This is a genomic window from Shimia aestuarii (genome assembly GCF_022814865.1).
GTDB classification, from domain to species: Bacteria; Pseudomonadota; Alphaproteobacteria; order Rhodobacterales; family Rhodobacteraceae; genus Shimia; species Shimia aestuarii_A.
In genome coordinates this window covers 54,789-110,406 of the sequence record NZ_JAKVRD010000008.1, presented here as the reverse complement: position 1 = coordinate 110,406, position 55,618 = coordinate 54,789, and the positions used below count along the sequence as shown (strand labels likewise).

The following is a 55,618-nucleotide window of genomic DNA, read 5'->3' as shown; positions in this document are numbered from 1 at the left end:
GTGGCGTCACGGGGTTCCCGGATGCGCTTCATAGTGAAGACGGTGCGTCGGTTCTCGAGAGCGAATGCGATATCCTGATCCCGGCGGCGCTCGAGGGGGTCATCAACCTTTCCAACGCTGCGCGGATCAAGGCGCCACTCATCATCGAAGCGGCAAACGGCCCGGTGACAGCAGGCGCGGATGAAGTGCTGCGCGACAAGGGCACGGTCATCATTCCGGACATGTATGCCAACGCGGGCGGCGTGACGGTCTCGTATTTTGAATGGGTCAAGAACCTCAGCCACATCCGCTTTGGCCGGATGCAGCGCCGCCAAGAAGAAGCGCGCCACCAGCTTGTGGTGGACGAGCTTCAGAAGATCTCTGAGGCAATGGGCAACACCTATACGCTTTCCGATAGCTTCAAGCAGAAGTACCTGCGCGGGGCGGATGAGCTTGAGCTTGTGCGCTCGGGGCTCGATGATACGATGCGGATCGCCTACCAGTCGATGCGCGATGTTTGGCACGAGCGTGGCGACGTCGACGATTTGCGCACGGCGGCCTATCTCGTGGCGATCGATAAGGTGGCCGCAAGCTATCGGGCGAAAGGGCTCTGACACATGGGTGACATTCCGTTCTCCTGCACGTGCGGCACCGTCAACGGCAGGCTTGTGGATATTGACAGGAAAGCGGGCAGCCGGATCACCTGTTATTGCAAGGATTGCCAGACAGCGGCGCATGCGCTTGGGCGTTCGGACTTGTTGAATGCGCGGGGTGGGTCGGACATCTACCAGACCACCCCCGCCCATATTCGCATCGACGAGGGCGCGACGCATGTGGCCTGCCTGCGCCTCTCTCCCAAGGGGCTGATGCGTTGGTATGCCGAGTGCTGCAACACGCCGTTGTTCAACACGCTGCCCAGTCCGAAGCTTTGTTTCTCGGGCGTGCTTGTGCATACCGTGGCGGAGGAGGCGCGCGACCCGCTTGGGCCGCTGACTGCCGAGACCTTTACCGAAGGTGCGACGGGCGAGGGGCCACCGGTGCGCAAATACGGATTTGCGCGCACGGGGTTCAACATCATGCGGCGGCATTTGCGGGCAAAGCTTGGTCGTGCGGCGACGATGGCACCGTTCTTTGATGCGGATGGTGCGGCGACATGTACGCCGCGTGTCCTGACGCTTGAAGAGCGCAACGCGGCGTGCCCGGACTAGCGCCTGACTTCGTTGCGAGTTGGTCGCTGGTAGACAGGTTCCTGTCGAAAACTTCGGATTGGCGGGCGGTCGCCCATTGCTAAGCTCGGCGGGACTTGGTTCAGTCGGGTCAGACGATGTGTGGAGGACAAGATGCGGTTTTCCGGCTTGCGGGTTCTCAAGGAGGGCCTCAGCGGTAACAAGGGATGGCAGGCGCATTGGCGCGATGCGCAACCCAAACCCGCCTATGACATGATCATTATCGGCGGCGGCGGGCATGGGCTTTCGACGGCCTATTACCTTGCCCGTAACCACGGGATTACGAATATCGCAGTGCTGGAGAAGGGCTATCTTGGCGGCGGCAATGTCGGGCGCAATACGACGATCGTACGCGCCAACTACTTTCTTCCGGGTAATTCGGAATTCTATTCACATTCACTCAAGCTCTGGGAGGGGCTTGAGGAAGAGCTGAACTACAACGTGATGCATTCGCAGCGCGGTCTCATCAACCTGTTTCACAGCGATGGGCAGCGCGATGCCTTTGCGCGGCGCGGCAATGCGATGGTCAATCAAGGCGATGACGCGATCCTTCTCGATAAGGCTGGGGTGCGCAAGCATCTGCCTTATCTCGATTTTGAACAGGCGAGGTTCCCGATCTATGGCGGGCTCTATCATCCGCGCGGCGGCACGGCGCGTCATGATGCGGTTGCCTGGGGCTATGCACGCGGGGCGTCGGAACGGGGCGTTGACCTGATCCAGAACTGCGAAGTCACAGGCATTGATATCGAGGGCGGCGTCGTCAAAGGCGTGCGGACGACCAAGGGGCCAATCAAAGCGGGCAAGGTTGGGATCGTTGTCGCCGGGCGCTCTGGTCAAGTGGCGGCGATGGCGGGGCGGAGCCTGCCTGTCGAGAGCCATATCTTGCAGGCCTTTGTCACCGAGGGGCTCAAGCCCGTGATTGATCATGTGGTGAGTTTCGGCATGGGGCATTTCTATATCAGCCAATCCGACAAGGGCGGGCTGGTGTTTGGCGGCGACCTTGATTTCTATGCCTCCTATGCGAGCCGCGGCAACCTGCCGATGGTGGAGCATGTGATGGAGGCGGGGATGACGCTCATGCCGATGATCGGCAAGGCAAAGATCCTGCGAAGTTGGGGCGGGATCATGGACATGACCCCGGATGGCAGCCCGATCATCGACAAGATGGACGGGATCGAGGGGCTTTATATCGATTGTGGCTGGAACTACGGCGGGTTCAAGGCGGTGCCGGCGTCGGGCTGGTGCATGGCGCATCTGATGGCCACGAACACGCCCCACGAGGTCGCCGAGAAGTTCCGCCTCGACCGGTTCCGGACGGGGATCAACATCATGGATGAAGAGGGCACCGGCTCTCAGCATAACCTGCACTGAGGAGGGACACACCATGCGGATCAAATGCCCCCTCTGCGGGGAACGTGACAGGCGGGAATTCTACTACGTGGGCGATGCGGTGCTCCTCGAGCGGCCGGACCCGGAGGCGGGCGACCACGCTTGGGACACATATTTGCACCTTCGGGACAACCCGGCGGGGGTGACCCGCGACCTCTGGTATCACGAAGCGGGCTGTGCGGCTTGGGTCGTCGTGACGCGCAATACGGTCACGCATGAGGTCCTGAAGACCGAACTTGCCGAGAAACGCAGGCGCAAGCTCGTGGAGGGCGCGTCATGAGGATTGCGGGAAAAGGACTTGTCGATCACGGCACGCCAGTTCGGTTCAGCTTTGACGGAAGGCAGCTAGAGGGATTTCAGGGCGATACTCTGGCCTCGGCACTCTTGGCCAATGATGTGAAGCTTGTCGCGCGGTCGTTCAAGTATCACCGTCCGCGCGGCATTATGGGGGCCGGCAGCGAGGAATCCAGCGCGCTTGTCACCATTGGAAGTGGCGCGACGCAGGATCCGAATGTGCGCGCGACGGTGCAGGAAATCTACGATGGCCTCGCGGCGCACTCGCAGAATTGCTGGCCGTCGCTCAACTATGACCTCCTGAGCGTCAACGACCTGTTCGCGCCCTTCCTTGGTGCGGGGTTCTACTACAAGACCTTCATGTGGCCCAAGGTGTTTTGGGAAAAGCTCTATGAGCCGGTCATTCGTCGCTCGGCAGGGATCGGGGCGCTGAGCGGGAAGGCGAATGCGGAGTATTACGAGAAGGCGTTTGCCTTCTGTGATCTGCTGGTGATCGGCGCGGGGCCTGCGGGGCTTATGGCGGCGCTGACGGCGGGGCGCGCGGGGGCGGATGTGATCCTCTGTGACGAGGACAGCCTTCTTGGTGGGCGGCTCAATGGTGAGACGTTCGAGGTCGGCGGCATGGCCGGGTCCGATTGGGCGGCAGAGACGGTGCGGGAACTCGAGAGCCTGCCCAATGTGCGGGTCATGCCGCGCACCTCTGTCACTGGGGCCTATGACCAAGGCACCTATGGCGCGCTGGAGCGAGTGTCGCATCATGTTGCGGCGCGCGAGGGGCGGCCGCTCGAATGTTTCTGGCGCATCGTGGCCAAGCGCGCGGTGCTCGCGGCGGGGGCGATTGAGCGGCCCGTTGCTTTCCCGAACAATGACCGGCCCGGCATTATGACGGCGAGCGCGGTGCGTACCTATCTCAACCGATATGGCGTGGCGCCGGGGCAGCGTGTCACGATCTTTGCCAATAATGACGATGCCCATCGCACGGCGCGCGATCTTGTCGATGCAGGCGTGCATGTGGCCGCCGTGATCGACAGCCGCGCGGAGGCGCCGGAGGGCGCGGGCTATGAGGTTATAAAGGGCGCGGAAGTTTGTGGCAGCGAGGGGCGCAAGGGGCTTGAGGCGGTGAGCTATCGGCGCGCCGATGGCAGCGTCGACAAGGTCCAGACCGATTGCCTCGCGATGTCGGGCGGGTGGAACCCGACGGTGCATCTGACGTGCCACATGAACGGGCGGCCGAATTGGCATGGCGGCATCCATTCTTTCGTGCCTGTGCCGGGAGCCATTCCGGGGTTGGAGGCCGTGGGCGCGTGCAACGGCGCGTTTTCGACACATCGGGCCTTTGTCGAAGGCGCGGAAGCGGCGCTTCGGGCGCTAGGCGATCTGGGTGTGAAGGCAAAGAAATCCGTGGTGCCTGAGAGTGAGGATAGCCCCTACAGGATCGAGCCGCTTTGGGCGGTTGCGGGCAAGGGGCGCGCGTGGCTCGATTTCCAGAATGACGTGACGGTCAAAGATGTGCAGGGCGCGGCACAGGAGAATTTCCGCTCGGTCGAGCATATGAAACGCTATACGACGCAGGGCATGGCACCGGATCAAGGCAAGAACTCGAATGTTGCAGCGCTTGCGGTTCTTGCCGATGCGACGGGGCGCGGGATCGAAGAGACGGGCACGACGACTTTCCGCCCGCCTTTTGTTCCGGTCGCCATCGCGGCGTTTGGCGCGGGCGGGCAAGGCACGGGCTTTGCGCCGCAACGCCATACGACGAGTCACGCCGAGAGCGTCCGGCGCGGAGCGCCGATGATCGAGGCGGGGCTTTGGTATCGTCCGAGCTATTTCCCGGCGACGGGCGAGCGCACGTGGCGGCAAAGCTGTGACCGCGAGGTCAACATGGTGCGTGGCACGGTCGGGGTCTGCGATGTATCGACCCTCGGAAAGATCGACATTCAAGGCAAGGACGCGGGCCAATTCCTCGATTTCGTTTATGCTAACACGTTCTCGACACTGAAGCCCGGCAAGGTGCGCTATGGGTTGATGTTGCGAGAGGACGGGTTTGTCATGGATGACGGCACGACGGCGCGGATCGCGGAGGATCATTTCGTGATGACCACGACCACCGCGGCGGCGGGGCAGGTGATGCGCCATCTCGAATATGTGCATCAGTGCCTCTGTCCTGATCTCGACGTGGCGATGATCTCGGTGACGGAGCAATGGGCGCAGTTCGCCGTTGCCGGGCCGAAATCGCGCGACCTCCTGAATGGGATCGTGGCGGAAGAGATCGACAATGAGAGCTTTCCCTTCATGGGCTGCGGGCCGGCCACGATTGGCGGTGTGGCGGGGCGGTTGTTCCGGATTTCCTTTAGCGGCGAACATGCCTACGAGATCGCGGTCCCGGCGCGCTATGGCGAGAGCCTGTTCAAGCTCTTGCTCGAGCGCGCCGAAGCGATGGGCGGCGGGGCCTACGGGATGGAGGCGCTCAACGTGCTTCGGATCGAGAAGGGCTTTATCACCCATGCGGAAATCCATGGCCGGGTGACGGCAGATGATATCGGTATGGGACGGTTGGTCAGTGCCAAGAAGGACTGTATCGGCAAGACGATGAGCGAGCGTCCCGGCCTTTCGGGCGAAGAGCGCGAGCAGTTGGTCGGCCTCATGCCGGTGGGCGTTGTGAAACAGATCACGGCAGGGGCACATTTGTTTGAGCCGGGCGCCGAGCCGGTGCGTAGCAACGCGCAAGGCTATGTCACTTCGGTCTGTTTCTCTCCGACGCTAGAAACGTCGCTTGGCCTTGCGTTCCTGCGCAATGGGCGGGCGCGGCATGGCGAAGAGATCACGATGGTCGATCATTTGCGTGGCGTGACCACGCGCTGCAAGGTCTGCGATCCGGTGTTCCTTGATCCCGAAGGAGGGCGTGTGCGTGGTTGAGTTGGTTGCGAAATCCCCCTGTGGCGGGCGTTTGCCGGTCGAGCATGGCGCCTCACGATTGAGCGAGGTCGCGATGACCCGCCTGACCTCTCTTCAGCCGAAGCAGGGTCAGGAGAAGGCGCTTTCGCAGGCGCTCAAATCCGCGCATGGCATGGTGTTTCCCGCGCCAAACCGGGCGACGGGTAAGGAGGGCGCGCGGGCGATTTGGATTGGCAAGGGGCAGGCGATGCTTGTTGGGCCGGAGCCGGATGCGGGTCTTGCGGCCCATGCGGCGATGACGGACCAGTCGGACGCCTGGGCGATGGTGCGGCTTGAGGGAGCGGCGGCGGAGAACGTGCTGGCGCGGCTGGTGCCGGTTGATCTGCGCCAAACGGTGTTCAAACGCGGCCATTCGGTGCGCACGATGTTGCAGCATATGAGCGTGTCGATCACCCGGATCAGCGACGAGGCGTTTTTCATTCTTGCCTTCCGATCCATGGCCGGAACGCTTGTTCACGATCTCGAGACCGCGATGAAAGGGGTTGCCGCGCGCCGGTGAGCCTGACATTTTCGGCGCAGTCCGAATGACAAAGGTAGCAGACATATGCGTTTTCTCGTTCCCGTCACCGTCGCTTTTTTCGCCGCGACCCTGTCCCCCGCGCTCGCCGATCAGAAGGCCGAGTGTCAGATGCAGGCTGATATCGTGAACCGGGCAGTGGCACTTCGGCAAGACCGTGTGCGCGAAAAGAAAGCGGTCGAGATGATGAGCTCGGGCGAAGATGCGGCCGTGGCCGCCAGGTACGTTGCCGCCGTGCCGCATATCGTCGATTGGGTCTACAACACGCTCAAGCGCAAAGACCTCAAGAATGATCCGGGCGCGGCCTACTACGAGACCTGCGTCAAGCAGTAAGGGCGTCTGGACGGGGCGCAGCACCGCGCCTATATTCGCTCCATGAGCCTGCCCCCCGGATTCCTGGATGAACTGCGTAGCCGTACGAGCCTGACCCATGTGGTCGGTCGTAAGGTCATGTGGGATCAGCGCAAATCCAATCAGGGCAAGGGCGACATGTGGGCGCCGTGCCCCTTTCATCACGAAAAAACTGCGTCATTTCATGTAGATGACCAGAAGGGCTATTACTATTGCTTTGGCTGCCATGCCAAGGGCGATGCGATTTCCTTTGTCCGTGAGACCGAGAATGTCGACTTTATGGAGGCGGTGCGAATCTTGGCCGAGGAGGCCGGGATGCAGATGCCTGCGCGCGATCCGCAAGCGCAGGAAAAAGCCGATCGACGCACTGAGTTGGCCAATGTCATGGAGCAGGCGGTGCAGTTCTTTCGCCTGCAACTCAAGACTGGCGGCGGCGCGGCGGCGCGCGACTACCTCGATGGGCGAGGATTGTCCGAGGCGGCGCGGGATCGGTGGGAAATCGGCTTTGCACCGGATGGCTGGCAGGGGCTCTGGGACCATCTGACCGGTAAGGGTGTGGCGGAGGATTTGATCCTCGGCTGTGGTCTTGCCAAGCCTTCGAACAAGGGCAAGCGGCCCTATGATACGTTCCGCAACCGGATCATGTTCCCGATCCGCGACGCGCGCGGGCGCTGTATCGCCTTTGGCGGGCGGGCGATGGACCCCAATGACAACGCCAAGTACCTCAACAGCCCCGAGACCGAATTGTTCGACAAGGGGCGCAGCCTTTACAATCACGGGCCTGCGCGAGAAGCGGCGGGCAAGGGCCAACCGCTTATCGTGGCCGAAGGCTATATGGATGTGATCGCGCTTGCCGAGGCGGGGTTCGGCGCGTCCGTGGCGCCGCTTGGCACGGCGGTGACGGAAAACCAGTTGGAACTGTTGTGGCGGATTTCGCCTGAGCCAATCATCGCGCTTGATGGTGATACGGCGGGGCTTCGGGCGGCGATGCGGGTGATCGATCTTGCGCTGCCGCTTCTTGAGGCGGGGAAATCCCTGCGGTTCGCCCTGATGCCAGAGGGGCAGGATCCGGACGATCTCTTGCGCGCCAAGGGGCCCGCGGCGGTTCAGGCCGTGCTCGATCAGGCAAAGCCGATGGTCGATCTTCTTTGGCAGCGCGAGATCGAGGGGAAGGTCTTTGACAGCCCCGAGCGCAAAGCCGCACTCGACAAGACATTGCGTGACAAGCTCAAGCTGATCCGCGATCCGTCGATCCGGGGCCACTATGGCGAGGCGATCAAGGAGCTACGCTGGTCTCTGTTCCGGCCGCAGCGGTCGGTCACGTCGAAGGGACCATTCAAAGGATGGACGCCGAAACCCGTCGTGCAAAGCCATACCAAGGCCTCCATGTTGGCCGCCGCGCAGGGCGCGGTCGAACAGCAATTGCGCGAGGCGGTGGTCTTGGCGGTGGTGCTTTCGACGCCGGAGGTGCTTGACGATTTCGACTATGAGATCGAACGCATGGAGTGCCGCCACTCGGAGAATGCGCGGTTGCGCGACGCTCTGTTGCGCTTTGCCAACACACCCGATCCGAAAGCTGCGATTGAAGGAGCGCTTGGGCCGGAGGCGGTTGAAACGCTCTTGGGGCATCCCCATGTGGCGATTACCCCTGCGGTACGTCATCCGGGCGATGCCGATCTGGCGCGGCAGACGTTGGTCGAGGAATTGGCCAAGATGAAGACGACAAGTGGTCTTCTGGCCGAGGTCGCGGAAGCCGCCGAAGACCTTATGGGGGTTGCAGATGAGGCCGTGACATGGCGTCTTGGTCAAGCGGCGGAGGCGCGCAATAACGCGCTTCGGGTGCGTCAGGAGGACGCCGCCGAGTATGAACAAGCCCCCAATGGCGTGGCAGTAGATCGCGAAGAGCGCGAGGCGCTCGACGCGTTGACCAAGGGAATCGATTTCACCAAGGGCGGACGCGGACGAGGCCGATGAGTCACTTTGGTGAGGAACAGGTAAAGAAAACAGGGTAAACGGGTGTGCGAATCACCAGATCGCGCTATTGATTCGGGTTAAACCGAATCACCCACGCCCTTTCCGCAGGAGCACCGCATGGCCGCAAAAGACACCGACGACCAGAAGCCCGCCGATCAGGAAGCGGAGATCTCGCTCGATATGAGCCAGGCCGCCGTCAAGAAGATGATCGCCGAGGCGCGGGAGAAGGGGTACATCACCTACGACCAGCTCAACCAGGTCTTGCCCCCCGAGCAGGTCAGTTCCGAGCAGATCGAAGACGTGATGTCGATGCTGTCGGAGATGGGCATCAACATCATCGAGGACGAAGAGGCCGAGGAGGAGGAGCAGAAATCCACCGCCGTGGTCGATACTTCGTCGTCCAACCGCGAAGTTGCGCTCGGTTCGGGCACCACCGAGAAACTTGACCGTACCGATGACCCGGTGCGCATGTACCTGCGCGAGATGGGGTCGGTCGAGCTTTTGAGCCGTGAAGGCGAGATCGCGATTGCCAAGCGGATTGAGGCCGGCCGCAACACGATGATTGCGGGGCTTTGCGAAAGCCCGCTGACCTTCCAGGCGATCACCATCTGGCGGGACGAACTTCTGTCCGAGGAGATTCTTCTACGCGACGTGATCGACCTCGAGGCGACGTTTGGCAATCAGATGGGCGAAGATGAGGAAGAACCCGTCGTCGAGACCGCCAATGTCGACAGCGCCCCGAAGAAAGAAGAGCAGGGCCCAGAGCTCGATGCCGATGGCAACCCGATTGCCAAGGATGATGACGATGACGAGGACGAGCAGGCGAACATGTCGCTTGCCGCGATGGAGGCCGCGTTGAAGCCCCGCGTCCTCGAAACTTTGGATCAGATCGCGCAGGATTATGCGCTTCTGTCGGACATGCAGGATGTGCGGATTTCCGCGACGCTTAACGAGGATGACAGCTTCTCGGAAGGCGAAGAGAAGAAGTACCAGAAACTGCGTTCGGAGATTGTGCTTCTGGTGAATGAGCTTCACCTGCATAACAACCGCATCGAGGCGCTGATCGACCAGCTTTACGGGATCAACCGCCGCGTGATGCAGATCGACTCGTCCATGGTCAAGCTTGCCGACCAGGCGCGCATCAACCGTCGCGAGTTCATCGAAGCCTATCGTGGCCGTGAGCTTGATCCCACATGGCTCGACGAAATGGCGCAAAAGCCGGGCCGCGGCTGGCAGATGTTTATGGAGCGCTCGACCGATAAGGTCGAAGAGCTGCGCGCCGACATGGCGCAGGTGGGTCAGTATGTCGGTCTCGACATCTCGGAATTCCGCCGCATCGTGCAGCAGGTCCAGAAGGGCGAGAAAGAGGCGCGTCAGGCCAAGAAAGAGATGGTCGAGGCGAACCTGCGACTGGTGATCTCGATTGCCAAGAAATACACCAACCGCGGCTTGCAGTTCCTTGACCTTATTCAGGAAGGCAACATCGGCCTGATGAAGGCCGTCGACAAGTTCGAGTATCGCCGGGGCTACAAGTTCTCAACCTACGCGACGTGGTGGATCCGTCAGGCGATCACCCGCTCGATTGCCGACCAGGCGCGGACGATCCGTATTCCGGTCCACATGATCGAGACGATCAACAAGCTTGTCCGCACCGGGCGCCAGATGCTGCACGAGATCGGTCGCGAACCGACGCCGGAAGAGCTTGCCGAGAAGCTTCAGATGCCGCTCGAGAAAGTGCGTAAGGTGATGAAGATCGCCAAAGAGCCGATCTCTCTCGAGACGCCGATTGGCGATGAGGAAGACAGCCAACTTGGCGATTTCATCGAAGACAAGAACGCGGTTCTGCCGCTGGATTCGGCCATTCAGGAGAACCTGAAGGAAACGACGACACGGGTGCTCGCCTCGCTCACGCCGCGTGAGGAGCGGGTGTTGAGGATGCGGTTTGGCATCGGCATGAACACCGACCACACGCTTGAAGAGGTGGGGCAGCAGTTCAGCGTGACACGCGAACGGATCCGTCAGATCGAAGCCAAGGCGCTGCGCAAGCTCAAACACCCGAGCCGCAGCCGGAAGCTTCGCAGCTTCCTCGACCAATAGGAAACAAGGCGCCCCGCGGGGCGCCTTTTTCGTTGCCGGGAAAGAGCGGAAAAGCGCCGATATGCGGCACGGACCGATCCGAATTTTCGATACAGGATCAGGAGGTTGGTGTATTCCGAGCTATGGCGGCGCGGTTGCCGTCTGCGGCCCTTGTTCCAAGGGGCCGCCGCCATGTTTTCACAAGGAAAATCAGACATGGAAAAAACCAAGACCCCGCTCACCGAAGAGCAAAAAATGCGGCGCCGGGTTGCCCGCCTGATCGGGCGCACCGCCTGGTTCCAGGAATTCAGAGCGCAGCATCCCACAGCCTCCAAGCAGGAGCGTGATGCCGCATGGAAGGACGCTCGCAAAGCGGCGACCAAGCGCGGCGCCCGGCTTGTCAGGGTGCTGGCGAAAAAAGGCTATAGCCTAAGCTACACACCGGTTGAGACAGCGGCCGCTGACGCCGCCGAGTAAACAACGCTGGCCTGCCCCAAAAGGGCGGGCCTTTTCCGTCCAGTGCCGAAGGGTTGGCGTTCGCGGGCTGTGGCACTAGGTAATGAAAAGGCATTGGAAAGAGAGGGCCGTTACAATGTGGAACCCGTTGAAGGCCGCGGTTGCGTTCTGCCTTGTCGCCAGCACAGGGACGGCCCAAACGATGCGTCCGGATCCGACGTGGAAAATCAACCCGCTGCCGGGAGATGCGCGTTTCGAAGTGGTTGAAGGCTTGCAAGGTGGCGATCTTCGGATCTGGTGCGAAGCAGGGCGCTATGCGTTGCGGGAGCTTGGGGCTGGCGCCACGGATCGTCTCTATGTTGAGACCCCGCGCGCAGTGGCCAAGACAGAGCGCGGCTATGGGGTTGGGTTTACCCTTGCGCCGAGTGCTGGTCTTCTTGCCAATGCGGCGCGGCCGGGGGACGGCGGCAACTACTCGTTACGGTTTGATTTCGCCGGGTTCAACATCTCGGTTGGCAATGCGCGCGGGCTTTGCACTTACGAAATGGATTGGTAGGCCGCAGTCGGGCAAAATCGCTGGGCAAGGGGCGGACGCTCTGGCAGGGTTGCGCCATGCAGACTGTGTTTCAGATTTCAACGCGGGGGCAGGGCCTCTACGAGTTCACCGGTGATGTCACCACTTGGGTGCGCGAGGCGGGACAGGTGGATGGTGTTTTGACGCTTTTCGTGCGCCACACCTCTTGTTCTCTGTTGATCCAAGAGAACGCGGACCCCGAAGTGCAAACAGACCTGCGGAATTTCTTTCATCGGCTCGTGCCACCGACGACCGATCCGTCGATGGCCTATCTGACGCACACCTATGAAGGCCCTGATGACATGCCGGCCCATATAAAGGCGGCGATGATGCCGGTCTCCCTCTCCATCCCGGTCAGTGGAGGGCGGCCTGTCCTTGGCACATGGCAGGGCATTTACCTTTTTGAACATAGAAATGCGCCGCATACGCGAAGCGTAGCGGCGCACTTGGGACGTTGAATTGGAATTCGGGGCGGGAAACCCCTGTCTTACATTTAGAGATAGCTCTGACGCGACAGAGTTACAGGGGGAAAGGCAAAGATTTTTCCCTCTGTCGCTTATCTTGGGGGTCTATTTCCCCTCTACCCAAACCCTAGCGGCTCGCCTATAGTGCCTGTGGATAAGTTGGGAGCATACCCAACACCCAATGAGGCGGAAAAGACGAGAGAAGGGGAAGGCCATGCGCTGCCCGTTTTGCGGAAATATCGACACACAGGTAAAGGACTCGCGGCCAGCCGAGGACCATGTCTCCATCCGGCGGCGCCGGTTCTGTCCGGCCTGCGGCGGACGGTTCACGACTTATGAGCGGGTGCAGCTGCGCGATCTGGTGGTCGTCAAGACCAATGGCCGCCGCGAAGATTTCGACAGAGACAAGCTCGAGCGGTCGATCCGCATCTCGATGCAGAAACGCCCGGTCGAGCCGGAGCGTATCGACCAGATGATTTCCGGCATCGTGCGCCGGCTTGAGAGCATGGGCGAGACGGATATTCCTTCGAAGACGATCGGCGAGATCGTGATGGAAGCCTTGGCGCGGATTGATACCGTCGCCTATGTGCGCTTTGCCAGCGTCTACAAGAATTTCCAGGCAGCAGACGATTTCGACAAGTTCGTCTCGGAACTGCGGCCCGAGCCGCCGGTGGAGGGATAAACTGTCCGACCGTCGCTATATGGCGCTCGCTCTTGAACTGGGGCGGCGGGGTCAGGGGCGCACCTGGCCCAACCCGGCGGTGGGCTGTGTCCTTGTGAAAGAGGGGCGGATCGTCGGGCGCGGCTGGACCCAGCCGGGCGGCCGGCCGCATGCGGAACCTGTGGCGTTGGCGCAGGCCGGTGCCGCGGCGAAAGGGGCGACGGCCTATGTTACGCTCGAACCCTGCGCTCATCATGGCAAGACACCGCCCTGCGCCGAAGCGCTCATCGCGGCAGGGGTGGCGCGCGTTGTCGTGGCGCTTGAGGATCGCGACGACAGGGTGTCTGGCAAAGGGTTCGAAATGCTACGCGCGGCGGGGATCGTTGTTGAGACGGGTGTCTGCGCCGAAGAGGCCGCGCGCGATCTCAAGGGGTTCTTCCTACGCGTTGACGAGGGGCGCCCCTTCCTGACATTGAAACTCGCGGCGTCGCTCGATGGGCGGATTGCCACGGCGACAGGCGAGAGCCAGTGGATCACCGGGCCAGAGGCGCGACGCATGGTGCACGCCATGCGCGCGCGCCATGATGGGGTGATGGTCGGCGCGGGCACGGCGCGGGCGGACGATCCTTCGCTCACGGTGCGCGATCTTGGCGTTTCGCATCAGCCGGTACGCATTGTGGTGTCACGGCGGCTCGATGTGCCGCTTATGAGCAATCTCGCCAAGACGGCCAAGGATGTGCCGGTTTGGATCGTGCATGGCGAAGACGCAGATCCGACCTTGCTTCGGACTTGGGAAGATCTTGGGGCTGAGCTCTTGGTTTGCGAGCGTGAAGCGGGGCATCTTGCGCCTGCGGGCGTGTTGCGGGCGCTAGGGGAAAAGGGCCTGACGCGGGTGTTCTGCGAAGGCGGCGGGGCCTTGGCGGCGTCGCTTCTTGGTGCGGGGGTTGTGGATGAGCTCGTGACCTTCAACGCCGGGATGGCGCTTGGCGCCGAAGGCTATCCGGCGATTGGCGCGATGGGCGTGGAGCGGTTGGGCGCGGCGCCGCGCATGCGCCTTGTCGAGCAGCGGCGCTGTGGCGCGGACCTGATGGCTATTTGGCGGCCTTAGCGGCGCCAGAGGGCGGCTTTTGAGGCAAACACGCCCTGAAGTTTTGACACAAGACGATTGGCAAGGCCCGGATGCGGGATAGCGCCCGTGGCGAGACGGTCGAGGATCGTCTCGACGGGGCAAGGACGACCAGTCATCGGGTCGAGATAGCGCGGATAGTCGATCAGCGCGGCATGGACGAGACCGAGAAGCGGCACATCGACCCCACGCCGTGCCGGAACCGGACCGCGATCCTCTGTGAGGCCCCAACCGGCATAGAACGGTGCGCCAAAGGTGACCACCCGTCGCCCGCGCATGAGCGCCTCGAACCCGGTGCCGGAGGTCATGGTCCAGACCTCGTCCACGGCGTCGAGCAGGCGCGCCATATCGACGTTCTCAACGATCTGATCCGCAAAGGCTTCTGCGTCAGGTACGGCCCCGACGCGGAGACCTGCGCTCACGTCCGGGTGCGGCTTGTAGAGGATTACGGCGTCTGGGTTGGCGGCGCGCACTTCGGCAAGGAGGGCAGAATTGGTGCGGATCGCGCCTGCGCCAAGAAGGATTGAGGCGTCGTCCTCGACCTGTCCGGGCACAAGGATGCGACGGCCCTCGGGCAGATCGGGGAGATCGGTTCCGATATTATACTTGCTCAGACCAAGGCGACCCACGGCGTCGACAAGGCGTTCGGCGCGCAGGGATTGGTCAGGGCGCAATTCGGCGCGCTCGGCGATGAGCGCCTCAAGGCGGCTTGGGCCTGTGGGATCATAGTAGATGCCGAGGTCGTCCAGCGCGAGAGAGAGCGGCGGCACCAATTCCGCGCCAAGTCCGCGCGAGCGCAGAAATCCATCTTCGACCCGCACCGCGCCTTCCGGCCCGTCCTTCAGGCCCCAGACCATCTCGCGCCGCGCGCTGGCGGGCTTGTCGAACGTGACGGGGGTGTGGCGGCCAAAGAAACGCTGAAGCGGGCGGCGCTTCCAGAGCCGCATACCATGCGCGTTCCATCCCTTGTGATCCTCACGCCAGGCGCGCGCCTCGGCCTCGAGCTGGTCGATCACCGTTTCGATCTCGCAGAGTGCATCCCGGCTCGGGTCATACCAGAGCGGGTAGAGGATCATCGCGGCGGCAAAGAGCTGTGCGCGTGTCAGGCTGCGCTGGCGGCGAGGGACGGGGCGTTCGTCAGTCGTCAGGCCCCAGCCCGCGTAGAAGGGCTGGCCAAAGACGCGCGGTTTGTGCCCGGAAAAGATCGCCTCGAAGCCGATTTGTGAGGAGACGGTATAGACCCCGACCGCGCCTTCGAAGAGCGCCCAAGGGGAATAGGGCGCATCGATGAGAGTCACGCGGTCGGTCTCGTCCTCGGCATTGAAATATCCGGGGCGATGGCCCTGCGCGGTCTCGGGGTGGGTCTTGATGAGGACGCGGCAGCCGGGGTGTTCCTCCTGCGCGAAGACGAGCATCTCGCGGAAGGCGGCGTCGTCGGCACCGCTCGCCGTGACGGAGGCGTCGCCGCGCGTCTGGTCGATCACGAGGACATAGCCCGGTTCGGGATGTGGCAGGGTCGGATCGACGGCGCAATACTTGGTCAGGTGCGCTTCGCGGATGCGAGCGATGGCGGCGCGGGCGCGGTTGAGGAGCGCGGTATCGTCAAGTGGAGCGGTCGCGAGAAGCGTCTCGAGATCGGTCGGCTCGCTGGGGTCGAAATGCGGCGCGGTGCTGTCGAGGAAGAGCCCCATGGGGGGCTGCTTGCCCGCACGTCCGGGAAAGAGTGAACGCAGGAAGGCGTCTTCGACGAAAAGGCGCCCGGTGCCGTGTTTCTCGGCCATGGCAAGACCGCGCCATGCGGTCGGGCTTTGGCCCCAGATCGCAACGAGATCGTCCTCGCCGGGCCGCCCTATGCGAAGGTCATACCCGGCAAGAGAGAGCATCCGACGCAAGCGCCTCTGTAAGAAGAAGCCGCCGTTGAATGCGAAAAGCCGCCGGCGCATCTCTGCGTCGGCGGCGTGCGGCGCGGTGGGCGCCGGTGTCATTAGTTGAGGCCACCGAACGAACCGATGGTATCGGCCGAAGTGAGTGTACCGGTGAAGGCTGCAATGGTTTTGTTCCACGTGGTGATCGGCGCTTCGGTCACATAGAGCGTATCACCGTCGCGCACCACGAAGTCACGCGCCACGAACATGCCGTTCGGGCGGGTGAGGTCGAGCACGTAGACCATGCGCTGTGCCCCGACGAGATCGTTTCGGCCAAGCACTTGGTTAGAGATGTCCTCGGCCTCGTTGCGGAAGATGAAGACGCCTGTCGGATCGCCGACCGCGGCTTGGATGCCGCCAACCTGGGCGATGGCTTCGATGGCGGACATGTTCTTGGTTTCGAAATTCACACGGCTCTGGGCGCCGGTGGCACCAAGCGAGGTAAAGGCGCGGGTGTCTTCCTCGATCAGGATACGGTCGCCGCCGCGCAGCGCGATGTCGAGTTCGGGGTTTTCATAGAGATCCTGAAGCCAGATCTGGCCCCGTGTGTTGCCGCGCAACACGGTCACACGGGCAATTTCGGGCGCGATGGTCACACCGCCGGCCTTGGCGAGCATCGCCGAGAGCGTGCGGGTCGGCCGTTCGATGGGATAGACGCCCTGGCCGCCGATGGAGCCGACAAGCGACACGGTCGCCCCGTCGCCCGCGACACGGCGGACTTCGACCTGTGGATCGGGGGTTTGTTCTTCGAGCTTGCCGCTGATGACGCGACGGATCGATTCCGGGGTGTTGCCCGCGGCGCGGATGCGGCCCGCGTAAGGCACGAAGATAAATCCTGCGCCATCGACCTGCACCTCGTTCAGCACGGCCGCGACCTGCCCCTCGGGGCCAAGCAGCGGCTTGTCGACGTTTTCCCAGATGGTGAGCGAGAGGATGTCACCGGGTCGGATCGTATCGGAGCCAAGCTGGCTGGCGCGTTTGAAGTTTTCGGAAAAGCCAAGCGCCGGGACCACTGCCGTGGTGCGTGTCACACGGTCATTGACTGCCACGATAAAGGCGTCGCCTTCGCGTTGCACAGACCCCGCGTAGATTTCCCGTTTGTTCGGACCTGCCCTCGGCAGAAGGTCACACGACGAGACCATGGACATAGCCGCCATGATCGCCACGGCTTTCGCCCAGCGTTTTGCCAAGATTTTCACTGCTCGGTCTCCTCGACCTATTATTATTCTGCCTTAGGCTTTTTCTCTAAACTACCGGAATCCGAAATGAAAATCCAGCGCTAGACCTAGTGTGCGTCACTTTACCAAACGCAACAATTGCCTTGGGGCGGCCTTGCCAGACTTCAGCGCGTCATAGGGATCCTCTGACGATAGCATCATGTCGACCAAGTGGCGCATCAACAAACGACGTCCGCGCGCAGAGTAGAACCCGCCCGCGATCTGGCTCGTTTCGAGCAGGAAGCGGCGATAGGTCTTGTAGGCGCGGGAGTTCGGGCGCACCGCGGCGGCGAAGAACTCGGGCAGGGGCTGATCGCTGACGAATTCCGGCTTGTCAAAGACCGCCTTGCCGAAAAGCCGGATCGGGATGCCGCGCCAGAGCACCTGTTGCGCGGAGGTGGAGTTGACCGTGATCGCACTCCGGGTTTCGTTGAGAAGCTGTGCGAGCTTGCCGCCCCGCACATAGTGCACGCGGTCGCAGAGGTTGTGCAGGCGGCAGAGGCGTTTCAACTCACGCCGGACCGGGGCGCGGCCATCTTCGAGAGGATGGGCCTTGAAGACGAGATGATGATGGGCCGGGGCACTTTGGGCGAAGGCTGTCATCACCAGTTCGAGGAACTCGGTCATGGAGTTGAAAGGGGAGTGCTCTTGAAAGCTGCTATCATGCTCGAGCTGCAGGAGGACGAGGTGATAGGGTGCGCCGCCATACTTGATCCGAAGCGTCGCGATGCGGCGTTCGATCGCGTGGAACGGCATCAGCAGCAGGCGGCGGAGGTAGAGTTGAAACTCACGCGCGACCGAGAGGGCGCGGTGAGGGCGGAAGTTGCGGTAGGCATGGTTCGTGAACATGACGAACCAATGGTAGAGCGCACCATAGAAGACATGATGGCGCATATCGCCCCAATGGCCGGGCGGCAGGGGAATGTCCGTGTCGGAGCCTTCGAGTGCCGTGCGCATGTCGTCGATGGACATCTCCATCAGGCGCGAATGGCCGTTGGAACCGTCGCGTTCATAGGTGATCCAGTAGGGGCGCAGGTAGCCTTCCTCAAACACATGCACCGTCAGCCCGGCGGTGCGGGCGCGTTCGATGGCCGTCGCATGGATACTACGTACATCCCCGTAGAGCACGATATCGGTCACGCCTTTTTCGGCAACGATGGCATCGAACCGATCGGCCCAATCCTCTTGCGGATCGGTGTATGGGATGTAGGTCTTGCGTTCGGGCCAGAAGACACGGTCCCCGGCATTAAATCCGACGCGCCAGACAGAGGCGCCAGACCGGCGCAACATCTTGCCCAGCTTATGAAAAAAAGGACCGTGCGGGCCTTGGAGGAACAGGAAGACCCTGTTGCTGCCACTCGAAATTGCCATGTTGATCTGCTTATCTACAAATTCTTGCCAACAGGTTAGCGTGTTCGAATGGCAAAAGTAAGGCGTCTTGCGGAGGCGGGGGACGCGGGGTAGGTCTGGGGCAGGTTGTCCAGGGAGAGCAGGGAATGTTCACAGGGATCATTACGGATATTGGTGAGGTGCGGGCGCTGGAGAAGCGCGGCGATCTCAAGGCGCGGATCGGCACCGGATATGACACGGCTACGATCGATCTTGGCGCGTCGATTGCGAGCGATGGGGTATGTCTCACGGTGATCGAGATCGGCCCCGATTGGTATGATGTCGAGATCAGCGCCGAGACCGTCTCCAAGACCAACCTAGGGGATTGGCAGGTTGGCAAACGAGTCAATCTTGAACGTGCGCTCAAGGTCGGCGACGAGCTTGGGGGGCATATCGTGTCGGGCCATGTGGATGGTGTGGCAGATATTGTGGCGATGAACGACGAAGGGGATTCCACCCGCGTGACGCTCCGGGCGCCGGAAGCCCTTGCGAAGTTCATTGCGCCGAAAGGGTCGGTGGCGCTCAACGGCACCTCGCTGACGGTCAACGAGGTTGAGGGCTGCGACTTTGGGATCAACTTTATCCCGCACACCAAGGACGCCACCACATGGGGCGATGCGAAGGTCGGAGACCGGGTCAATCTTGAGATCGACACGCTTGCGCGCTATGTCGCGCGGCTTGCCGAAATGCGCTAGAATCCAACGTCGGTATCACGTCGGTATTGCGTCTGTATCGCGGTGGTGCAGCGTTTCGCAGTGCCGGTAGGCGGCGTTCTGGCGCGCCTCGTGGATTGATGCGTTTTGGTCAGCACGATCGGCGACTTTTCTATTGATCACGGAGAGTGTTTGTCGGAGGACTTGGGCGTGGAATGAGCCGGGCCCCGGTTTGTACGAGTAGCAAGGAAAAGCTCAATGAAGACCCTCAAACTTTCGTCCTGCATGTTGGCAATGCTCGCGTTGGTCGCGTGCCAAAGCACCACGACGCCGAAGCAGTCGCCGACCCCGGAGCAAAAAGCAGAGCTGGAGCAAGCCCGTGCGGACCTCATCAAGGCGGAATGCGCACTCTATGCAGAGGCGAAGAAGAACGACCCGGACTTTGATCTGCCCGAGGGCTGCGAAGAGTAATCCGGTCCCCTGACGAGCGCCTTGGTTCTCAGATCTGCGCCGCCAACGAGCGCTTGGCGGTGGCGACTGGGGCCTGGGCCTTGTGGGGTTTGGGCCATGTCACAAGTAGGATCGCGCAGCCTTTGATGGCCTCTGTCGAGAGTGTCTCGGTGAGGTGTGCAATCTCTGACGAGAGCAGCCTTTGGCCCGGCTTCGACACATCGACGGCGATCTCGACCGGAGCGTGTGGAGGCAGGCCTTTGTCGATCAGGGCCGCCGAGATGCGTCCAGCTTGGCGCACCGACATGTAGAAGGCGGTGGTTGTGCCCGGCCCGCAAAGGCGGGTGCAATCGGGGAACGGGTCTTGGTCATGGCCGGTTCCGGTGGCCAACACCAACGTGTCGGCGACCCCGCGCTCGGTCAGGCTTTGGCCCAAGGCAGAGGCGGCGGCGGAAGCGGCTGTGACGCCGGGGACGATCTCGACCGGGATGCCTGCGGCATGGGCGGCGTCCATCTCTTCCACGGCGCGTCCAAAGATTGCCGGGTCTCCGGATTTGAGCCGCACCACGCGGCGGCCCTTGAGGGCTTCGGCGACGATCTTTTGGTTGATCCTGTCCTGCGGCCAGCTATGCGCACCGACATGTTTGCCGACGAAGACGCGCTCGGCTTTGGGGTGAGCGAGGTCGAGGACGTCTTCCTCGACGAGGCGATCATAGAACACCACATCCGCGGCTTGCAGGCGGGCCACTGCGCGCAGGGTCATCAGGTCGCGCGCGCCCGGCCCGGCGCCGACAAGAGAGATCGCACCGCGTGCAGGGGCTTGGGGCGTCTGGTTCGTGTCGCGTGCCGCTTTGCTCGTGGGGGAAACGGTGCGGGGCCAAAGGTCAATTGCTGTGTCCCGGAACAGATAAGACCAAGCCCTTTGCAGACTTGGGCGCGAGAGAGGCGACAGGGCACTATGATAGAGGCGCGAGACCCAAGCGCCGAGAGAGGGGCGCGGGAGGTTTGTGGCGGGACGGGGCGCGATGTCGCGTGCGCGGTAAGGGATGGGCAGGTCGTTGGAGAGGGTCATTCGGCGGCCTCCTTGCGGGGGATCGTTTGTAGAAGCGCGGCGATCTCGGGACGGCAGGAGCCACAATTGGTCCCGGCGCCGAGCGCCTCGCCAATGGCGTCCACCGTCAGCGCCGTTCCAGTGCTTGCGGCTTCGAGGATCGTATTGATGCCGATCCCGAGGCAGGAACAGAGCACGGGGCCGGGATCAGGCATATCGGCAGGCGGGCGGCCGCTCAGCGCGTCGATGCGGTCGGTGCCGGGGACGGTGGTGAGGTAGTCGCGCTTGAGGGCGACCGGGGATGGCGCCACGAAAAGTGCGCCCAGTACGACGCCTTTGTCGTGCAACAGGATGCGCGCGCTTGCCCGACCGGCGTCGATGATCGAGATGGCTTCTGCCTCGGGGGCCGAGAACAGTTTACGGGCCTCGGCCTCCCAATCGGTGACCGGGGTCGTGCCGGCGAGTTCGGCGCGGTAGCCGCGTGCGCTTCGGGCCTGTGCCCAATAGTCAGAGCTTAGAGACATGGGCCGGGCGGACACTGCAAAGCCATACCAGGCGGCGTCAAACCGGGCGAGGGCGACGACGCTGGCCTTGCTTTCAGGCTGACCGGAGACCGGATCAGTTGCCGCGGCCACAAGCGTGTCGATCCGCGCGCAGGGGGCGGTTTCCCCGGTCCAGTGCATCGAGGCAAAGACCTGACCGGGCTGCACCGTCTCTGTGATACGGGCGCGCAGAATGGCGCGTCCGGTGGGGCTCGACAGGGTGACGAGATCTGCGGCGGCCAGGGTCAGCCGTGCGGCATCGTCGGGATGAATGTCGACAAAGGGTTCGGGCAGATGCGCCGAGAGACGCGGGCTCAGCGCGGTGCGGGTCATGGTATGCCATTGATCACGCAAGCGCCCGGTGTTGAGGCGAAACGGGTAGCGTGGACCGGTCTTGGCCGCGGGCGGGCGGTAGGTCACGGGCAGGATGCGCGCCTTTGCATCGTCATGGAAAAAGTGGCCGTCCGCGAAGAACCGCCCGCCTTGGCGGGTCTTGGTCACGGGCCAACGGGTTGGCGCCAGTGCCGCATAGGCGGCGGCGTCCAGATCAGCGAAGGCGGAGATGTCGAAATCGCGGCCAAAGCGCCCCGCGAGGCCGGAAAGCGCCGCATACTCGCGGAAGATCTCGGCGGGGTGGGTATAGGAGAACGCCCGGTCATGCCCCATGCGCCGTCCGACCTCGGCAAGGATGTCCCAATCCGGGCGCGCCTGTCCCGGAGCGGCCAGAACGCTGCGCTGGCGGCTGATGGTGCGATCGGAATTGGTCACGGTGCCGTCTTTCTCGGCCCAGGCCGTGGCAGGCAAAAGCACATCGGCCAGTCGCGCGGTATCGGTTTGGCCGGTGATATCGCTCACGACGGTGAAGGCGCAGTTGGCAATCGCTGCGCGCACACGGTCGGCTTCGGGCATCGAGACGGCCGGGTTGGTGTGGATGATCCAGAGCGCCTTGATCTGTCCGTTCTCGACGGCGCGAAACATGTCCACCGCCTTGAGGCCGGCGGCTTTGGGCATGGCGGGTGCTTGCCAGAAGTCCTGCACCGCCGCCCGGTGGTCGGCGTTTTCCAGATCGAGGTGACAGGCGAGCATATTGGCCAGCCCACCAACTTCGCGCCCGCCCATGGCGTTGGGCTGACCCGTGACCGAGAAAGGCCCCATGCCCGGTTTGCCGATGCGGCCCGTGGCAAGGTGGCAGTTGAGGATGGCGTTGACCTTGTCGGCGCCGGAGGTCGATTGGTTGACGCCTTGCGAGTAGATCGTCACGACCTTCTCGGTCTGCATCCAAAGCGCGCAGAAAGTGGCGATCTCTTCGGGGCAGAGGCCGGTGACGGCGGGATCATCGCGCCGCGCCGCCGTCAGGGCGGAGGCGAGCCCTTGGGTATGGGCGCCATAGGCCTCGTCGAGCTTGCCGGCGTCGGCAAGCGTGACCAGAAGGCGATTGAAGAGTGCCACGTCGCTCCCCGGTTGCAGGGCGAGGTGCATATCGGCGCCGTCGCAGCTTGCCGTGCGGCGCGGATCGATCACGACGATCTTGGTGCCGCGTGTCTTGCGGGCGGCGAGAAGGCGTTGGTAGAGCACCGGGTGGCACCAAGCGAGATTGGAGCCAACGAGCACCACGAGATCGGCCTCGTCGAGATCCTCATAGGTGCCGGGCACCGTGTCGGTGCCAAAGGCGCGTTTGTGGCCTGCCACGCTCGAGGCCATGCAGAGCCGGGAATTGGTGTCGATATTGGCCGAACCGATGAAGCCTTTCATCAGCTTGTTGGCGACGTAGTAATCTTCGGTCAGCAATTGCCCCGAGACGTAGAAGGCGACGCTGTCGGGGCCATGTGTGGCGATGGTGTCGGAGAACCGGTCTGCGACCAGTTGCAGGGTCTCATCCCAACCGGCGTCCTGACCGTTGACCTGTGGAGCGCGCAGGCGGTGCTGGAGGCCGGTTGTTTCGGCCAGAGCGGATCCCTTGGAGCACAGCCGACCGAAGCTCGCGGGATGTTCCGGATCGCCCCGCACCGCCAGCCCGCCTTGTCCGTCAGGGCGCAAGAGCACGCCACAGCCGACGCCACAATAGGGGCACGTCGAGCGGATTTCAGGAAGGCCGCCCCCATCCATCATGCGGCACTCCGTTTGCCGACCGCCTCGCCGTCCAGAAGAATGCGCGCCCCTTCGAGGCGTACCGGATAGGTGGCGAGTTGACCCTCTTCGCCCTGTGCGGCACCCGAGTTGAGATCGAACACCCAATTGTGCAGCGGGCAGGTGACGGAGCGCCCATGCACGATCCCATCAGAGAGCGGGCCGCCCTTGTGCGGGCAGGTATCGGAGACGGCAAAGATCTCGGCTTCGGCGGTGCGAAACAGGGCCACGCAGCCCACCGGTGTTTTCACCACGCGCGCACCGCGTAGGGGGATGTCGTCGATATGTCCAATGTCGATCCAGCTCATTCTGCGGCCTCCAGTGTCAGATCCGCCAAGGGCGCGTAGCTTGCCGCGCGTTCCTGCGCGTGTTCGGCCCAAGGGTCTTTGCGATAAATGGATTGCGAGAGTTCGAAAGCGGCAACCAAGCGCGCGCGTTCTTCGGGATCCGCGATCCGTTCTTTCACCCAGTCCAGCCCAACCTTGGCGAGCCATTTGTAGGGTCGGTCGAGATACTTGGCGTTCTCGCGGTAGAGCTGCACGAAAGCGGTGCTGACCTCGAGGGCTTCTTCCTCGGTGGGCACGTCGATCAGCCGTTCGGTTTCCTTGACGTCCATGCCTGCCGCGCCGCCGACGCCGATCTGGTAGCCGCTGTCGACACAGACGATGCCGATGTCCTTGCATGTGGCTTCGGCGCAGTTGCGCGGGCAGCCGGAGACCGCCAGCTTGACCTTGTGCGGTGTCCAAGACCCCCAGAGCGCCTGCTCCAGCTTGATGCCAAGGCCGGTGCTGTCTTGCGTGCCGAAGCGGCAGTGATCGGTGCCGACGCAGGTTTTGACGGTGCGCAGCCCCTTGGAATACGCATGTCCCGAGACAAGACCTGCGCGGTTCAGATCGGCCCAGATGGCGGGGAGGTCCTCGCCCTTGACGCCAAGCAGGTCGATCCGCTGCCCGCCAGTCACCTTAACGGTCGGTACGTTGTATTTGTCTGCCGCATCGGCAATGGCGCGCAACTCGTCGGGGTTGGTGATGCCGCCCCACATGCGCGGCACGACGGAGAACGTCCCGTCTTTTTGAATGTTGGCGTGTTTGCGTTCGTTGACGAAGCGGCTTTGCGGATCGTCCTGATATTCGAGCGGCCAGTCGGCCAGAAGATAGAAGTTCACCGCCGGGCGACAGACATGGCAGCCATTGGGTGTTTTCCAGCCGAGTTCCTGCCAGACCGCAGGTTGCGATTTCAGCTCTTGCGACTTGATCAGGCGGCGCACGTCCTCGTGGGTGAGGTCGCAGCAGCCACAAATGGGTTGCGCCGTTGGCATTTCGAACCCGTCGCCCAAGGTCACCTGAAGCAATTGCTCCACAAGACCGGTGCATGTCCCGCAGGAGGCGCTTGCCTTGGTCTGGGCTTTTACCGCGCCAAGGTCGGTGGCGCCGCCTTCGATGGCGTCGACGATCTGGCCTTTGCAAATGCCGTTACAGCCACAGATTTCCGCATCACGCGGCAAGGCTGCAACGGCTGAGAGAGGGTCCGCTTGGTCGCCTCCTTGATAGGCGGGGCCAAAAATCAGGGTGTCGCGCATGTCGTCGATCTCGGTGCCGTCCTTGATCAGCCCGAAGAACCAGTTCCCGTCGGTGGTGTCGCCATACATCACCGCGCCGACGAGGCGGTCGCCTTCGATCACGAGGCGCTTGTAAATGCCGCGGGCAGGATCGCGGAACACGATATCCTCGCGCCCTTCGCCTTCGGCAAAATCGCCGGCGCTAAATAGGTCGCAGCCGGTGACTTTGAGCTTGGTCGCGATGTCCTTGACGACAAAGGCATCCGGTTCCTCGAGCAGGGTCTTGGCCAGAACTTTGGCCTGATCGTAGAGCGGCGCCACGAGCCCGAAGAGGTGTCCATTGAATTCGACGCATTCGCCAACCGCGTAGATGTCCGGGTCGGAGGTTTGCATCTGGGCGTTGACCTCGATGCCGCGTGCCACGGCGATGCCCGCGTCCGTCGCGAGCCGTGTTTCGGGCCGAATGCCAACGGCCATGACGACAAGATCCGCTTCCAGCCCGGTGTTGTCCTCGAGCAGCACGCCTTCCACCTTGTCACCTCCAAGGATCGCGGCGGTGGAGGCTTGGGTCTTGATGGTGATGCCACGCTTTTCCAGATCGCGGCGCAGGAGATAGCCCGCCGCTTCGTCCAGTTGCCGCTCCATCAGGTGGCCCATCAGGTGCAACACGGTCACGTCCATGCCGCGCCCGGCGAGCCCTGCGGCGGCTTCGAGGCCGAGAAGGCCACCGCCGATCACGACCGCCTTGCCGCCCGCCTTGGCCGCGTCGATCATGGCGTTGGTATCGTCGAGGTCGCGGTAGGTGACGACGCCGGGGAGGTCTTTGCCTTGCACCGGAATGATGAAGGGGGCCGAGCCGGTCGCGATGATGAGTTTGTCATAGGGGACATGGCCCTTCTGGCCTTCGACCACTTTCATGTCGCGGTCGATGCGGACCACGTGTTCGCCAAAGCGGCAGGTCACGCCATGGGCTTCGTACCATGCGGCGTCATGGGTGATGATGTCTTCGTAGGTCGTCTCGCCGGACAGGACCGGCGAAAGCATGATCCGGTTGTAATTGCCACGTGGCTCGGCATTGAAGAGGGTGATGTCGTAGGTGTCCGGGCTGGTCTCGACCAGTTGTTCGATCAGTCGGCCAGAGGCCATTCCGGCCCCGATGATTACCAGTTTCTGTGTCATGGGTTCACTCCGCCGCTATGGCCTTTGGGGCCGGGGATTTGGGCTTTGCGCCGTGCTCGTATTCTTCAAGGAAATCGAGCACCTCTTGCCGGTAGGCGTAGTAGTCCGGGTGCTCGAGGAGGGCCTTGCGGGTGCGTGGGCGCGGTAGATCGACCTTGGTGATCTTGCCAATGGTGGCCTGTGGTCCGTTGGTCATCATCACCACGCGATCAGCGAGGAGGATCGCTTCGTCCACGTCATGGGTGACGCAGATCGCGGTCACTTTGGTGCGGCTCCAGACTTCCATCAGGACTTCCTGAAGCTCCCAGCGGGTCAGGCTATCGAGCATTCCGAAGGGTTCATCGAGAAGCAAGAGCTTGGGTGACAAGGCAAAGGCGCGGGCGATGCCGACCCGTTGTTTCATGCCGTTCGAGAGGTCGGTGGCGGGCTTGTGCATCGCATCGGCCAGACCGACGCGTTCGAGGTAGTATTCCACCACGTCTTGTCGTTCGGCCTGTGAGGCCTTGGGATAGACCTTGTCCACCCCGATCGCCACGTTCTCCCGCGCTGTGAGCCATGGAAACAGGTTCGGCGACTGGAACACCACGGCGCGCTCGGGATCGGCGCCTTCGACGTGACGCCCGTCCAGCTTGATCGCGCCTTTGGAGATGTCGTTCAGCCCCGCCGCCATGGTCAGCACCGTGGACTTGCCGCAGCCCGAATGCCCGATCAGCGAGATGAATTCGCCCCGGTCGATCTTGAGGTCGAAATCCTCGACCACGGTCAGGGGGCCCTTAGGGGTCGGATAGACTTTGTAGAGTTGCGAGAAATCGAGGAAGCGCGAGTCGATCAGACCCTTTTGCGCATCTTGCACGGCGGTTGGGACGCCGTGGATCGGGGTCACGTCGGGCAACTCGCGGCTGCCTTCGACCTTGGCCTCGACCCCCACATCCATCAGGTAGGTCGTCACCTGGGCGCGCAGACGTTTGAAGCTTTCGTCGTGGTTCATGGCGCTGCGGTCCCGCGGGCGCGGGATGGTGACCTTGAACTCAGCCCCCAAGCTTCCGTCGGGGTTTAGCGCGATGATCCGGTCGGCGAGAATGATCGCCTCGTCCACATCGTTGGTGATCAGCACGCAGGTTTTCTTGTCCGCCTCCCAGATATGTTCGATCTCGTCGGCGAGATTGGCCCGCGTCAGTGCGTCGAGCGCCGAGAGAGGTTCATCCAGAAGCAGCATTTCCGGGCTCATGGCGAGGGCGCGGGCGACGTTCACCCGCTGACGCATGCCGCCCGAAAGTTCTGCCGGGCGGCGGCTCATGGCGTGGCTCAGGCCGACCATATCGACATAGTGGGCCACCTTCTCGGCTTTCTCGGCCTTGCTGAGGCCGGGGAAGACCGTATCGAGCGCAAGGCTGACGTTCCCGCCGACCGTGAGCCACGGCATGAGAGAATAGTTCTGAAAGATCACGCCACGTTCGGGGCCAGGGCCGGTAATCGGTGCGCCCTTGAAAGAGACAGTGCCCTTGGTGGGCGTCTCAAGCCCGGCCATCAGGTTGATCAGCGTCGTCTTGCCCGTCCCGGAGAAGCCGAGGATCACTAGGAATTCGCCCTCTTTCACCTCGAGGTTGATCCCTTTGAGCACGTCGGTCTTGTGCGTGCCTTCACCGAAGGACTTGCTGACGTTGTCGAAGGTCAGAATGCTCATAGCGCTCACCGATTGTTCGAGAAAGTGAAGAGGGATTGCAGCGCGTACATCACCCGATCCAGCAGGAAGCCGATGATGCCGATGGTGAAGACGGCGACCATGATCTTGGCGAGGCTGGAGCTTGAGCCGTTCTGGAATTCATCCCAGACGAATTTTCCAAGACCGGGGTTCTGCGCGAGCATTTCCGCCGCGATCAGGACCATCCAGCCGACGCCCAGAGAGAGACGCAGACCGGTAAAGATCAGGGGCAGGGCAGAGGGCAGGACAAGCTTGGTAATCTTGGTCCATGTGTTCATTTTCAAAACTTTGGAGACGTTCACCAAATCCTTGTCGATGCTCGCCACGCCCAGAGCGGTATTGATCAGGGTCGGCCAGAGCGAGCAAAGCGTCACGGTGACGGCAGAGATGATGAAGCTCTTGGCGAAGAGACCGCCTTCTGTGGCGGCAAGGGCCGAGACGATCATGGTCACGATGGGCAGCCAAGCCAGCGGCGACACTGGTTTGAAAATCTGGATCAGCGGGTTGAGGCCTGCATTCGCCGTGGGGGAGAGGCCTGCCAAGATGCCGAGCGGAACCGCCACGACTGTGGCCAGCAGGAAGCCAAAGAACACCGTCTGGATCGAGGTCCAGATCTGCTGATAGTAGCTTGGAGCGCCGGTATAGGCGCGTTCTTTGGGTTCGCGTCCGCTTGCGATCAGGCGTTCGTTGAGTTGATCGACCTTGGCCTGGAATGCGGCGCGTTTCTCGGCCTTGGCACGCGAGTCCTCATGCAAGGTGACGGCTTCCTGCCAGACTTGCGTAGGTCCGGGCACGGCCCCGAGCGATGTTTGCACCTTGGGCGCCAAAGTGCCCCAAAGCAGCAGGAAGGCGGCGATCGCCAGAAGCGGCACGGCGAGGAGACGCCAGATTTCCTTGGCCTGGGCCTGGGGGTTGTCACCGGCGATGGCCTTGAGGACAGGGGTCATCCAGCTCAGGCCAAGCACCTGAAACCATTTGTCGGCGGCGTTGATGCGGGTAAAGAGGCGGGCCCGGCGGGCCTCTTTTGCCTCGGAACTTGCGAAATCTGGGTCGACGGTTGTCATGGGGAGGTTCCTTGATTTCTGATGTCGGGACGCCCTGCGCTTTGAGAGTTGCGCGCGGGCGCCCCGCTTTGGTCAGCCTTTGACAGCGGTGCCAACGACGCGCTGTTCGCCCTTGAGGCCGATCGGCAGGCTTTCGAGATAGGCGTTGGGGGTGCGGCCGTCGTAGGGGATGGCGTCAATGATGTCCGCGGCAGGTGTCGGCGCCTTGTAGCCATCGCTTTCCCAAGGGAAGTCTGCCTCGTTGGCGAGACCTTCGTCGACCAGCATCCGGGCCGCTTCGAGATAGATCTCGGGCTTGTAGACCGACTTGGCGATCTCGTCATACCAGCTATCGGGTTTGGGCTCGGAGATCTGCCCCCAGCGGCGCATCTGCGTCAGGTACCAGACAGCATCCGAATAGAACGGATAGGTCGCGTTGTGGCGGAAGAAGACGTTGAAATCGGGGATGTCACGCTTGTCGCCTTTCTCGAATTCGAAGAACCCGGTCATGGAGTTGGCGATGACTTCGTAATCTGCGCCGACATATTCCGGGCGGGAGAGAATTCGGACGGCCTCGGGGCGGTTGGCGTTGTCATTCTCATCGAGCCATTGGGCGGCGCGGATCAATGCCTTGGTCAGAGCCAGCGTGGTGTTCGGGTTCTGCTCGGCGAACTCGGCGGTGATGCCGAAGACCTTCTCGGGGTTGTTCTTCCAGAGTTGGTAGTCGGTGATGACCGGAACGCCGATGCCTTTGAACACCGCCTGTTGGTTCCAAGGCTCACCCACGCAATAGCCGTGAATCGTACCGGCCTCGAGCGTGGCGGGCATTTGCGGCGGCGGGGTGACGGAGAGGAACACATCGGCGTCGATCTGGCCGGAGATGTTCTGTTCGCTGTAATAGCCCGGGTGCAGACCACCGGCGGCGAGCCAATAGCGCAGTTCGTAGTTGTGGGTCGAGACCGGGAACACCATGCCCATGTTGAAGGGTTTGCCTTCGGCCTTGTACTCTTCCACGACCGGGGCAAGCGCCGACGCGCTAATCGGGTGTTGTGGGCGACCGTCATCCATCTTGGGGATATGCGGCAGCATTTTTTCCCAGACCGCATTGGAGACGGTGATCCCGTTGCCGTTCAGGTCCATGGAGAAGGGTGTGATGATATGCGCTTCGGTGCCAAAGCCGATGGTGGCGGCGAGCGGCTGACCGGCGAGCATATGTGCGCCGTCGAGCTGTCCGTCGATGACGCCATCGAGAAGCACTTTCCAGTTGGCCTGTGCTTCCAGCGTGACGAAAAGACCTTCGTCGAGGAAATAGCCTTGTTCATAGGCGACGGCCAGCGGCGCCATATCGGTCAATTTGATGAAGCCAAATGTCAGCTCGTCTTTTTCGAGTTCCAGCATTTCGGCGAATGCGGGGCTTACCAATGCGGTTGAGGCGGCAAGCCCAAGGAGAAGCTTTTTCATCGTCTTTCCTTTCGATGCGCCCGGAGGGGAGGAGGGCCGGGCAAATGCAAAAAAGGCCACTGCACATGCCGCTGAGAAACAGCGGTGCGCGAGCGGCCTTGCTCATGAAATCCCTGTCGATGGGAGAATTCTGATCAGCTCACCCCGTTGTGGGCTGATGAGTTCATCATTCCGCAGTGCAGCAATCTCACAAAGCAAAGATCGTGAAACGTGTGGGAAAACGGGTCTTTTGGAGCGGGGGATCGCGAAAAATGCCTAAAAAAGCATCAATTGCCTTCGCTGGGGTCGAAAATTTGGCCGTCAAAGAAGGCGTCTGGCAGGAGACTGATGTCCCCTTTCATGGACGCAACCGCGGTTGCATGACGAATCGCGCCTTCGAGTTTCTCGGATGCGCCGGGCAGATCGGCCCCGGTTGAGGCGAGGTGACTGCGGTGCAGGTCGCTGCGGAAGACATGTGCAGCTTGGGAGGTGGAGACCGCGCCATTGGTGCCGTGGCGCTGTTGCAATTGCTGGGCGATCCACTTGGCCTGACTGCGCCAGGGGAAGGTGGCGGCGCCGGTATGGAATTCGACAAAGTGGTCGACTGTGCGCTGGGCGCCGCTGCTTGTCACCGTGAGCTCGCCGGACAGAGCCCGGTCAATGAGTTCGGCAGGCACATCCAGATAGGCTTTGCGCGAGAGAATTTCCCCGGCGGTGCTGCGGCTTTCGGGACTGCTGAGCCAGCGGCCCGCGCGCCAGACCGCCCGCATCAGGCGTCCCAGAAGGTCGGGCTCGGTCTCGGCCCAATCGGTGCGCACGGCGAGCACCTTTTCGGGCGCAAATTCCCAGATCGCCTTGCCCGGAAGCAAAAGCGCGCCAAGCCCCCGGTCGACAGCGACCGAACCCCAGGGTTCGCCAACGCATAAGGCGTCAATATCGCCCGCGGCCAAAGCTTCGGCCATAAGTGGTGGCGGTACGGTCCGGATCTCGATGCCATCTTCGCCAAGCGCGGTGCGGGCCCCCCAATAGCGCAGGAGTTCGACATGCATGGAAAAGGGGAAAGGCACGCCAAAGGTAATCGGTCCGTCATGTGCGGCGGCCAGAGCGGCGGCGGCCTTGACCGGATCCTTGAAGTCAAAATCGTACCCGGATGCGCGGAGCGTGTCTTCCAGCGCGCGCCCGACACCGAGCACATTGCCATTGGCCGACAGGATCGACACCGCCGAGATCGGCGTCGAGACACCGCCAAGCCCCAGAGCCATGGCCACCGGGACAGGCGAGAGCAAATGCGCCGCGTCGACGCGCCCGAAGGCCAGCATATCGCGCACAGAAGACCAGGAGGGCGCGGCGATCAGGTCCAGCGATATGCCTTCGGTTTCGGCGAATCCCATCTCCTGTGCGACGATCAGGGGGGCCGCATCCACGAGGGGCATGAAGGCCACGGAGATATTGACCGTCTTCATCCCAGAAGCCCCGATGCAGTCACCAGCGCCTCGGCTACGTCGGGCACGCGGCGGCCTTGATCCATCGCCGTCTTGCGCAAGAGCGCGTAGGCGGCGTCTTCGTCAATGCCCTTGGCTTTCATCAGGAGGCCCTTGGCGCGGTCGATCACCTTGCGCTCTTCAAGGGCGCGCCGTGTCTCGGCGAGTTCGCTGCGCATCTGGCGCACCATGCGGAACCGCGCAATTGCGGTATCCATGACGGGTTTGATGCGTTCCGGTGAAAGACCATCGACGACATAGGCCGAAACGCCCGCCTCGATTGCGGTTTGTGCCAAGCCGCCAGCCGCACCCGAAACGAACATCGCCACCGGGCGCTCGAGCGGGCCAGAGGCGAGGGTCAATTCCTCGAGCATATCGCGCGTTGGGTTGTCGATGTCGATCAGAACGATATCCGGCGCGTGCGCCGCGATCCTGCGCCCAAGGCCGCTGGCTTCGGAGATCACAAAGACGTCGCAGTCGACACTGTCTTTCAAGGCATCGACCACCGCGATCGCGCGATCGCGGTTTTCTTCGACTACGACGACTGTGAGTTTCGTATCCATCATAGGTCGAATGGCGCGCCAGTATGTGTTCGGCAAGGGTCGATGCGGCGTTGCAGCGAGCGGCCTGCGCAATTTGGCGCGCTTTTACGACTAACGCCCATTTTTTAGGCGTTGAGGGCGACCTTCTAGAGGACGCCGCTCACCCGCCAGATCGCGGCGGGGTGGAGATCGATGACCCGTTCGGCACCGTCGATCCGGGCGGCCCGCTCGGGCGCCCAGTCGATGCGGGCGTGGCCGGTCAGAAGCACCGCATCTCCGGTTGTGAAATCGGGGATGAAGAGCCCGGCGCGGCCCGTGGTTTCGATATTGCCAAGCGTATTGAAGAACCGGTTGCCCGCGAAGTCGGGGAATGACAGCGTGCCGTCTTTGCCAATCTGCAACACGCCGGGCGTGCCGCCGCGATGGGACACATCGGCGCCGCCGTCACCGCTCGTGGCGATGAAGAATGTATCTGCGGCGGAGATGATGGCGTGGGTGGTCGGGTCGTCGATCGTGACACGCTCTCCCAGCGCGCTTGGGCCTGATCTTGCGGGGAGGTTGATCGCGCGCGGGTGAATGTATTTGGGGCAATTGCCAAAGCTCTGCTCGACGGCAACCGTCAGGCCGCTTTTCGTGGCGCTTGCGATGGCACCGTTCATGCGGTTGCGGCGTCGGGTCTCGAACTCTAGCCCAAGGGTGGCCACCTTGGCACCGGGGCACAGATCAAGGCCCAGTTGCTCGGCGAGAACCGGAAGGCCGGGGAGCGTGAGGGTTGTTTCGGAGGCACGCGCACGGGTGGGGAGGAGATGCACCGTCGCCCAAGGCCGCCCGAACCCGTCCTTCAGTCCGAGAAAGACCAGAGGCAGGTTTTCAAAGAACGCTTGGTGTTGTGGCAGCATCTCGGGGCGGATGGCGCGGGCGGCGCGGCTGCGCCACTCTGCGCTGATGCCTGCGCGGTCCTGCACGGCGCGCTCACCGGCGTGAAACACATACGGGGTCTCAGTCATGGTGATGGGCCTTGTTCAGGCGACGTCTTCAGGGACGCGCGAGGGTTCCATGGCAACGAACCCCGGCAAGGCTTCGATACGCGAGAGCCATGCGCGCACCGCGAGGTAGGCTCGCAGGCTCACACCGCCCTCGGGGGCGTGTGCGATGTAGCTATAGCAGGCGATATCGGCGATGGTGATGGCGCGGCCGGTGAGGAAACTACGGGTCTTGAGGGTGTCCTCCATGACGCGAAGCAGGCGATGTGCCTTGGCTTGGGCTGCCTCCTGATCCAACTTGGCACCAAAGACGGACACCAGTCGGGCGATTGCGGGACCGGAAGCGATCTCGCCTGCGGCGACCGAAAGCCAGCGTTGCACCTCGGCGCCGTGCTGCGCCGTATCCGGAAGCCAGCGGTGCCCGTCCGGATAATTGCGCACCAGATACACGAGAATGGCGTTTGAATCTGCCAAAATGGTGCCGTTGTCATTGATTGCGGGCACTTGGCCGAAGGGGCTGAAACGGAGGAAGGCGGGCGACTTGTGGGCACCGTTGGCCATATCGAGATCATAGGTCTCATAGGGCACGCCAAGCAGTGACATCATCAGCTCGACCCGGTGGCAATGCCCGGACTTGGGATTGCGATAGAGCCGGATCGGTTCGGCATTGCAGGGAAAATGCGGGTTCATGGGACGGTCCTTCCTTTGTTAGAGCCCGAGCTCGCTCAGGCCTGGATGGGTGTCGGGCCGACGCCCGAGGGGCCAGTGGAACAGGCGTTCGTCTTCGGAAATGGGGCGTTCGTTGATGCTTGCATGACGCTCGGTCATCAAACCATCGGAGGCAAAGGCCCAGTTCTCGTTGCCATAGGCGCGGAACCATTGGCCGCTGTCGTCGTGGTATTCATAGGCATAGCGCACGGCGATGCGATTGTCGGAGAAGGCCCAGAGCTCCTTGATCAGGCGGTAGTCCAGCTCGCGTGTCCATTTGCGGGTCAGGAAGGCTTCGATCTCGGCACGGCCGACGGGAAATTCGGCACGGTTCCGCCAGCGGCTGTCGACGGAATAGGCGAGCGTGACTTTGGCCGGATCGCGGGCGTTCCAGCCGTCCTCGGCAAGACGTACCTTTTCGCGGGCGGTGTCTTCGGTGAAGGGCGGCAACGGCGGGCGGGACATGGGGTGGTCCTTTCAAGGGTCTCGGGCGTTCAGGTGGGCGGCCGGACGGGGGACGAGCCCGGCCACCACACCAAGGTCAAGCGGCGAGATCGCCAGCTTGGACCGCGGGGAAGTCGATCTCGGTCTGGGCAAGTTCGTTGAGGTAGTTGGTCCAGATGTTCAGCGCGACATGCTGCACGATCTCGATCACCTGGCCATCGTCATAGCCCGCCGCGCGCACTGCCTTCAGGTCTTCGTCAGCGATACGGCCGCGTGCGTTCAGCACGCTTACGGCAAAGCGCACGGCAGCGTCGGCTTTGGCGTCGTTCGAACGGCCAAGACGGTTTGCGGCGATTTCGGCGTCGTCGAGCTTGGCGAGGTTCTTGCCGAGGTAGGTATGCGCCGAGAGGCAGTAGTTGCAGCCGTTTTCCTGAGCCACGGCGAGGGCAACCCGTTCACGGGTGGCGGCCGGGAGGCGGCCTTTGCCGAGAGCGCCGGAAAGGCCGAGGTAGCCTTCGAGGGCGGCGGGGCTGACAGAGGCGAGGCGGAACAGGTTGGGCACCGAGCCAAGCTGTGTCTCGACGGCCTGCAACAGCGGCTGAGACGCTTCGGGGGCGGCGGTGATCGTCGCAGGGTAGGTGATGCGGGACATGTGGAAGCTCCTTTTGCTTGCGATGAGACGAGACTTAGAGGGTTCCAAAAAGCAGGAGTAGACGGTAAATCTGGGATGATAGTTCTCATTTTTTGGAAAGATCAGTGACCGACCGACTCGAAACCATGTCGATTTTTGCGCAAGTTGTGGATGCAGGCAGCCTGACAGCCGGGGCGCGGGCACTGCGAATGCCCATCGCCACGGTCAGCCGTCGGGTGGCCGAGCTAGAGACCTCGCTTGGTGCGGAGCTGTTGCTGCGGTCGCCGCGTGGTCTTTCGTTGACGGATACGGGCCAGACCTATCTCGCCGCTTGTCGACGCATTCTTGAGGACGTGGCCGAGGCCGAGCGCAATGCGTCAGGTGAATTCAAGATGCCACGTGGGATGCTTACGATGACGGCGCCGGTCGTCTTTGGAAGGTTGCATGTCTTACCCACGGTTACGGCTTTCCTGCGGATGTTTCGAGAGGTCGATATTCGTCTGGAGCTGACGGATCGTCCGGTCAACCTGCGAGAAGAGCATCTTGATCTTGCGGTGCGGATCGGACCCTTGCCCGATAGTGATTTGATCGCGCGCAAGGTGGGCGAGATTTGCCGCATCGTCTGTGCAAGCCCAGCCTATCTTGCAGAACGCGGCACGCCCGAGACGCCACACGATCTTGCACAGCATGACGCGATCACATTTCAAAACCTGATGTCGCCACAGGATTGGCGTTTTGGTGATGGGCGCGAAGAGATCATCGTGCCGGTGCACTCCCGCCTTGTGGTGAATACGGCGGAGGCGGCGATTGATGCCGCGGTGCGCGGTCTTGGGGTCACGCGGGTTCTCTCCTATCAGGCGGCTGATGCGATCAAGGCGGGGAGGTTGGTGCCGCTCTTGCAAGGCTTTGAACCGGAACCCTGGCCGGTACATCTTCTCTATGAACCGCGCGCGATGGTGCCGCAGAAACTCCGCGCGTTCCTAGATTACGCAGTGACGCGGATTGCGGATGACCTTGCTTGAGGTGGGGAACGGCCGCGGTCAGAGCCGGGATTGGTCCAAGTAGAATGTTCAGCCGTGGGCGAGGGGCGACAATTGTGCATCTCAAATGTCGGGTTCGGCCCGGCCATGCCGGTTGCGCCTCTGGCCAAGGGGGCTTGCTTGCGGTATTTCCGCGCTTGAGTAGACGAGAGAGAGCCCATGACATTCGAGACACCCGGCCCCGTGGAAGAATCGCTGCGCGATGCGATCAGCCCGATTGAGGAGATCATCGAGGATGCGCGGCAGGGCCGCATGTATATCCTTGTCGATCACGAGGACCGCGAGAATGAGGGAGACCTCATCATCCCGGCGGAGTTTGCAGATGCGGATGCGATCAACTTTATGGCGACGCATGGGCGGGGGCTGATCTGTTTGCCGATGACGGCCGAGCGGATTGAGCGGCTTGGCCTGCCGATGATGGCGGTCAACAATTCGAGCCGGATGGAAACCGCCTTTACCGTCTCCATCGAGGCGCGAGAGGGCGTGACCACAGGGATTTCGGCGGGGGATCGGGCGCTGACCGTGGCCACCGCGATCAACGAGCAGAACACCATGGCGGCGATCGCGACACCGGGGCACGTCTTTCCGCTGCGCGCGCGCAATGGCGGGGTGTTGGTGCGGGCCGGGCACACGGAGGCGTCGGTCGACATTTCGCGGCTGGCGGGGCTGAACCCGTCGGCGGTCATTTGCGAGATTATGAATGACGATGGCACCATGTCGCGCCTGCCGGAGCTCGTGGCGTTCGCCAAGGTGCACGGACTCAAGATCGGCACGATTTCAGACCTGATCGCCTATCGTCACCAGCACGACAACCTCGTGCGCGAGACGCGACGCGAGACAGTGACCGCGGATGTTGGCGGTGATTGGGAGATGCGGGTCTTTACCGACGTGATCCACGGCATCGAACATATTGCGCTTATCAAGGGCGATGTGACGACGCCGGAGCCGGTCTTGGTGCGGACCCATGCGCTCAATGAATTGCAGGATGTGCTCGGCATCGGGGCAAAGCCGCGCGACGAGTTTGCCCGCGCGATGGAGATCGTGGCCGAGGAAGGGCGCGGTGCGGTGCTATTGTTCCGCGAACCGCATCCCAAGCTCGATTTCGGCGAAGAGGATGACCGCCCCCGGATCGTCAAGCACACCGGGCTTGGCTCGCAAATCCTGTCGTCGCTGGGGATGAGCGATTTGGTCCTTCTGACCGACTCGCCCCGGACGCAATATCTCGGTATCGACGCCTACGGGCTGTCCATTGTGGGCACCCGCCCGATTTCCAAGGAGTGAGCCCATGGCCGGCGCAGAAAAGCACTATATCCTTCCCCGCCCGGAGTTTGACAAACCAGTCAAGCTCGCCATCGTGATCTCTCCCTATTACAAGGATATCGCCGACAACATGCTCGCAGGGGCCACGGCCGAGATCGAGGCGGCGGGCGGCACTTACGAGGTTGTCGAAGTGCCCGGCGCGCTTGAGATTCCGACGGCGATCGGGATTGCCGAACGGATGAGCAATTTCGATGGTTACGTGGCGCTTGGCTGTGTCATTCGTGGCGAGACGACGCATTACGAGACGGTCTGCAATGATTCGAGCCGGGCGATCCAGCTTTTGGGGCTTCAGGGGCTTTGCATCGGCAACGGAATCCTCACGGTCGAGAACCGCACGCAGGCCGAAGTGCGCGCCGATCCGAAAGATCAGAATAAGGGCGGTGGGGCGGCTGCGGCGGCCTTGCATCTTATCGCGCTCACGCGTAAGTGGGGCGGCCAGCGCAAGGGCGTCGGATTCATGCCGGCCTCCGAGGAATTCAAGATCGCTGGTGAACTCAAGGACAACCCGACCGCATGACCCTTTCCGGCAACCAGAAACGCAAGATGAAATCCGCGGCCCGGCTCTATGCCGTGCAGGCGCTCTACCAGATGGAGCTTCGCGGGCAGACCGTGGACAAGGTCCGCCTTGAATTTCTGGACCATCGCTTTGGCGAACAGTTTGATGAGTACGATATGCTCGAGGGCGATGTGGACCTTTTCACGCGCACGCTTGAGGATGCGGTGAACTATCAGGCGCAGATCGACCAGATGACGGACCGGGCGCTTGTGGCGAAATGGCCGATCGCGCGGATCGACTCGACGCTGCGCGCGTTGTTTCGGGCGGCAGGGGCCGAAGTCACGCATGGGGACGCACCGGCCAAGGTTGTGATCGCGGAGTATGTGGCGCTTGCCGAGGCGTTCTATCCCGGTGGCAAGGAGCGGCAATTCGTCAATGCCGTCCTCGACCACATGGCGCGCGAAGCGAAGCCGGAAGACTTCTGAGAAAGGCAACGTCTTCTAGAAGACCTTGCCCATACAGAACGCTCTAGATCAGTCTAAGCACGGGTCGGGATGACCCAATCTTCGCCGCGTGCGGTCGTAATGTATTCCGGCCAGCGGGCGTCGAGGGGTGGAGTGTAGTCGCAGAGCGGGGCGAGCCAGTCAGTGCCGCCGATTCCGCCGCCGGTGCGGGCTTTGAACTCGGCCTGTGCCTCTTCGAGAAGTGCCGGATTGGTGAGGCAATCAAGCGCCGTCAGGGCGAGCACCTGTGCCGCTGTCTCCATCATCGGGTCGATGCAAGGCCCATGTCCCCCCATCGCGTTCATCGCCCATGCGGGATAGGTGTAGCCTTCGGGCGCGGAAAGGGCGGGGCGACCGATATAGAGCCGCACGGTCGGGGCGTGCCAACAATACTCGGTATAGTCATCCGAGGTGAAATGGCGCTGCGAGGGCGGGAGGATGTCGCGCAGGGCGGCTTCTGCCTCCTTGGGGGGCATCAGCTCGGATATCATCGGCAGAAAGGGATCCTCCATCGCCTCAAGGCCAAGCTCGGTCTGGATCGCGCGGGCGAAGCTGCGGGCCTCCGCGCCCCATCGCGGCGCGCCGACCGTTTCGAGATTGGCATAGGTTGCGGCGGCGAGCGCGTGGTTGGGCAGGCCCGGTCGCGACTTGGCGACCCAGCGACGACGCCAAGAGCAATGACAAAGCCGGGCAGCGGCCTCGGCGAAGTGATCGAGGCCGCGGATGATATGCTCGGCCTCCGAGACTTCGGAAATGCGGATGAAATACATGATCTCGGCGATCTGGGCCGGGATATTGTCGGCGGTGGCCTGTCCGTGACTGAGGATGGTTTCGTTCATCGACCAGCTTTGGCCCGGCGCCATGATGTGTTCGCGCAAGGCTTTGGCGGATTGATACATCTGCACCATGGCGTCCGTTGCGCCGGGGGCGCGGGCGGCGGCATTGCTTGCCGGGATGGGAGAGGCATCGCCGCCTGCCATCCATGTCTCAGGTTCCTCGCAGGTGAATTCGTAGATGACGCCATAGCCGACGCCGCAATGGGTATCCCAGCGCACGGTGTTGCAGAGCGGGGCCATGTAGAAGGGATGGAACGACAGGGCGGCGTCGAGATCGTCGTAATATCCGGCGGCGGCGTGGATCGGCTTGGAACCGCGCACCTTCTCGGCGGGTTCGCCAAAGAACTTGAGCCGACCGGGGATGTCATGTGCCTGCATCGCGGCCTTGGTGGCGAGGAAGCCGCCAAGCGCCCCCATGCCAAGGGCGGAATGGGGATCGGTATGGCCGCCCGCATGGGGCCCGAGACCGGGGCGGGGCATCTTGCGGGGTTCTGCCGCCTGACAATTGCCGGGGATGCCGTCATATTCCGCGTAGCCGCCGATGGTCGGCCCGTCGCCGTTTTCCCATGTGGCGCAGAAAGCGGTTGGCATGCCTGCCGAGCCTTCTTCGACGGTGAAGCCCTCGCGGCGCAGGAGGTCGACGTAATAGGCCGCGCTTTTGTATTCGCGCCAAGCGGTCTCGCCAAACTCCCAGATATCGCGGGTCCAGCGTGACAGTTCGGGCATCCGGGCGGCAACGGTGTCTCTGGCGGTTTGGTGGGCGGTGGCGCGGGCGTCCGGCATGTCTCTGCTCCTCTTTTGGGCAGAGCCTAGGGGGCGGGTGCGGGGAGATGCAAGAAATCCGCCCCTCGCAACGCAAAGATTGGCCCAAAATGTCGCTTTGGTGGGATTCCCCTTGCCATATTCGAGAAACGGCATAGCTTCTATAGGAAGAAGGGAGAGTCTCTCATGCCCAAATTGATCCGTTTGTATATCACGCAGGTGCTTGCCGGTTTTGGCCTCTCGGCGATTTTCGTCGGGCTTCTGCTCTATTTCAACGTCGGCAACCTCTGGCATCTCGTGTCGGGCACTTCGGGCGGTCTCGTGGCCGTGGTGATGCTCTTCATGTTCAACGGTATCGTCTTTGCCGGGGTGCAGTTCGCGATTTCGATCATGCGCATGGCACAAGACGACACGCCCGGAGGCGGCAAGCGGGATGACCTCCCGGTGATGCCCGCGCGGCTTGTCCCCGTGCCGGTCGAGGCGTCGTCAAAGCGCAAGTAAGCGCGTGACAGGTTTTTCAGGAAAGGCAGGTGCCATGGGCACCTGCCTTTTTCGTTATTCGTAGACTGTCAGGATCTGATCGAGCGGTTTCTTGATCTTGGCGACCGAGGGGATGGCCGCGTCTTCGGCAGGGTGTCCGACGGCGAGGATCATCACGGGCTTCTCGGCATCAGGACGCGCGAGGGCGCCGTTAAGAAACTTCATCGGATTTGGCGTATGTGTCAGGACAGACAGGCCAGCTTGATGCAGGGCGGAGATCAGGAAGCCCGTGGCAATGCCAACGCTTTCGGGCACGTAGTAGTTCTTGTAGCGGGTGCCGTCATCGAAGGTGCCATATCTCTGGGCGAAGATCACGATGAGCCAGGGCGCGATCTCGAGGTGGGGTTTGTCGGCATTGGTCCCAATTGGTTCAAGCGCCTTGATCCATTCGTCGGGGGCGCCGCCATCATAAAAGCGGCGTTCTTCTTCCTCGGCCTCGGCGCGGATGCGGGATTTCAGCGCCGGGTTGGCAATGGCGACGAAGTGCCATGGCTGATGATTGGCGCCAGACGGGGCGCGCCCTGCGGTCCGGATGCAGGTGTCGATCACGTCGCGCGGCACAGGCCGGTCTGTGAAGTCACGCACGGTGTGGCGGGTCTTCATCGCATCGAAATAGGCAGTGGCCGCGGCAAGCATCTCGGCGTCGCTCATATCGCTTCGGTTGGGCAGGGGGACGGCTTCGTAGGACAGGGCGTCGCGCGCAAACATGGGATAGCTCCTTTGGTCTTTGCCCCGAGCCTAGCGGAGCAGGGCAAGAGAGGAAAGCGGCGGGCCCGCAAACGCAGCCGTGTGGTTATCTCATTCCCGAGGACCTGTTTATACAGGTGGGCGCCAGGTAATCAGGCCAGGACCTGAACAGAGCCAGCTCCCTCGGAATTGCTTAAGGCCACCGGAATGCAACCGTATCACGAGAAGGGCAGAACCCGCCTTTGGCACAGGTAGTCCTTTGTTGAGGCAACGACAAGGGGGCGCAGTGTGGAAGGGCTTGAATTTTGTTCACGGATTGTTCACGGTGAGGCCATGACAGAGATCCTGCAACCCGGACAGCTTCTTGCGCGTGGCGTCTCGCGCCACCTGCGCGGCCATGGCTTTGCCGCGGTCGAGGAGTTCGTGCCGGTGCGGGGGTTGCGGGTTGACGTAATGGCGCTTGGGCCGAAGGGCGAGTTGTGGATTGTCGAGTGCAAATCGAGCCGGGCGGATTTCCAGAGCGACAGCAAGTGGCAGGGGTATCTTGAGTGGTGTGACCGCTATTTCTGGGCTGTGGATACGGACTTTCCGACCGATCTTTTGCCCGAAGAAACGGGGCTTATCATGGCGGATGCCTATGATGCAGAGATCGTTCGCATGGCGCCGGAGGACAAACTTGCCCCGGCGCGGCGCAAAAAGATCGTGCAGAAATTCGCCATGGACGCGGCGCGGCGGTTGCAGCGGTTCCGCGATCCCAAGCTGATGCCGTTGCCGAGCGAGTTAGAATAGATCGAGCACGGCCTCGGGCGGACGGCCAAGCGCCGCCTTGCCATTTGCAAAGACAATCGGGCGTTCGATCAGTTTCGGCTCTTGCACCATGGCGGCGATGAGCATGTCGTCGGGATCGGTCTTGGACAGTCCCATATCGCGGAAGGCGGTTTCGCGCGGGCGCATCATATCGATCGGCTTCAGGCCGAGAAGGGCGAGCGCCTCGCGGATTTCCGCCTCGCTCGGCGCTTCCTCGAGGTATTTGCGCACCGAGACATCGCCCTTGTCCTCGATCAGGGCAAGGGTCTCGCGCGATTTGGAGCAGCGCGGATTGTGCCAGATGGTGATCATAGCCAAGCCTCCCGTTTGGAGCCGACGGCCTCGGCCACGTTGGCGAAACCATCGCGTTCAAGAAGTGCGTCGAGGCCCTCGGCGATCTCGCCAACGAGAGACATGCCGTGATAGACCAGCGCGCTATAGAGTTGGACCACAGAGGCCCCGGCGCAGATTTTGTCATAGGCGTCCTGTGCATTGCAAATTCCGCCGACGCCGACGAGGGGCAGCTTGCCTTCGGTCAGGGCGGAGAGGCGGGCGAGGACGCGGGTTGATTTTGTGAAAAGCGGCGCGCCAGAGAGGCCACCTGTCTCTACCTTGTGGCGCGAGACGAGCGCGGTGCGGTCGAGCGTCGTATTGGTGGCGATCACCGCGTCCAGCTTGGCCTCGAGCGCGACCTCGGCGATCTCGGCGAGCTCGGACTCGGAGAGATCGGGGGCGATCTTCAGAAAGATAGGGATCGGGTGCGCGAGCGCGTCGCGAGTCTCCATGACGCCCGCAAGGAGCGCAGAGAGGGCGGCCTTACCCTGAAGATCGCGGAGCTTCTCGGTGTTGGGAGACGAGACGTTGACCGTCGCGAAATCGAGATGGGCGCCGCAGGTGGCGAGCACCTTGGCAAAGTCGCTGGCGCGGTCGGCGCTGTCCTTATTGGCGCCGAGGTTGAGGCCGATCACGGCGCCCTTGGGCCGTTTGGCGAGGCGGGCGGCGATGGCCTCCATGCCGTCATTGTTAAAGCCGAAACGGTTGATGACGCCACGGTCCTCGGAGAGGCGGAACAGGCGCGGTTTGGGGTTGCCGGGCTGGGGTCGGGGTGTCGCGGCACCGACTTCGACAAAGCCGAAGCCCGACTTGGCAAGCCCGTCGAGCGCGGTGGCATTCTTGTCGAACCCGGCGGCGAGGCCGATGGGGTTTGGCAGGTCGATCCCGGCCAAAGTTGTGGCGAGGCGCGGCGTGGTGATCGTGCCGGGCGCGGGGGCGAGGCCGGTCTGAAGCGCCTTGATGGCGAGGCCATGGCCCGTCTCGGGATCGATGCAGTGCAGGGCGCGCAGGCCCAGTTTCTCAAGGAAGGTCATGTGCCAAGCCCCGCTGGGAATTGATGCGTGCCGTTCTCGAGCGGCAGGGGTTGGGCCCAAGCCACGTCCTCGAGCGTTAGGTCGCGATAGAGATGGGGAAAGAGCGCGCCACCGCGCGAGGGTTCCCATTTGAGCGCATCCCCGAGCCTGTCGGTCTCGAGACCGAGGAGAAAGAGGCCGTCCTCGCCTGCGAAATGCTTGGCGGCGGTTTCTTCAACCTGCTCGGCAGTGGAGAAATGGACGAACCCGTCGGCGATATCGACAGGCGCGCCTTGTGTCTTGCCTGAGGCGCGCAGGTCGGCCCATTCCTGTTCACGGAAAATCTTGAAAATCAGCATGGCGTTGACATGCACCCGCGCTTGCGCGAGGTCAAGCATCGGCTTGACATTAAGGCCTTTGCAGCAAGACTTGGGCAGGAAAGGACCGGCGTTTTGGATCACCCGCTCATTGATCTGATCAACCAGAAAATCCGCGAGGCGGAGGCCGATGGCGCGTTCGAGAACCTTGAAGGGGCGGGGAAGCCGTTGCCGAAGGAGGATGATCCGGAGAATGCGCTTTTGAATCGGTTGGTGAAAGAAGCGGGCGGGGTGCCGGAATTCGTCTCGCTTTCGCGCGAGTTGAGTCGCTTGCGCGAGGAGTTGCGCGAGACCGACGACCGGGCGCGGCGACAGGATATCCTTAAGGAAATGGCGATGACCGAGGCGCGCATCGAGATCGCGCGCAAGGAATACAAACGTTAAGGGGCGGTCTGTGCCGCCCCCTTTCATCGTTTAGTCCTGTTCGAGATCAAGCTCGGGCCAAAGCGCCGGGTCGAGCCCTTCGACGAAAGGTTTGAGCGCGTCTTCCATGCGGCGCCAGCCGCCGACAGAGCGTTTGTGCACGCCCTCACGGACCTGCGTGACCGAGGCGGTCCGCACGGTGGATTTGGTTTTTTGCGGCTCCATCATCGCCTCGCACCATTCAAGGCCGCAGTATTCAGCCATGGCGCGGCTCGTGCCTTCGATATCCCCAACGAGACCGTCATAGGTGATGGTCATGAACTGATCGGGGAATTCCGCTTTCCAGTGGTTCATGAAGCGGCGGTAGAAGTTCGCTTCGATCGCCATGTGGGCCAGATCGTTGGTGTAGCGCATGCCCTCGGCCTTGAAGACCTTGCGCCACATCGAAAGCGCCACGTCGCGCGGATCGCGTTCGAGATGGATAATGCGGGCGCCGGGGATGCCGTGCAGGATCATCCCGACATAGCGGTAGTTGCCCGGCATCTTGTCGGCGAGCGCGACATGGCCAGCCGCATGCGGCGGCAGGTTGGCGCGGTAGGTTTCCTCGAAACGGGCCGGATCAAATTCTGGCGCGTCGTCCTTTAGGAACGTCTGAGCGGCTTTTGTTGCGGCACCAAGTTCGCCACAGCTTGCCACGTCCGGATGGGCCGCAAGCACCATCTCGGTCAGGGTCGTGCCCGAGCGCGGTTGGCCCACGACGAAGAGCGGGCGCGGCGATTTCGCCGCGTCGGGACGCAGGATCGCCGGGCCTTTCGGCGTCGCATCGATCACGCGCTTGAAGTTCCCTTCGCTGTTTTCCGGGTGCCATTTGAACAGATAGGCCAGCTCTTCGCGGGCCTTGGCGAAGGACTTGCCGGCGGCGGAGTAATTCTTGAGCCGGAAGTCGATTTCTCCAAGCGACATCATCAGGCGGCACCATTCGTTCAAGCCGCGCGGCGTCGATTGCAGCGCCTTGCGGATTTTCTCGCGTAGTTCGGGAAGGGCCTCGGGGGTCTCGATCTCGGCCAGCTGGGTCAGGGCGCCACGGTGGTTTGGCGCGAGGTCCAGCGTCTTGTAGAGCGCGGTGCGGGCATCGTCGATGCGGCCCACAGCGGTCAGGGCTGCGGCCTGCGTGATGTAGAGCGCCGGGAGGTCATTCTGTTTCTCGAGGGCCGTTTCGACAAGTGCGAGCGCCTCTTCCGGGCGGAATTGCGAGAGATAGAAATTCGCGGTGGTGTCGATGACGGCGGGGTTCTCGGGATCGAGGCTGCGGGCTTCCTCGAGATCGGCCTCGGCCTCTTTCGCCGCGCCAAGTTCTTCATAGGCCGTGGCGCGGGGCAGGAGAAAGCCAAGCCGTGCCGGCCCGTCGAGCAGATCAAGGGCGCGGGTTGCGATGTCGATGATCCGGTCTCGCTGGCTTCGCAGGTTGGCAGAGAACAACAGCAGTTCATAAACCTTGAGCGGGTTTTTGCGTTGTGCTGCGTAGCGTTCGCCAAGCTCGCGCGCTTTGTCGTGCTGATTGGCGACGATATAGGCGTGCACGAGGTTGTTTTGGTATTCTTCGTGGTCGGGCATGAGCTGCACCGCCTTGACGAAATAAGGCAGCGCCTCGCGGCCCTTGTCGCAGTTGGCCAGTGCCGTGCCCGCGACATTGGCGAAATGCGGCTCGCGCGGGAATTGCTTATGCGCGGATTTGGCGAGCTTCGCGGCGGCGTTGAACTGTCCGGTCTGTAGCTGTTGGGCGAGTTTATCTGCGATCTGTTGCGGGGTCATTTGGGGTCTCTCACGTCAGGTCCGGCCAAAGGGCCGGGTCGAGTTCATTCAGGAAGGGGCCAAGCGCGTCTTCCATGCGGCGCCAGCCGCCGAGCGAGCGCTTGTGTACGCCTTGGCGCACCTGCACCACAGAGGCGGTGCGCACGGCGGCGGTGTTCTTTTCGGGGGCGGCCATGGCGTCATGCCAGTCGAGGCCGCAGAAATCGGCCATGCGCCGGGCGGTGGCAGGCAGGTCGGAGACGATCTCGCCATAGTCGAGCGTCAGGATGCGGTCGGGCGCGAGCGCCTCCCAATGGGCCATGTAGCGGCGGTAGGTATTGGCGCTCTTGGCCATGGCGCGTTGGTCAAAGGTAAAGGCCATGCCTCCGGCGGGGAAGTAACTCCGCCACATGGAGAGCGCGACATCGCGGGGATCGCGGGCAATATGGAGGATCGGCGCCTCGGGGAAGGCGGCGAGGAGATAGCCGATATAGCGATAGTTGAGCGGCATTTTGTCGACGAAGGCACGTGCCTGTGCCGCAACCGGCGGCATGTCGGCCCGGAACCCGGCGGCAAAGGCGGCGGGGTCAAAGGCCTCGCCGGTTTCTTCAAGCGCGGCCACGAGTCGGCGTGCCATGTCCAATTCGCCACAGGATTGCACCTGCGGATGTGCGGTCAGGATCATCTCGCTCAGCGTGGTGCCCGAGCGAGGCTGGCCGAGCACGAAGATGGGGGTCGGCGTGTCGCGGTCTCCACCGGCCGGCAGCGGCGCGCCCAGCGGGAAGGCGGCGAGAATTCGGTCACATTCGGCGGCCTCAGCCCCGCTGTCATAGGGGCGCAGCTTGGCGTTCCAGTCGTTGAACCGGGCCAGAGCCGTGGCGGCCTTGCCGTAGTCGCCGAGTTGAAAGTGGATATTTCCGACTGCGCGGTTGAGGTCGGCCTGAAAGGGCGATCTCGGCGGCAGCTTCTTTTGCGCCGTCAGGATGTCCGGCAAAAGGGCGCGGTTTTCTTCGCGCGATTGCATCGCCGCGAGTTCCGCGTAGCCTTCGGCGTGCAGCGGATCAATGGTCAGCAGGTAGGTATAGGCGGCAATCGCGTCTTCGATCCGGCCTTCCTCGGCCAGCAGGATCGCCTGACGGTGCAGTGCATTGACATGGTTGGGATTGATCGCGAGCGCCTTTTCGACCGCTGCAAGCGCGGCGTCGGGATCCCCCGTGCGCGCCAAAGGCAGGCCGATATTGGCAAGCGGGTCGGGATCGCGCGGGTTCAACTCGTGCGCGCGGCGGAAATCGGCGATGGCGCTTTGCTCATCGTTCTCGGTCGCATGGGCAATGCCGCGCAGGTTATAGGCCATCGCATGTTTCGGGTTGGCCTCGATCGCCTTGGTCAGCGCCGCGATCGCGCCCTTGGAGTCGCCGCTCTGGGAGAGTGACGCGCCTTTGAAGAACCAAAGCGCGCTCGGATCGGCGCGTTTGGGCAAGAGCTTGGCGATCAATTCCTGTGCCTTGACGTGCTGGCCGGTCTGGATCAGGGCCTGGATCAGGTTATTCTGTATCTCGACATCGCCGGGGCGCATCTTGAGCGCCTTGGAGAACATCGTGATCGCCGCGCGCCCATCACCGCTCTGGGCCATGGCGGAGGCGGCGAGGTTGACGAAATTGGCTTCGTGCGGGAAGGCTTTCATCGCCCCTTTGGCCGCCTTGGCCGCAGCCTTGAAACTACCGCTGTTCATAAGACCCATGATTTTCTGGGCGTGCTGTTGAACGGTGACTGCCATTTTCGGGTCTGATCCTTTTTGCGAAGGGCGATTTTCCGCATGAGCCAAGCGTGGCCCGGTGGTAGGGTGTATACATGTGTGGAAGATTTGCAATCACCTTGCCCAATGATGCCATGGCGCGCCTTTTTGACGCTGCCCCGGCCAATGACCTGCCGGATATCCCGAATTTCAATGTTTGCCCGACGACGCGGGTTCATGTGGTGCGCGCGGCTGAGGGGGAGCGACAGCTTCTGGGGATGCGCTGGGGATTTGTGCCGACCTGGTACAAGGCGGTGGACGATGGCCCGCTTCTGATCAATGCCCGGGCCGAGACCATCGCGACCAAACCTGCGTTCCGAGCCGCCTGTCGGGCACGGCGTTGCCTGATCCCGGTGAGCGGCTTCTATGAATGGACCAAGGATGGCGAGGGCGTGCGCTGGCCATGGTATATCCATGCGGAAGGGCCGTTGGCGCTTGCGGGGATATGGCAGGACTGGGACGGGCCAGATGGGCGGCTGGAAACATGCGCCATCGTGACCACAGGGGCGAACCGCAACATGGCCCGCATTCACCATCGGATGCCGGTGGTGATCGGGCATGAGGACTGGGCGCTTTGGCTTGGTGAAGCGGGGCATGGAGCGGCGCCTTTGATGAGCGCACCGCCCGAGGACCTCTTGTCCTTTCATCAGGTGGACCGGGCGGTCAATTCCAACCGCGCCGGCGGGCCAGAGCTTATCGAGCCGCTTGAGTCGTGATTTTCAAATAATTCCAACGAATGTTTCATGGTGCAAACCCACGGATCGGATTGGACCGGGGCGATCCGACGCGCCATGATGGGGTAAGCCGATGGAGACCACACAGATGACCCAATATTACGCGCCCAAAGGGGGATTGCCGCCCCAGACCCAGCTTTTGACCGATCGCGCCATGTTCACCGAAGCCTATGCGGTCATCCCGCGCGGCACGATGAGCGATATCGTGACGTCGCAGCTTCCGTTCTGGACCGACTCGCGGTTCTGGGTTCTGGCGCGGCCCTTGTCGGGTTTTGCCGAGACGTTCTCGCACTATATCGCCGAGGTGCTTCCGGGCGGGGGCAGCACGCGGCCCGAGACCGATCCCGAGGCGCAAGCGGTGCTATTCGTGGTCGAGGGTGAGGTGGTCCTCACGATCGAGGGCACGCGTCACGAGATGGCGCCGGGAGGCTATGCCTATATCCCTGCCGGGAGTGACTGGACGCTTGGCAATGAGGGCACAGAACCGGCGCGCTTTCATTGGGTGCGCAAAGCCTATGAGGCGGTCGATGGGCTTGATGCGCCGGAGGCCTTTGTCACCAACGAGACCGAGGTCGCGCCCAACGCCATGCCCGATACCGAGGGCAAGTGGGCGACGACGCGATTTGTCGAGCCGGATGACCTGCGCCACGACATGCATGTCAATATCGTCACCTTCGAGCCGGGGGCGGTCATCCCCTTTGCCGAAACTCATGTCATGGAGCACGGGCTTTATGTTCTTGAGGGCAAGGCGGTCTATCGGCTCAATCAGGATTGGGTCGAGGTCGAGGCGGGCGATTACATGTGGTTGCGCGCCTTCTGCCCGCAGGCCTGTTATGCGGGGGGACCAGGCAAGTTCCGCTACCTCCTTTACAAGGACGTGAACCGGCATATGCCGCTCTGATCCATGCTGCGTGATGGGGGGCATCACGAAAACGCGCTTGTCCTCGGGCTGCAAACCTTGTGAAACAGGGGCAATCAGGGGAGACGCGCATGGGCGAGCATCGCACGACAGTATTTCTCAACGGGTTTGGCCGGATTGGCCGGACCCTTCTGCGCATCCTCGGGCAAGGCGGATACGGCGATATCGAGATCGTCGGCATCAACGATATCGAGCCGCTCGAGACCTGTGCTTATCTCTTTGAATATGATAGCGTTTTCGGCCCCTATGGCGGCACGGTCGAGACCGCGGCAGGGCGGTTGATCCTCGATGGCAAAGCGATCCCGTTTCATGGGGTGCGGGATTTGTCCGAGCTGAACTTGGGCGACGTGGATGTGGTGCTCGAATGCACCGGCATGGCCGGGTCGCGCGCTGTGGCTGAACGCGGGCTGGCCGCTGGGGCGGGCGCGGTGTTGATTTCCGGGCCGTCGGATGAGGCGGACGTGACCCTTGTCATGGGCGCGAACGAGGCGGAACTCGGGGATCACCGGATCGTCTCCAATGCATCCTGCACCACCAACGCGCTGGCCCCGCTTCTCAAGGTTCTGGATGCTTCCTATGGTCTCATCAGCGGCCACATGACCACAGTGCATTGCTATACCGGGAGCCAGCCAACCGTTGACAAGCCCCGCGGTGGCGGGTTGGCCCGAAGCCGGGCGGCAGCGCTTTCGATGGTGCCGACCACGACAAGCGCCGGGCGCTTGATTGACGCGGTGTTGCCGGATCTTGCGGGGCGGGTTCTTGCGCGGGCGATCAGGGTGCCGACCGCCTCTGTCTCGGCCATCGACCTGACGATTCAGACCGAGGTCGAAACCACGGTGGAGGGGGTCAATACGCTCTTGAAGGGCGAAGTGGCGCACGGTGGTGTCTTGGGGTGGACCGAGAAGCCGCTGGTCTCGACCGACCTGCGCGCGCGGCCCGAGTCGCTCATCCTCTCGGGGCGCGAGACGTCAGTGTCGGTCGGCGGGCTTTTGCGGGTCTTTGGCTGGTATGACAACGAATGGGGGTTTTCCTGTCGCATGCTCGATATGGCGCGCCTGATGGCGGGGCGCGGCAGGTAAATCTAGTGTCCTAGAGCGGCCAGAAGACGAGGATCGCAGGCACCGAAACCGCGACCACAAGGATTTCGAGCGGCAAGCCCATGCGCCAGTAATCGCCAAAGCGATAGCCGCCAGGACCAAGGATCAGCGTGTTGTTCTTGTGCCCGATCGGGGTCAGGAAGGCCGAGGAGGCAGCAACGGCGACAGCCATCAGGAACGGATCGGCCGAGACGTCGAGCGATTGCGCCATTTGGATACCCACGGGGGCGGCGACAATGGTCGTCGCGGTGTTGTTGAGCACATCCGAGAGCGTCATCGTCACCATCATCAGAAGCGTTAGCACGGCCCAGGTCGGCATGCCTTCGGTGATCGTCACAAGGGAACCGGCGATCAACTCGGTGCCACCCGCATCTTCGAGCGCCGCGCCGAGCGGGATCATCGACCCGAGCAGCACCACCACGGGCCATTCGATCTGATCATAGATTTCCGTGACCGGCAAAATGCCCGACAGCACATAGGCAATAACCACGAGGCCAAGCGCGATAGGCAGGTACACAAGGCCGATCGAGGCCGCCAGAACGGCCGCCCCAAAGAGACCAATCGCGAGCCAGACCTTGCGATTGTTGGTCACCGCATAGCCGCGATTGGCGAGCGGCAGACAGCCGAGCCATTCCGTAATGTCCGCACCGCGCGACTTGGGCACCAGAAGCAAAAGAATATCGCCGGGCCGGACCTCCGTTTTGCGGATGCGGCTGCGGATGCGGCGACCTTCGCGGGAAATCCCCAAGAGCACCGCGCCTTGACGCCAGGCAAGACCAAGGCTCTGTGCGGTCTTGCCATTGATGCGCGCGGTTTCCGGCACCACCAATTCGACCATATCAAGTCCTTCGCCAGCCGCCTTGAGATGTTCCTCGCGTTTGGAATCGGCAAAGTCGAGGTCAAGCGCGGCACGGAATTCGTCGAGCGCATCCGGTGTTGCCTCGATCAGGATCGCATCGCCCGCCTCGAGCACGGTATTGCGTGCGGCCCCATAGCGGCGCTTGTCGTCCCGCATGAGGCCGATCAGAGCGACATCGGAATCGTCGGCCTGTCCCTGAAGTTCGCCAAGGCGTTTGCCGATCAGCTTGCTTTCTTCGGGCACAGTTAGTTCGGCAAGGTATTGATCCAGATCGGAAACCTTCTTGCCTGCGTCCTCGCGCGCAGGGATCAGGCGCCAGCCGATCAGGGCCACGAAGATCAGGCCAGCCAGCGCCGTGATGCCGCCCACAGGGGCGAAATCGAACATACGGTAGGGGGCGCCAAGGGATTCCTCGCGGATCGTCGCGATGATGATGTTGGGGGGCGTGCCGATGAGCGTTGCCATGCCGCCAAGGATCGTTGCGAAGGAGAGCGGCATCAGCGACAGCGCGGGGCTGCGCCCGGCCTTGCGTGCGGTTTGCACATCGACCGGCATCAGCAGGGCAAGCGCCGCCACGTTGTTCATGAAGGCCGAAAGCACCGCGCCGATCCCGCCCATGAGGGCGATGTGGCTGCCAAGCTTGCGCGAGCTATCGACCAAGGTGCGGGTGATGAGAAAGACCGCTCCCGAGCGCATCAGCCCGGCCGAGACCACGAGCACGAGCGCCACCACGAGCGTTGCCGGATGGCCAAACCCGCTAAAGGCATCATCGACCTTCACAACGCCCGCCACGACCCCCACCATGAGCGCCGTGAACGCCACGAGGTCATAGCGAAAACGCCCCCACAGAAGCAGGGCGAACACTGCGCCGAAGAGAGAGAACAGGATAATCTGGTCTTGGGTCATGGTCTGCCTTTCACGCGTTGCCCTACCCAAACGCAGCCACGCCGCGATGGCAAGCGGTGCTTGCGGGGAAAAAGGCGTGTCTCCGCTCAGCTTGCAGGCCTGCCCGCGGTTGCGCTATAGGGAGCCAGATTTAGCAACAAACAGGGCACGCGTAGATATGGCCGGCCATAGTAAATGGGCAAATATCCAGCACCGCAAAGGACGTCAGGACGCCGCGCGGTCGAAACTTTTCTCTAAACTTTCCAAGGAGATCACCGTCGCCGCCAAGATGGGCGACCCCGATCCCGAGAAGAACCCGCGCCTGCGCCTCGCGGTTAAAGAAGCCAAGACGCAATCGGTGCCCAAGGACGTGATCGAACGCGCGATCAAGAAGTCGACCGCCGGGGAAGGCGACGATTACGAAGAAATCCGCTATGAGGGCTATGGCCCGAACGGCGTCGCGGTGATCGTTGAGGCGATGACCGACAACCGCAACCGGACCGCCTCGACGGTGCGCTCGACCTTTTCCAAGAACGGCGGCAACCTCGGCGAAACGGGCTCGGTCGGGTTCATGTTCGAACGCAAGGGCGAGGTGTCGTATCCGGCCTCTGTTGGCGATGCAGACACTGTCATGATGGCAGCAATCGAGGCCGGTGCGGAAGACGTGGAGTCGAGCGAGGACGGCCATGTCATCTGGTGCGCCGACACCGATCTCAACGAAGTGTCGAACGCGCTCGAGGCGGAGCTTGGCGAATCCGAGTCGACCAAGCTCGTCTGGCGTCCGACCACCACAACCGAGATGGACCTTGAGAGCATGCAGAAGCTGATGAAGCTCATTGACGCGCTTGAGGATGACGACGACGTGCAGCGCGTCACGACCAATTTCGAAGCTTCCGACGAGGTCATGGATCAGCTCTGATCCGTCTTTGACAGGTGTTGAGGCGGCGTCCTGCGGGGCGCCGTTTTTTCTTGGGTTGGCCTCGGAAACGGGGGTCTGTATCACGTCGGTATTGCGTCGGTATCGCGTCTGTCTCGAAACCGCGCGGCACCAGGGAGGGGTCACATCATGTTGCAAGCTGCCATTGCCGGGTTCGCGCTCGGGTTTTCGCTGATCCTTGCCATCGGCGCACAGAACGCCTTCGTTCTGCGACAGGGGTTGCGCGGCGAGCATGTGTTGCCCGTGGTGCTGACTTGTGCGCTTTCGGATGCGGTGCTGATCGTGGCGGGCGTGGCGGGCTTCGGTGTCCTCGTCGAGCGGTTCCCAGCGGCGGTCGAGATCGCGCGCTGGGGTGGCGCGGCATTCCTCATGGTCTACGGCGCGATGAGCTTTCGTGCCGCGTGGCGCGGTGGTGAGGCATTGGCGACAGAGGGGCGCGAACGTGTGCCGCTCGCTGCGGCGCTCTTGACCTGCCTGACGCTCACATGGGCCAACCCGCATGTCTATCTCGACACGGTGGTCCTCCTCGGCGGTATCTCGGCGCAATATGACCCGGCGCTTGCTTTCGGCGCGGGTGCGGTGCTCTCGAGCTTTTTCTTTTTCTTCTCGCTCGGGTTTGGTGCGCGGCTCTTGCGCCCTCTGTTCACCAGCGCGCGGGCGTGGCAGGTGCTCGACGTGCTGGTCGGGCTGACCATGTGGGCGATTGCGGCGAAACTTGTGCTCGCCTGATCCGGCATCGCATAGATTTCATGCCTCCGGCGGGAGTATTTCACCAAAGAAGAAGCCGGGAATGCGCCCCTGTCTTCCTCTTGCCGTAAATATCCCGGGGGGTTTGGGGGGCTGGCCTCCCAATTGAAAATGAAATCTGGACGGGCGTCGCTATTCGCCGCGCGGGAAGCGTTGGTTTTCTTCCAGCACGTTGAGATCCATGTGGTTGCGCATGTAGCGATCCGAGGCTTTCTGCAGCGGCTGGTAATCCCATGGGTAATAGGCGCCATTGCGCAACGCCTCATAGACGACCCAGCGCCGGGCCTGACTTTCGCGGACGTCGCCGTCGAACCGATCGAGATCCCAGCGCGCATCGGCCTCGGCGCGGAACTCGGCCAGCGTCTCGGCATGGGCCGGATCGCTTGCGAGGTTGGTCAGCTCATGCGGATCGGCCTCTAGATCGAAAAGCTGTTCCGGGTCGAGGGTGCAGCGGGTGTATTTCCATTTGCCCGCCCGCAACGCCACCATCGGTGCGTAGGACGCTTCGGCGGCGTACTCCATGGCGACGGGGCTTGTGCGGCTCTGGCCTTGACCGAGTGGCACGAGGCTTTCGCCGGTGGTCCAGGGCATGACCTCTTCCATGCTGACACCTGCGAGGTCACAGACCGTCGGACAGATGTCGATATTGCTTACCGGTGTGTCGACGCGGCCCGGTGCCATATCGGGGCTCGAGACCATGACGGGGACGCGGGCGGAGCCTTCGAAGAAGGACATCTTGAACCAGAGACCGCGCTCGCCGAGCATGTCGCCGTGATCGGACACGAAGAGCACGACCGTGTCCTTGTCCTGTCGGGTGGTCTCGAGCGCGGTGAGGATGTCGCCGATCTTGTCGTCGAGATAGGAGATATTGGCGAAATAGGCGCGGCGTGAGCGGCGGATATTGTCTTCGGTGATGTTGAAGCTGCGCCAGTCATTGGCGTCGAAGATGCGCTTGGAATGGTTGTCCTGATCCTCGTAGTCCATCGCCGGGACGGTGGGCAAAAGGTGCTCGCAATCCTCGTAGAGATCCCAATATTTACGCCGTGCCACATAGGGGTCATGCGGGTGGGTGAAGGAGACGGTGAGGCACCACGGACGGTCATCGCCGCCGCGCGCAAGATCATAGACTTTGCGGGTCGCGTGATAGGCGACCTCGTCGTCGTATTCGAGCTGGTTGGTGATCTCGGCGACGCCTGCGCCGGTGACCGAGCCCATGTTGTGATACCACCAGTCGATGCGCTCGCCGGGTTTGCGATAGTCGGGCGTCCAGCCGAAATCGGGCGGGTAGACATCGGTGGTTAGGCGTTCCTCGAAGCCGTGCAGTTGGTCGGCGCCGACGAAATGCATCTTGCCCGAGAGGCAGGTCTGGTAGCCCGCGCGGCGCAGGTGGTGGGCGTATGTCGGGATCGACGAGGCGAACTCGGCCGCGTTGTCGTAGACACGGGTGCCAGAGGGCAGTTGGCCCGACATAAAGCTCGCCCGGCCCGGCGCGCAGAGCGGCGAGGCGGTGTAGGCATTGGCGAAACGGGTCGAGCGTGCCGCAAGAGCCTTCAGGTTCGGTGCATGGAGCCAGTCGGCAGGGCCATCGGGGAACAGAGTTCCGTTGAGTTGGTCCACCATGATGATGAGAATATTGGGGCGGCTCATGAGCGTCTCCGGCACGGGTTGGA

The 55,618-nt window shown here is 62.5% G+C and carries 53 protein-coding genes (1 of these 53 running past the window's edge); 28 read left to right on the top strand and 25 right to left on the bottom strand.

Going from position 1 to position 55,618, the window contains the following annotated elements; translation table 11 throughout:
• The 14 genes from MK745_RS10270 to ribD form a co-directional block, all read left to right on the top strand.
• Positions 1 to 593, top strand: the 3' end of a protein-coding gene (locus MK745_RS10270; RefSeq protein ID WP_243613202.1) for a Glu/Leu/Phe/Val family dehydrogenase. The gene continues 838 nt to the left of window position 1, outside the view; the window shows 593 of its 1,431 coding nt (coding positions 839-1,431); its start codon lies off the left edge, out of view; it ends in the stop codon at positions 591 to 593.
• A gap of 3 nt (positions 594 to 596) precedes the next feature.
• Positions 597 to 1,187 carry a DUF6151 family protein gene (locus tag MK745_RS10265; RefSeq protein ID WP_243613201.1) on the top strand — a complete coding sequence of 197 codons (591 nt, stop codon included), beginning with the start codon at positions 597 to 599 and terminating at the stop codon, positions 1,185 to 1,187.
• Positions 1,188 to 1,319: 132 nt separating this feature from the next.
• Entirely contained in the window at positions 1,320 to 2,576 is a 1,257-nt protein-coding gene (locus tag MK745_RS10260; RefSeq protein ID WP_243613200.1) for a sarcosine oxidase subunit beta family protein, read from the top strand.
• Positions 2,577 to 2,589: 13 nt separating this feature from the next.
• A complete protein-coding gene (locus MK745_RS10255) occupies positions 2,590 to 2,874 on the top strand; it encodes a sarcosine oxidase subunit delta (protein WP_243613199.1) in 285 nt (94 codons plus the stop codon).
• The gene (locus tag MK745_RS10250) at positions 2,871 to 5,804 is read left to right on the top strand and encodes a sarcosine oxidase subunit alpha family protein (RefSeq protein WP_243613198.1); all 2,934 of its coding nucleotides are present in this window, start codon (positions 2,871 to 2,873) and stop codon (positions 5,802 to 5,804) included. Before MK745_RS10255 ends, MK745_RS10250 begins: the two co-directional genes overlap by 4 nt.
• Entirely contained in the window at positions 5,797 to 6,342 is a 546-nt protein-coding gene (locus MK745_RS10245; RefSeq protein WP_243613197.1) for a sarcosine oxidase subunit gamma, read from the top strand. Before MK745_RS10250 ends, MK745_RS10245 begins: the two co-directional genes overlap by 8 nt.
• 45 nt (positions 6,343 to 6,387) lie before the next feature.
• Positions 6,388 to 6,693 (top strand): hypothetical protein, encoded by a 306-nt coding sequence (locus MK745_RS10240; RefSeq protein WP_243613196.1) that lies wholly within the window; start codon positions 6,388 to 6,390, stop codon positions 6,691 to 6,693.
• A gap of 42 nt (positions 6,694 to 6,735) precedes the next feature.
• A complete protein-coding gene (dnaG, locus tag MK745_RS10235; protein ID WP_243613195.1) occupies positions 6,736 to 8,685 on the top strand; it encodes a DNA primase in 1,950 nt (649 codons plus the stop codon).
• Positions 8,686 to 8,802: 117 nt separating this feature from the next.
• The gene (rpoD, locus tag MK745_RS10230) at positions 8,803 to 10,782 is read left to right on the top strand and encodes an RNA polymerase sigma factor RpoD (protein WP_243613194.1); all 1,980 of its coding nucleotides are present in this window, start codon (positions 8,803 to 8,805) and stop codon (positions 10,780 to 10,782) included.
• Between the two features lie 195 nt (positions 10,783 to 10,977).
• The gene (locus MK745_RS10225; protein WP_243613193.1) at positions 10,978 to 11,238 is read left to right on the top strand and encodes a hypothetical protein; all 261 of its coding nucleotides are present in this window, start codon (positions 10,978 to 10,980) and stop codon (positions 11,236 to 11,238) included.
• 115 nt (positions 11,239 to 11,353) lie between these two features.
• Positions 11,354 to 11,773, top strand: a complete 420-nt coding sequence (locus MK745_RS10220) for a hypothetical protein (protein WP_243613192.1) — start codon at positions 11,354 to 11,356, stop codon at positions 11,771 to 11,773.
• Between the two features lie 56 nt (positions 11,774 to 11,829).
• Positions 11,830 to 12,249: a secondary thiamine-phosphate synthase enzyme YjbQ gene (locus MK745_RS10215; protein ID WP_243613191.1), complete on the top strand. Its 420-nt coding sequence runs from the start codon at positions 11,830 to 11,832 to the stop codon at positions 12,247 to 12,249.
• A 220-nt stretch (positions 12,250 to 12,469) separates the two neighbouring features.
• A complete protein-coding gene (gene nrdR, locus MK745_RS10210) occupies positions 12,470 to 12,937 on the top strand; it encodes a transcriptional regulator NrdR (protein ID WP_243613190.1) in 468 nt (155 codons plus the stop codon).
• Positions 12,938 to 12,956: 19 nt separating this feature from the next.
• Positions 12,957 to 14,024, top strand: coding sequence for a bifunctional diaminohydroxyphosphoribosylaminopyrimidine deaminase/5-amino-6-(5-phosphoribosylamino)uracil reductase RibD (ribD, locus tag MK745_RS10205; RefSeq protein WP_243613189.1), 1,068 nt, complete (start codon positions 12,957 to 12,959; stop codon positions 14,022 to 14,024).
• Here ribD and MK745_RS10200 read toward each other — a convergent pair.
• The 3 genes from MK745_RS10200 to MK745_RS10190 form a co-directional block, all read right to left on the bottom strand.
• Positions 14,021 to 16,027, bottom strand: coding sequence for a capsular polysaccharide biosynthesis protein (locus MK745_RS10200; protein ID WP_243613188.1), 2,007 nt, complete (start codon positions 16,025 to 16,027; stop codon positions 14,021 to 14,023). The two genes, ribD and MK745_RS10200, sit on opposite strands and share 4 nt — an antisense overlap.
• A complete protein-coding gene (locus tag MK745_RS10195; protein WP_243613269.1) occupies positions 16,027 to 17,115 on the bottom strand; it encodes a polysaccharide biosynthesis/export family protein in 1,089 nt (362 codons plus the stop codon). The genes MK745_RS10200 and MK745_RS10195 overlap by 1 nt, the downstream gene beginning before the upstream one ends.
• 147 nt (positions 17,116 to 17,262) lie before the next feature.
• The gene (locus MK745_RS10190; protein ID WP_243613187.1) at positions 17,263 to 18,555 is read right to left on the bottom strand and encodes a capsule biosynthesis protein; all 1,293 of its coding nucleotides are present in this window, start codon (positions 18,553 to 18,555) and stop codon (positions 17,263 to 17,265) included.
• 125 nt (positions 18,556 to 18,680) lie between these two features.
• Here MK745_RS10190 and MK745_RS10185 point away from each other — a divergent pair, with 125 nt between their 5' ends.
• Positions 18,681 to 19,268, top strand: a complete 588-nt coding sequence (locus MK745_RS10185) for a riboflavin synthase (RefSeq protein WP_243613186.1) — start codon at positions 18,681 to 18,683, stop codon at positions 19,266 to 19,268.
• A 216-nt stretch (positions 19,269 to 19,484) separates the two neighbouring features.
• A complete protein-coding gene (locus MK745_RS10180) occupies positions 19,485 to 19,697 on the top strand; it encodes a hypothetical protein (RefSeq protein WP_243613185.1) in 213 nt (70 codons plus the stop codon).
• A 28-nt stretch (positions 19,698 to 19,725) separates the two neighbouring features.
• Here MK745_RS10180 and cobA read toward each other — a convergent pair whose 3' ends face one another.
• The 13 genes from cobA to MK745_RS10115 form a co-directional block, all read right to left on the bottom strand.
• Entirely contained in the window at positions 19,726 to 20,748 is a 1,023-nt protein-coding gene (cobA, locus tag MK745_RS10175; protein ID WP_243613184.1) for a uroporphyrinogen-III C-methyltransferase, read from the bottom strand.
• Positions 20,745 to 23,375 carry a nitrate reductase gene (locus MK745_RS10170; RefSeq protein ID WP_243613268.1) on the bottom strand — a complete coding sequence of 877 codons (2,631 nt, stop codon included), beginning with the start codon at positions 23,373 to 23,375 and terminating at the stop codon, positions 20,745 to 20,747. The genes cobA and MK745_RS10170 overlap by 4 nt, the downstream gene beginning before the upstream one ends.
• Positions 23,375 to 23,704: a nitrite reductase small subunit NirD gene (gene nirD, locus MK745_RS10165; protein WP_243613183.1), complete on the bottom strand. Its 330-nt coding sequence runs from the start codon at positions 23,702 to 23,704 to the stop codon at positions 23,375 to 23,377. The genes MK745_RS10170 and nirD overlap by 1 nt, the downstream gene beginning before the upstream one ends.
• Positions 23,701 to 26,133: a nitrite reductase large subunit NirB gene (gene nirB, locus MK745_RS10160; RefSeq protein ID WP_243613182.1), complete on the bottom strand. Its 2,433-nt coding sequence runs from the start codon at positions 26,131 to 26,133 to the stop codon at positions 23,701 to 23,703. The genes nirD and nirB overlap by 4 nt, the downstream gene beginning before the upstream one ends.
• 4 nt (positions 26,134 to 26,137) lie before the next feature.
• Positions 26,138 to 27,817, bottom strand: coding sequence for an ABC transporter ATP-binding protein (locus MK745_RS10155; RefSeq protein WP_243613181.1), 1,680 nt, complete (start codon positions 27,815 to 27,817; stop codon positions 26,138 to 26,140).
• A gap of 5 nt (positions 27,818 to 27,822) precedes the next feature.
• The gene (locus MK745_RS10150) at positions 27,823 to 28,899 is read right to left on the bottom strand and encodes an ABC transporter permease (RefSeq protein WP_243613180.1); all 1,077 of its coding nucleotides are present in this window, start codon (positions 28,897 to 28,899) and stop codon (positions 27,823 to 27,825) included.
• A 72-nt stretch (positions 28,900 to 28,971) separates the two neighbouring features.
• Entirely contained in the window at positions 28,972 to 30,339 is a 1,368-nt protein-coding gene (locus MK745_RS10145; protein ID WP_243613179.1) for a CmpA/NrtA family ABC transporter substrate-binding protein, read from the bottom strand.
• A gap of 266 nt (positions 30,340 to 30,605) precedes the next feature.
• Positions 30,606 to 31,781 carry an ABC transporter substrate-binding protein gene (locus tag MK745_RS10140; protein ID WP_243613178.1) on the bottom strand — a complete coding sequence of 392 codons (1,176 nt, stop codon included), beginning with the start codon at positions 31,779 to 31,781 and terminating at the stop codon, positions 30,606 to 30,608.
• Positions 31,778 to 32,362, bottom strand: a complete 585-nt coding sequence (locus tag MK745_RS10135) for an ANTAR domain-containing response regulator (protein ID WP_243613177.1) — start codon at positions 32,360 to 32,362, stop codon at positions 31,778 to 31,780. Before MK745_RS10135 ends, MK745_RS10140 begins: the two co-directional genes overlap by 4 nt.
• 125 nt (positions 32,363 to 32,487) lie before the next feature.
• Positions 32,488 to 33,348, bottom strand: coding sequence for a pyridoxamine 5'-phosphate oxidase family protein (locus MK745_RS10130; RefSeq protein WP_243613176.1), 861 nt, complete (start codon positions 33,346 to 33,348; stop codon positions 32,488 to 32,490).
• A 15-nt stretch (positions 33,349 to 33,363) separates the two neighbouring features.
• Entirely contained in the window at positions 33,364 to 34,014 is a 651-nt protein-coding gene (locus tag MK745_RS10125) for a glutathione S-transferase family protein (protein WP_243613175.1), read from the bottom strand.
• Between the two features lie 18 nt (positions 34,015 to 34,032).
• Positions 34,033 to 34,497: a DUF1348 family protein gene (locus MK745_RS10120; protein WP_243613174.1), complete on the bottom strand. Its 465-nt coding sequence runs from the start codon at positions 34,495 to 34,497 to the stop codon at positions 34,033 to 34,035.
• Between the two features lie 76 nt (positions 34,498 to 34,573).
• Positions 34,574 to 35,128, bottom strand: coding sequence for a carboxymuconolactone decarboxylase family protein (locus tag MK745_RS10115; RefSeq protein WP_243613173.1), 555 nt, complete (start codon positions 35,126 to 35,128; stop codon positions 34,574 to 34,576).
• Positions 35,129 to 35,232: 104 nt separating this feature from the next.
• Here MK745_RS10115 and MK745_RS10110 point away from each other — a divergent pair, with 104 nt between their 5' ends.
• The 4 genes from MK745_RS10110 to nusB all read left to right on the top strand — a co-directional run bounded on the left by MK745_RS10110 (position 35,233) and on the right by nusB (position 38,448).
• Positions 35,233 to 36,129 (top strand): LysR family transcriptional regulator, encoded by an 897-nt coding sequence (locus MK745_RS10110; RefSeq protein WP_243613172.1) that lies wholly within the window; start codon positions 35,233 to 35,235, stop codon positions 36,127 to 36,129.
• Positions 36,130 to 36,306: 177 nt separating this feature from the next.
• A complete protein-coding gene (ribB, locus tag MK745_RS10105) occupies positions 36,307 to 37,428 on the top strand; it encodes a 3,4-dihydroxy-2-butanone-4-phosphate synthase (RefSeq protein ID WP_243613171.1) in 1,122 nt (373 codons plus the stop codon).
• Positions 37,429 to 37,432: 4 nt separating this feature from the next.
• Positions 37,433 to 37,984 carry a 6,7-dimethyl-8-ribityllumazine synthase gene (locus MK745_RS10100; protein ID WP_243613170.1) on the top strand — a complete coding sequence of 184 codons (552 nt, stop codon included), beginning with the start codon at positions 37,433 to 37,435 and terminating at the stop codon, positions 37,982 to 37,984.
• Positions 37,981 to 38,448 (top strand): transcription antitermination factor NusB, encoded by a 468-nt coding sequence (gene nusB / locus MK745_RS10095; protein ID WP_243613169.1) that lies wholly within the window; start codon positions 37,981 to 37,983, stop codon positions 38,446 to 38,448. Before MK745_RS10100 ends, nusB begins: the two co-directional genes overlap by 4 nt.
• Before the next feature lie 53 nt (positions 38,449 to 38,501).
• On the opposite strand, the gene MK745_RS10090 is transcribed toward nusB, so the two are convergent.
• The gene (locus MK745_RS10090; RefSeq protein ID WP_243613168.1) at positions 38,502 to 40,085 is read right to left on the bottom strand and encodes an amidohydrolase; all 1,584 of its coding nucleotides are present in this window, start codon (positions 40,083 to 40,085) and stop codon (positions 38,502 to 38,504) included.
• A gap of 165 nt (positions 40,086 to 40,250) precedes the next feature.
• On the opposite strand from MK745_RS10090, the gene MK745_RS10085 reads away from it, so the two are divergent.
• Entirely contained in the window at positions 40,251 to 40,565 is a 315-nt protein-coding gene (locus tag MK745_RS10085) for a hypothetical protein (protein WP_243613167.1), read from the top strand.
• A 54-nt stretch (positions 40,566 to 40,619) separates the two neighbouring features.
• Here MK745_RS10085 and MK745_RS10080 read toward each other — a convergent pair whose 3' ends face one another.
• The gene (locus MK745_RS10080) at positions 40,620 to 41,312 is read right to left on the bottom strand and encodes a nitroreductase family protein (protein ID WP_243613166.1); all 693 of its coding nucleotides are present in this window, start codon (positions 41,310 to 41,312) and stop codon (positions 40,620 to 40,622) included.
• Between the two features lie 312 nt (positions 41,313 to 41,624).
• On the opposite strand from MK745_RS10080, the gene MK745_RS10075 reads away from it, so the two are divergent.
• A complete protein-coding gene (locus MK745_RS10075; protein ID WP_243613165.1) occupies positions 41,625 to 42,080 on the top strand; it encodes an MmcB family DNA repair protein in 456 nt (151 codons plus the stop codon).
• Here the strand turns inward: MK745_RS10075 and arsC are convergent.
• Genes arsC through MK745_RS10060 form a run of 3 tightly spaced genes read right to left on the bottom strand, consistent with a single transcriptional unit; the run spans position 42,072 to position 43,803 of the window.
• On the bottom strand, positions 42,072 to 42,410 hold the full coding sequence (gene arsC / locus MK745_RS10070; protein WP_243613164.1) for an arsenate reductase (glutaredoxin): 339 nt from the start codon (positions 42,408 to 42,410) through the stop codon (positions 42,072 to 42,074). The two genes, MK745_RS10075 and arsC, sit on opposite strands and share 9 nt — an antisense overlap.
• Positions 42,407 to 43,465: a quinone-dependent dihydroorotate dehydrogenase gene (locus MK745_RS10065; RefSeq protein WP_243613163.1), complete on the bottom strand. Its 1,059-nt coding sequence runs from the start codon at positions 43,463 to 43,465 to the stop codon at positions 42,407 to 42,409. The genes arsC and MK745_RS10065 overlap by 4 nt, the downstream gene beginning before the upstream one ends.
• On the bottom strand, positions 43,462 to 43,803 hold the full coding sequence (locus tag MK745_RS10060; protein WP_243613267.1) for a DUF952 domain-containing protein: 342 nt from the start codon (positions 43,801 to 43,803) through the stop codon (positions 43,462 to 43,464). The genes MK745_RS10065 and MK745_RS10060 overlap by 4 nt, the downstream gene beginning before the upstream one ends.
• 93 nt (positions 43,804 to 43,896) lie before the next feature.
• Between MK745_RS10060 and MK745_RS10055 the strand changes: the two genes are divergently transcribed.
• Positions 43,897 to 44,205, top strand: a complete 309-nt coding sequence (locus MK745_RS10055; RefSeq protein ID WP_243613162.1) for a DUF1992 domain-containing protein — start codon at positions 43,897 to 43,899, stop codon at positions 44,203 to 44,205.
• 30 nt (positions 44,206 to 44,235) lie between these two features.
• Here the strand turns inward: MK745_RS10055 and MK745_RS10050 are convergent, their stop codons facing one another.
• Both MK745_RS10050 and MK745_RS10045 read right to left on the bottom strand, forming a co-directional pair.
• Positions 44,236 to 45,996 (bottom strand): tetratricopeptide repeat-containing sulfotransferase family protein, encoded by a 1,761-nt coding sequence (locus MK745_RS10050; protein ID WP_243613161.1) that lies wholly within the window; start codon positions 45,994 to 45,996, stop codon positions 44,236 to 44,238.
• 10 nt (positions 45,997 to 46,006) lie between these two features.
• The gene (locus MK745_RS10045; protein WP_243613160.1) at positions 46,007 to 47,752 is read right to left on the bottom strand and encodes a tetratricopeptide repeat-containing sulfotransferase family protein; all 1,746 of its coding nucleotides are present in this window, start codon (positions 47,750 to 47,752) and stop codon (positions 46,007 to 46,009) included.
• A gap of 74 nt (positions 47,753 to 47,826) precedes the next feature.
• Between MK745_RS10045 and MK745_RS10040 the strand changes: the two genes are divergently transcribed.
• The 3 genes from MK745_RS10040 (at position 47,827) to MK745_RS10030 (ending at position 50,502) form a co-directional block, all read left to right on the top strand.
• On the top strand, positions 47,827 to 48,486 hold the full coding sequence (locus tag MK745_RS10040) for an SOS response-associated peptidase (protein WP_243613159.1): 660 nt from the start codon (positions 47,827 to 47,829) through the stop codon (positions 48,484 to 48,486).
• A 106-nt stretch (positions 48,487 to 48,592) separates the two neighbouring features.
• Complete coding sequence (locus MK745_RS10035; RefSeq protein WP_243613158.1) at positions 48,593 to 49,405, top strand: bifunctional allantoicase/(S)-ureidoglycine aminohydrolase; 813 nt, start codon at positions 48,593 to 48,595, stop codon at positions 49,403 to 49,405.
• Between the two features lie 89 nt (positions 49,406 to 49,494).
• On the top strand, positions 49,495 to 50,502 hold the full coding sequence (locus MK745_RS10030; protein WP_243613157.1) for a type I glyceraldehyde-3-phosphate dehydrogenase: 1,008 nt from the start codon (positions 49,495 to 49,497) through the stop codon (positions 50,500 to 50,502).
• A gap of 10 nt (positions 50,503 to 50,512) precedes the next feature.
• Here the strand turns inward: MK745_RS10030 and MK745_RS10025 are convergent, their stop codons facing one another.
• Positions 50,513 to 52,285, bottom strand: coding sequence for an SLC13 family permease (locus MK745_RS10025; protein WP_243613156.1), 1,773 nt, complete (start codon positions 52,283 to 52,285; stop codon positions 50,513 to 50,515).
• A 157-nt stretch (positions 52,286 to 52,442) separates the two neighbouring features.
• Here MK745_RS10025 and MK745_RS10020 point away from each other — a divergent pair, with 157 nt between their 5' ends.
• Both MK745_RS10020 and MK745_RS10015 read left to right on the top strand, forming a co-directional pair.
• The gene (locus tag MK745_RS10020; protein ID WP_243613155.1) at positions 52,443 to 53,183 is read left to right on the top strand and encodes a YebC/PmpR family DNA-binding transcriptional regulator; all 741 of its coding nucleotides are present in this window, start codon (positions 52,443 to 52,445) and stop codon (positions 53,181 to 53,183) included.
• Positions 53,184 to 53,330: 147 nt separating this feature from the next.
• Positions 53,331 to 53,930, top strand: a complete 600-nt coding sequence (locus MK745_RS10015; protein ID WP_243613154.1) for a LysE/ArgO family amino acid transporter — start codon at positions 53,331 to 53,333, stop codon at positions 53,928 to 53,930.
• Positions 53,931 to 54,080: 150 nt separating this feature from the next.
• Here MK745_RS10015 and betC read toward each other — a convergent pair whose 3' ends face one another.
• A complete protein-coding gene (gene betC, locus MK745_RS10010) occupies positions 54,081 to 55,595 on the bottom strand; it encodes a choline-sulfatase (RefSeq protein WP_243613153.1) in 1,515 nt (504 codons plus the stop codon).
• Between the last annotated feature and the right edge of the window lie 23 nt (positions 55,596 to 55,618).

What these genes read in the sequence shown, in the direction of transcription:
- MK745_RS10140 (WP_243613178.1), bottom strand. Translation starts at nt 31,781, where the DNA reads ATGAAGACGGTCAATATCTCCGTGGCCTTCATGCCCCTCGTGGATGCG.
- MK745_RS10200 (WP_243613188.1), bottom strand. Translation starts at nt 16,027, where the DNA reads ATGACACCGGCGCCCACCGCGCCGCACGCCGCCGACGCAGAGATGCGC.
- MK745_RS10015 (WP_243613154.1), top strand. Translation starts at nt 53,331, where the DNA reads ATGTTGCAAGCTGCCATTGCCGGGTTCGCGCTCGGGTTTTCGCTGATC.
- ribB (WP_243613171.1), top strand. Translation starts at nt 36,307, where the DNA reads ATGACATTCGAGACACCCGGCCCCGTGGAAGAATCGCTGCGCGATGCG.
- MK745_RS10180 (WP_243613185.1), top strand. Translation starts at nt 19,485, where the DNA reads ATGAAGACCCTCAAACTTTCGTCCTGCATGTTGGCAATGCTCGCGTTG.
- MK745_RS10145 (WP_243613179.1), bottom strand. Translation starts at nt 30,339, where the DNA reads ATGAAAAAGCTTCTCCTTGGGCTTGCCGCCTCAACCGCATTGGTAAGC.
- MK745_RS10090 (WP_243613168.1), bottom strand. Translation starts at nt 40,085, where the DNA reads ATGCCGGACGCCCGCGCCACCGCCCACCAAACCGCCAGAGACACCGTT.
- MK745_RS10120 (WP_243613174.1), bottom strand. Translation starts at nt 34,497, where the DNA reads ATGTCCCGCCCGCCGTTGCCGCCCTTCACCGAAGACACCGCCCGCGAA.
- MK745_RS10135 (WP_243613177.1), bottom strand. Translation starts at nt 32,362, where the DNA reads ATGGATACGAAACTCACAGTCGTCGTAGTCGAAGAAAACCGCGATCGC.
- MK745_RS10035 (WP_243613158.1), top strand. Translation starts at nt 48,593, where the DNA reads ATGACCCAATATTACGCGCCCAAAGGGGGATTGCCGCCCCAGACCCAG.
- MK745_RS10060 (WP_243613267.1), bottom strand. Translation starts at nt 43,803, where the DNA reads ATGCTGATTTTCAAGATTTTCCGTGAACAGGAATGGGCCGACCTGCGC.
- MK745_RS10025 (WP_243613156.1), bottom strand. Translation starts at nt 52,285, where the DNA reads ATGACCCAAGACCAGATTATCCTGTTCTCTCTCTTCGGCGCAGTGTTC.
- MK745_RS10265 (WP_243613201.1), top strand. Translation starts at nt 597, where the DNA reads ATGGGTGACATTCCGTTCTCCTGCACGTGCGGCACCGTCAACGGCAGG.
- MK745_RS10045 (WP_243613160.1), bottom strand. Translation starts at nt 47,752, where the DNA reads ATGGCAGTCACCGTTCAACAGCACGCCCAGAAAATCATGGGTCTTATG.
- MK745_RS10240 (WP_243613196.1), top strand. Translation starts at nt 6,388, where the DNA reads ATGCGTTTTCTCGTTCCCGTCACCGTCGCTTTTTTCGCCGCGACCCTG.
- MK745_RS10075 (WP_243613165.1), top strand. Translation starts at nt 41,625, where the DNA reads ATGACAGAGATCCTGCAACCCGGACAGCTTCTTGCGCGTGGCGTCTCG.
- rpoD (WP_243613194.1), top strand. Translation starts at nt 8,803, where the DNA reads ATGGCCGCAAAAGACACCGACGACCAGAAGCCCGCCGATCAGGAAGCG.
- ribD (WP_243613189.1), top strand. Translation starts at nt 12,957, where the DNA reads ATGGCGCTCGCTCTTGAACTGGGGCGGCGGGGTCAGGGGCGCACCTGG.
- MK745_RS10020 (WP_243613155.1), top strand. Translation starts at nt 52,443, where the DNA reads ATGGCCGGCCATAGTAAATGGGCAAATATCCAGCACCGCAAAGGACGT.
- nrdR (WP_243613190.1), top strand. Translation starts at nt 12,470, where the DNA reads ATGCGCTGCCCGTTTTGCGGAAATATCGACACACAGGTAAAGGACTCG.
- MK745_RS10085 (WP_243613167.1), top strand. Translation starts at nt 40,251, where the DNA reads ATGCCCAAATTGATCCGTTTGTATATCACGCAGGTGCTTGCCGGTTTT.
- MK745_RS10065 (WP_243613163.1), bottom strand. Translation starts at nt 43,465, where the DNA reads ATGACCTTCCTTGAGAAACTGGGCCTGCGCGCCCTGCACTGCATCGAT.
- MK745_RS10185 (WP_243613186.1), top strand. Translation starts at nt 18,681, where the DNA reads ATGTTCACAGGGATCATTACGGATATTGGTGAGGTGCGGGCGCTGGAG.
- MK745_RS10155 (WP_243613181.1), bottom strand. Translation starts at nt 27,817, where the DNA reads ATGAGCATTCTGACCTTCGACAACGTCAGCAAGTCCTTCGGTGAAGGC.
- MK745_RS10195 (WP_243613269.1), bottom strand. Translation starts at nt 17,115, where the DNA reads ATGTCCATGGTCTCGTCGTGTGACCTTCTGCCGAGGGCAGGTCCGAAC.
- nusB (WP_243613169.1), top strand. Translation starts at nt 37,981, where the DNA reads ATGACCCTTTCCGGCAACCAGAAACGCAAGATGAAATCCGCGGCCCGG.
- MK745_RS10100 (WP_243613170.1), top strand. Translation starts at nt 37,433, where the DNA reads ATGGCCGGCGCAGAAAAGCACTATATCCTTCCCCGCCCGGAGTTTGAC.
- MK745_RS10150 (WP_243613180.1), bottom strand. Translation starts at nt 28,899, where the DNA reads ATGACAACCGTCGACCCAGATTTCGCAAGTTCCGAGGCAAAAGAGGCC.
- MK745_RS10040 (WP_243613159.1), top strand. Translation starts at nt 47,827, where the DNA reads ATGTGTGGAAGATTTGCAATCACCTTGCCCAATGATGCCATGGCGCGC.
- MK745_RS10125 (WP_243613175.1), bottom strand. Translation starts at nt 34,014, where the DNA reads ATGAACCCGCATTTTCCCTGCAATGCCGAACCGATCCGGCTCTATCGC.
- MK745_RS10030 (WP_243613157.1), top strand. Translation starts at nt 49,495, where the DNA reads ATGGGCGAGCATCGCACGACAGTATTTCTCAACGGGTTTGGCCGGATT.
- MK745_RS10190 (WP_243613187.1), bottom strand. Translation starts at nt 18,555, where the DNA reads ATGGCAATTTCGAGTGGCAGCAACAGGGTCTTCCTGTTCCTCCAAGGC.
- MK745_RS10170 (WP_243613268.1), bottom strand. Translation starts at nt 23,375, where the DNA reads ATGGATGGGGGCGGCCTTCCTGAAATCCGCTCGACGTGCCCCTATTGT.
- nirD (WP_243613183.1), bottom strand. Translation starts at nt 23,704, where the DNA reads ATGAGCTGGATCGACATTGGACATATCGACGACATCCCCCTACGCGGT.
- dnaG (WP_243613195.1), top strand. Translation starts at nt 6,736, where the DNA reads ATGAGCCTGCCCCCCGGATTCCTGGATGAACTGCGTAGCCGTACGAGC.
- MK745_RS10220 (WP_243613192.1), top strand. Translation starts at nt 11,354, where the DNA reads ATGTGGAACCCGTTGAAGGCCGCGGTTGCGTTCTGCCTTGTCGCCAGC.
- MK745_RS10115 (WP_243613173.1), bottom strand. Translation starts at nt 35,128, where the DNA reads ATGTCCCGCATCACCTACCCTGCGACGATCACCGCCGCCCCCGAAGCG.
- nirB (WP_243613182.1), bottom strand. Translation starts at nt 26,133, where the DNA reads ATGACACAGAAACTGGTAATCATCGGGGCCGGAATGGCCTCTGGCCGA.
- MK745_RS10255 (WP_243613199.1), top strand. Translation starts at nt 2,590, where the DNA reads ATGCGGATCAAATGCCCCCTCTGCGGGGAACGTGACAGGCGGGAATTC.
- MK745_RS10050 (WP_243613161.1), bottom strand. Translation starts at nt 45,996, where the DNA reads ATGACCCCGCAACAGATCGCAGATAAACTCGCCCAACAGCTACAGACC.
- arsC (WP_243613164.1), bottom strand. Translation starts at nt 42,410, where the DNA reads ATGATCACCATCTGGCACAATCCGCGCTGCTCCAAATCGCGCGAGACC.
- MK745_RS10080 (WP_243613166.1), bottom strand. Translation starts at nt 41,312, where the DNA reads ATGTTTGCGCGCGACGCCCTGTCCTACGAAGCCGTCCCCCTGCCCAAC.
- MK745_RS10130 (WP_243613176.1), bottom strand. Translation starts at nt 33,348, where the DNA reads ATGACTGAGACCCCGTATGTGTTTCACGCCGGTGAGCGCGCCGTGCAG.
- cobA (WP_243613184.1), bottom strand. Translation starts at nt 20,748, where the DNA reads ATGACCCTCTCCAACGACCTGCCCATCCCTTACCGCGCACGCGACATC.
- MK745_RS10250 (WP_243613198.1), top strand. Translation starts at nt 2,871, where the DNA reads ATGAGGATTGCGGGAAAAGGACTTGTCGATCACGGCACGCCAGTTCGG.
- MK745_RS10215 (WP_243613191.1), top strand. Translation starts at nt 11,830, where the DNA reads ATGCAGACTGTGTTTCAGATTTCAACGCGGGGGCAGGGCCTCTACGAG.
- MK745_RS10260 (WP_243613200.1), top strand. Translation starts at nt 1,320, where the DNA reads ATGCGGTTTTCCGGCTTGCGGGTTCTCAAGGAGGGCCTCAGCGGTAAC.
- betC (WP_243613153.1), bottom strand. Translation starts at nt 55,595, where the DNA reads ATGAGCCGCCCCAATATTCTCATCATCATGGTGGACCAACTCAACGGA.
- MK745_RS10225 (WP_243613193.1), top strand. Translation starts at nt 10,978, where the DNA reads ATGGAAAAAACCAAGACCCCGCTCACCGAAGAGCAAAAAATGCGGCGC.